This is a genomic window from Novosphingobium sp. BL-S-21 (genome assembly GCF_055521655.1).
This window is the reverse complement of sequence record NZ_CM145495.1, coordinates 1,477,501-1,535,171: the sequence shown is the minus strand read 5'-3', so window position 1 is coordinate 1,535,171 and position 57,671 is coordinate 1,477,501. Positions and strand designations below refer to the sequence as shown.

General features: G+C 67.3%; 35 protein-coding genes and 1 riboswitch (1 of these 36 running past the window's edge). Of the genes, 19 read left to right on the top strand and 16 right to left on the bottom strand.

Annotation, left to right across the window (positions count from 1 at the left end; translation table 11 throughout):
• Positions 1-221 precede the first annotated feature (221 nt).
• The 6 genes from ACZ1J6_RS06050 (at position 222) to ACZ1J6_RS06025 (ending at position 20,832) form a co-directional block, all read left to right on the top strand.
• Entirely contained in the window at positions 222-1,379 is a 1,158-nt protein-coding gene (locus tag ACZ1J6_RS06050; protein WP_465127085.1) for a phosphatase PAP2 family protein, read from the top strand.
• 18 nt (positions 1,380-1,397) lie between these two features.
• Complete coding sequence (locus ACZ1J6_RS06045) at positions 1,398-3,365, top strand: OPT family oligopeptide transporter (protein WP_431567084.1); 1,968 nt, start codon at positions 1,398-1,400, stop codon at positions 3,363-3,365.
• Between the two features lie 737 nt (positions 3,366-4,102).
• Entirely contained in the window at positions 4,103-15,832 is an 11,730-nt protein-coding gene (locus tag ACZ1J6_RS06040) for an Ig-like domain-containing protein (RefSeq protein ID WP_465127084.1), read from the top strand.
• 218 nt (positions 15,833-16,050) lie between these two features.
• Positions 16,051-17,481, top strand: coding sequence for a TolC family protein (locus tag ACZ1J6_RS06035; protein ID WP_465127083.1), 1,431 nt, complete (start codon positions 16,051-16,053; stop codon positions 17,479-17,481).
• Complete coding sequence (locus tag ACZ1J6_RS06030; protein WP_134096135.1) at positions 17,474-19,618, top strand: type I secretion system permease/ATPase; 2,145 nt, start codon at positions 17,474-17,476, stop codon at positions 19,616-19,618. Before ACZ1J6_RS06035 ends, ACZ1J6_RS06030 begins: the two co-directional genes overlap by 8 nt.
• Positions 19,615-20,832 carry an HlyD family type I secretion periplasmic adaptor subunit gene (locus ACZ1J6_RS06025; protein WP_431567852.1) on the top strand — a complete coding sequence of 406 codons (1,218 nt, stop codon included), beginning with the start codon at positions 19,615-19,617 and terminating at the stop codon, positions 20,830-20,832. Before ACZ1J6_RS06030 ends, ACZ1J6_RS06025 begins: the two co-directional genes overlap by 4 nt.
• A 35-nt stretch (positions 20,833-20,867) precedes the next feature.
• On the opposite strand, the gene ACZ1J6_RS06020 is transcribed toward ACZ1J6_RS06025, so the two are convergent.
• The 5 genes from ACZ1J6_RS06020 to ACZ1J6_RS06000 all read right to left on the bottom strand — a co-directional run bounded on the left by ACZ1J6_RS06020 (position 20,868) and on the right by ACZ1J6_RS06000 (position 28,742).
• Positions 20,868-21,380, bottom strand: a complete 513-nt coding sequence (locus tag ACZ1J6_RS06020) for a hypothetical protein (protein ID WP_431567851.1) — start codon at positions 21,378-21,380, stop codon at positions 20,868-20,870.
• A 216-nt stretch (positions 21,381-21,596) separates the two neighbouring features.
• Entirely contained in the window at positions 21,597-23,258 is a 1,662-nt protein-coding gene (locus ACZ1J6_RS06015) for a cation:proton antiporter domain-containing protein (protein WP_465127082.1), read from the bottom strand.
• A 247-nt stretch (positions 23,259-23,505) separates the two neighbouring features.
• Positions 23,506-26,055, bottom strand: a complete 2,550-nt coding sequence (locus ACZ1J6_RS06010; RefSeq protein WP_465127081.1) for a PepSY domain-containing protein — start codon at positions 26,053-26,055, stop codon at positions 23,506-23,508.
• Between the two features lie 170 nt (positions 26,056-26,225).
• On the bottom strand, positions 26,226-27,569 hold the full coding sequence (locus ACZ1J6_RS06005) for an alpha/beta fold hydrolase (RefSeq protein WP_465127080.1): 1,344 nt from the start codon (positions 27,567-27,569) through the stop codon (positions 26,226-26,228).
• 45 nt (positions 27,570-27,614) lie between these two features.
• Positions 27,615-28,742: a threonine aldolase family protein gene (locus ACZ1J6_RS06000; protein WP_431567848.1), complete on the bottom strand. Its 1,128-nt coding sequence runs from the start codon at positions 28,740-28,742 to the stop codon at positions 27,615-27,617.
• A 65-nt stretch (positions 28,743-28,807) separates the two neighbouring features.
• Positions 28,808-28,919: riboswitch (SAM-I-IV-variant riboswitch) on the bottom strand.
• A 178-nt stretch (positions 28,920-29,097) separates the two neighbouring features.
• Here ACZ1J6_RS06000 and ACZ1J6_RS05995 point away from each other — a divergent pair.
• Genes ACZ1J6_RS05995 through ACZ1J6_RS05985 form a run of 3 tightly spaced genes read left to right on the top strand, consistent with a single transcriptional unit; the run spans position 29,098 to position 32,452 of the window.
• The gene (locus ACZ1J6_RS05995) at positions 29,098-30,753 is read left to right on the top strand and encodes a sensor histidine kinase (RefSeq protein WP_132269348.1); all 1,656 of its coding nucleotides are present in this window, start codon (positions 29,098-29,100) and stop codon (positions 30,751-30,753) included.
• Positions 30,750-31,412: a response regulator gene (locus tag ACZ1J6_RS05990; RefSeq protein ID WP_431567847.1), complete on the top strand. Its 663-nt coding sequence runs from the start codon at positions 30,750-30,752 to the stop codon at positions 31,410-31,412. The genes ACZ1J6_RS05995 and ACZ1J6_RS05990 overlap by 4 nt, the downstream gene beginning before the upstream one ends.
• 2 nt (positions 31,413-31,414) lie before the next feature.
• Complete coding sequence (locus tag ACZ1J6_RS05985) at positions 31,415-32,452, top strand: lysylphosphatidylglycerol synthase transmembrane domain-containing protein (protein WP_314468476.1); 1,038 nt, start codon at positions 31,415-31,417, stop codon at positions 32,450-32,452.
• A 165-nt stretch (positions 32,453-32,617) separates the two neighbouring features.
• On the opposite strand, the gene ACZ1J6_RS05980 is transcribed toward ACZ1J6_RS05985, so the two are convergent.
• Genes ACZ1J6_RS05980 through ACZ1J6_RS05955 form a run of 6 tightly spaced genes read right to left on the bottom strand, consistent with a single transcriptional unit; the run spans position 32,618 to position 39,346 of the window.
• The gene (locus ACZ1J6_RS05980; RefSeq protein WP_314468474.1) at positions 32,618-34,084 is read right to left on the bottom strand and encodes a GMC family oxidoreductase; all 1,467 of its coding nucleotides are present in this window, start codon (positions 34,082-34,084) and stop codon (positions 32,618-32,620) included.
• The gene (locus tag ACZ1J6_RS05975) at positions 34,081-34,479 is read right to left on the bottom strand and encodes a gluconate 2-dehydrogenase subunit 3 family protein (RefSeq protein ID WP_132269355.1); all 399 of its coding nucleotides are present in this window, start codon (positions 34,477-34,479) and stop codon (positions 34,081-34,083) included. The genes ACZ1J6_RS05980 and ACZ1J6_RS05975 overlap by 4 nt, the downstream gene beginning before the upstream one ends.
• Positions 34,472-35,167, bottom strand: a complete 696-nt coding sequence (locus ACZ1J6_RS05970; protein WP_165921520.1) for an HAD family hydrolase — start codon at positions 35,165-35,167, stop codon at positions 34,472-34,474. The genes ACZ1J6_RS05975 and ACZ1J6_RS05970 overlap by 8 nt, the downstream gene beginning before the upstream one ends.
• Before the next feature lie 13 nt (positions 35,168-35,180).
• Entirely contained in the window at positions 35,181-36,221 is a 1,041-nt protein-coding gene (locus tag ACZ1J6_RS05965) for a UbiA family prenyltransferase (protein WP_207913092.1), read from the bottom strand.
• A 40-nt stretch (positions 36,222-36,261) separates the two neighbouring features.
• Positions 36,262-37,854, bottom strand: coding sequence for a glycosyltransferase family 39 protein (locus ACZ1J6_RS05960; protein ID WP_431566781.1), 1,593 nt, complete (start codon positions 37,852-37,854; stop codon positions 36,262-36,264).
• Between the two features lie 4 nt (positions 37,855-37,858).
• Positions 37,859-39,346, bottom strand: coding sequence for an aspartate aminotransferase family protein (locus tag ACZ1J6_RS05955; protein WP_431566780.1), 1,488 nt, complete (start codon positions 39,344-39,346; stop codon positions 37,859-37,861).
• Between the two features lie 324 nt (positions 39,347-39,670).
• On the opposite strand from ACZ1J6_RS05955, the gene ACZ1J6_RS05950 reads away from it, so the two are divergent.
• From ACZ1J6_RS05950 to ACZ1J6_RS05930, 5 genes are all read left to right on the top strand, one after another.
• Positions 39,671-41,767 (top strand): transglycosylase domain-containing protein, encoded by a 2,097-nt coding sequence (locus ACZ1J6_RS05950; RefSeq protein WP_431566779.1) that lies wholly within the window; start codon positions 39,671-39,673, stop codon positions 41,765-41,767.
• 122 nt (positions 41,768-41,889) lie between these two features.
• Positions 41,890-42,588, top strand: coding sequence for a glutathione S-transferase (locus tag ACZ1J6_RS05945; protein ID WP_431566778.1), 699 nt, complete (start codon positions 41,890-41,892; stop codon positions 42,586-42,588).
• A gap of 282 nt (positions 42,589-42,870) precedes the next feature.
• Complete coding sequence (locus ACZ1J6_RS05940) at positions 42,871-44,274, top strand: aldehyde dehydrogenase family protein (protein ID WP_465127079.1); 1,404 nt, start codon at positions 42,871-42,873, stop codon at positions 44,272-44,274.
• A gap of 78 nt (positions 44,275-44,352) precedes the next feature.
• Positions 44,353-44,694, top strand: coding sequence for a gamma-glutamylcyclotransferase family protein (locus ACZ1J6_RS05935; RefSeq protein WP_431566776.1), 342 nt, complete (start codon positions 44,353-44,355; stop codon positions 44,692-44,694).
• A 38-nt stretch (positions 44,695-44,732) separates the two neighbouring features.
• Entirely contained in the window at positions 44,733-45,398 is a 666-nt protein-coding gene (locus ACZ1J6_RS05930) for a M24 family metallopeptidase (RefSeq protein WP_431566775.1), read from the top strand.
• A gap of 101 nt (positions 45,399-45,499) precedes the next feature.
• Here the strand turns inward: ACZ1J6_RS05930 and ACZ1J6_RS05925 are convergent, their stop codons facing one another.
• From ACZ1J6_RS05925 to ACZ1J6_RS05910, 4 genes are all read right to left on the bottom strand, one after another.
• Positions 45,500-47,017, bottom strand: coding sequence for an alginate export family protein (locus ACZ1J6_RS05925; RefSeq protein ID WP_431566774.1), 1,518 nt, complete (start codon positions 47,015-47,017; stop codon positions 45,500-45,502).
• A gap of 104 nt (positions 47,018-47,121) precedes the next feature.
• Positions 47,122-48,429: an MFS transporter gene (locus ACZ1J6_RS05920; protein ID WP_431566773.1), complete on the bottom strand. Its 1,308-nt coding sequence runs from the start codon at positions 48,427-48,429 to the stop codon at positions 47,122-47,124.
• A gap of 285 nt (positions 48,430-48,714) precedes the next feature.
• Positions 48,715-49,872 carry an alpha-hydroxy acid oxidase gene (locus tag ACZ1J6_RS05915; RefSeq protein WP_431566772.1) on the bottom strand — a complete coding sequence of 386 codons (1,158 nt, stop codon included), beginning with the start codon at positions 49,870-49,872 and terminating at the stop codon, positions 48,715-48,717.
• A gap of 166 nt (positions 49,873-50,038) precedes the next feature.
• Positions 50,039-50,725 carry a GntR family transcriptional regulator gene (locus ACZ1J6_RS05910; protein WP_132269380.1) on the bottom strand — a complete coding sequence of 229 codons (687 nt, stop codon included), beginning with the start codon at positions 50,723-50,725 and terminating at the stop codon, positions 50,039-50,041.
• Positions 50,726-50,913: 188 nt separating this feature from the next.
• On the opposite strand from ACZ1J6_RS05910, the gene cls reads away from it, so the two are divergent.
• The 4 genes from cls (at position 50,914) to ACZ1J6_RS05890 (ending at position 55,474) form a co-directional block, all read left to right on the top strand.
• On the top strand, positions 50,914-52,323 hold the full coding sequence (cls, locus tag ACZ1J6_RS05905; protein WP_431566771.1) for a cardiolipin synthase: 1,410 nt from the start codon (positions 50,914-50,916) through the stop codon (positions 52,321-52,323).
• 259 nt (positions 52,324-52,582) lie between these two features.
• A complete protein-coding gene (locus ACZ1J6_RS05900; RefSeq protein ID WP_431566770.1) occupies positions 52,583-53,005 on the top strand; it encodes a hypothetical protein in 423 nt (140 codons plus the stop codon).
• A gap of 92 nt (positions 53,006-53,097) precedes the next feature.
• Complete coding sequence (locus tag ACZ1J6_RS05895; RefSeq protein WP_431566769.1) at positions 53,098-54,312, top strand: hypothetical protein; 1,215 nt, start codon at positions 53,098-53,100, stop codon at positions 54,310-54,312.
• A gap of 127 nt (positions 54,313-54,439) precedes the next feature.
• Complete coding sequence (locus tag ACZ1J6_RS05890) at positions 54,440-55,474, top strand: nucleotidyltransferase family protein (protein WP_431566768.1); 1,035 nt, start codon at positions 54,440-54,442, stop codon at positions 55,472-55,474.
• Between the two features lie 16 nt (positions 55,475-55,490).
• Here ACZ1J6_RS05890 and ACZ1J6_RS05885 read toward each other — a convergent pair whose 3' ends face one another.
• Positions 55,491-56,132: a glutamine amidotransferase gene (locus ACZ1J6_RS05885; RefSeq protein WP_243841267.1), complete on the bottom strand. Its 642-nt coding sequence runs from the start codon at positions 56,130-56,132 to the stop codon at positions 55,491-55,493.
• 310 nt (positions 56,133-56,442) lie between these two features.
• Here ACZ1J6_RS05885 and ACZ1J6_RS05880 point away from each other — a divergent pair, with 310 nt between their 5' ends.
• Positions 56,443-57,671 carry the 5' portion of a Na+/H+ antiporter gene (locus ACZ1J6_RS05880; protein ID WP_431566767.1) on the top strand. Its footprint extends 424 nt past the window's final position, so only the first 1,229 of its 1,653 coding nucleotides appear in the window; its start codon is at positions 56,443-56,445; the stop codon falls past the right edge of the window.

The window sequence follows — 57,671 nt, the reverse complement described above, 5'->3', positions numbered from 1 at the left end:
GGCCCGGTCGGGGGTGGGGATTGGGCCCTCGGGATCTCTGCCTCTTTGAGCAGTCCCGATCTCAACACCCCTGTCGCGAAGAGGTTCCGCCCTTTCGCGGAAAACCGAACATGACGAAGAGTTAATCTGCCGCCCGGATAGCAGTTAAGCCCCGCTTAAGGAGAATTCGGGCTGGACGCGATCCTTTCGAAACGTGGGCTTCGCGCCCCTGGATAACCGCAATGACCCTGATGCAGCCGCTTCTGCCCGTGCCGCCCTCCGTACTCGACGGAGCGGAGGCGCGCGCCGTGGAGGCGAGGCTGCCGGAGCGTTCGGCAGTCCTTCCGGCCACGCGCCTGACGGCATCGGGCCAGGGCGATGTGCTTCGCCGCCATCTCATGGTCGGCCTCGCGCTCAGCCTGGTGGCCCTGGGGATGCTGCTGCACCGGGCCGGGCTGCGGATCGACCCCTGGCGCGCGGGTAACCTGCCGTTCTATCTCGCGGGTGCCCTGGCGCTGGCGTGCCGCCATTTCCTTCCCCGGATGCGGTGGCGCCATGCGCCGGCCGGTGCGGCGTTCAGCGAGTATGCGGCGCTGTTCGCCGTGATCTCACTGATGGGGGCGGCCGCCAGCTATCCGGTCGCCGCGCTCACGCATGGTTATGCCGATGACGCCCTGCAGCGGATCGACGAGGCGCTGGGGTTCGACTGGCTCGCGCTCTATCGCCAGGTCGTCGCGCATCCCTGGCTCCAGGTGCTGGGGACGACCGCCTATCGCAGCATCTACATCACGCCTGCACTGCTGCTGTGGTCGGCGGCAAAGTCCGGGCAGCGCGAGGCGGCCTATCGCTTTCTGGCCGGTTTCTGGCTGGCGGCGGTCATCACCCTGGCCGTGTTCAGCCTGATGCCGGCGCTGGGGCCGTTCTCGCATCTGTGGCACCAGCCGATCGTCTACATGCCGGAAAGCGAGCTTTGGCAGCCCGGCCTGATCCCGGCGCTGCGGGCACACGGCGTCCATGTGGTGGACCTGGCCCATCTGCGGGGCATCGTTTCGGCGCCGAGTTTCCACACTGCCGCGGCCGTGCTCTACATCGTCGCGGCCTGGCGGATTCGGGGGCTGCGCTGGCCGGTGATCGCCCTGAATGCGGCGATGCTCCTGTCCACGCCGGTGGAAGGCACGCATTATCTGATCGACATGATCCTGGGCGCGGCGGTGGCGGTAACCGCGCTTTTGCTGCTCGAATGGCATGTGCGACGCCTGAAAGCGGGCGCTTTTCGCGGCTCGCGCTGGACGGCTGCGCGACAATATGGCAGCGAGCGTGCCGCTTCGACTTCCGAAGATCGCAGAGAATTCCATATCGGGCCTCCTTCTCGTCAGGCAGAAGGCGGGTGGGCCCCATGATCGGCTGAACGGGACAACATGGCGAACCAGACTGGCAGCACGCGCGCGGGATCGCCGCTTGAACTGACCCTGCGCGGGGTGCTGCTCGGCGGCGTGATCACGCTGCTCTTCACGGCGGCGAACGTCTATCTGGGCCTCAAGGTTGGCCTGACTTTCGCCACCTCGATCCCGGCAGCCGTGATCTCGATGGCGATCCTGCGCGGGTTCAAGGACTCGACGATCTTCGAAAACAACATCGTCCAGACCGTCGCCAGTGCGGCCGGGACGCTGGCGGCCATCATCTTCGTGTTGCCGGGGCTGGTCATGATCGGCTGGTGGCAGGGCTTCCCTTATTGGACCACGGCCGCGATCACCGGGACGGGCGGCATTCTCGGCGTGTTGTTCTCCGTACCGCTGCGCCGTGCGCTGGTGCTGGATACGCCGCTGCCCTATCCCGAAGGCCACGCCGCCGCCGAAGTGCTGCGCGTCGGCTCCGAATCGCGCGAAGGTGCCGAGGAAAGCGCCAAGGGTCTCTCAGTTCTCCTGTGGAACGCGCTGGCGTCCGCCGGCTTCGCGATCCTCACCCAGACGCGCCTTGCCGTGGCGGAAGCCTCGGTCTGGTTCCGCGCCGGGCCCGGTGCGACCGGCATTTCCGGCGGCCTCTCCTTCGCCCTGATGGGCGTGGGGCACCTCGTGGGTATTTCGGTCGGCATGGCCATGTTCCTCGGCCTCGTGGTGGGCTGGTGGGTGCTCCTGCCGATCCTGACCGCGCAGAACCCGCTGCCGGGCGGGGCGGAAGTCTGGGCTTCCACCGTATTTTCCGAAAACGTCCGCTTCTTTGGCGCCGGCGTGATCGGCGTGGCTGCCGTCTGGACTCTGTTGCGCATCGCCGGACCGGTCATCGGCGGCGTGCGTTCCGCCCTTGCCGCCAGCCGTGCGCGCCAGGCGGGCGAGAAGCTGGCGGTGGAGGAGCAGGACCTGCCGATCTCCATCGTCTTCTTCGGCACGCTCGCCATGCTGGTGCCTATCGCGGTGCTGCTGTGGAGCGTCATCGGCAGCGGACCGCTGGCAGGCTCCGAAATGCTGCTGATTTCCGGCGCGCTGGCGTTCATTCTGGTGATCGGCCTGCTGATCGCGGCGGTCTGCGGTTATATGGCGGGCCTGATCGGTGCGTCCAACTCGCCCGTTTCGGGCATCGGCATCCTCTCGGTGGTGGCGGCCTCGCTCATGCTGGTGGGCCTGTTCGGCCGCGACCAACCGACTGGAACCACCGAGGCGCTGGTGGCCTATGCCCTGATCGTCACCGGCATCGTGTTCGGGGTGGCGACGATCTCGAACGACAACCTCCAGGACCTCAAGACCGGGCAGCTGATCGGCGCGACGCCGTGGAAGCAGCAGGTCGCTCTGGTGATCGGCGTCGTGTTCGGGTCGCTGGTGATCCCGCCGGTGCTGGACCTGCTGAACACCGCCTTCGGCTTTGCGGGCGCGGCCAATGCCGGCCCTAACGCGCTGCCCGCCCCGCAGGCGGCGTTGATCTCGACCCTGGCCAAGGGCGTGCTCGGCGGCAATCTCAACTGGACGATGATCGGTTGGGGCGCTGCTGCCGGCGTGGCCTTCATCGTGATCGACGAAGTGTTGGGCGCCATGGGCCGCCTGCGCCTGCCGCCGCTCGGCGTCGGTATCGGCATCTACCTGCCGATGAGCGTGATCCTGCCGACCGTGATCGGATCGGTGCTGGGCTTCTTCTACGACCGTTGGGCCGGGAAGCAGCGCGATCCCGAATTCGCCGAGCGCATGGGCGTGCTCACGGCGACGGGCCTGATCGTGGGCGAAAGCCTCTGGGGCGTCGGTTTCGCCGGGATCGTTGCGGCTTCGGGCAGCGACGCGCCTTTGGCCCTGGTAGGCGACGGCTTTGCCGGACCGGCGCTCGTCGGCGGCACGCTGCTGTTCTTCGTCCTGGTTCATGCGCTCTATCGCCGGACCCGCAAGCTGGTGACTTCGGACTGAAGGCGCTGCCCGGTGCCGCGATCGGCGGCATCGGGAACCGGCAAATCCACTGTCCGTTAGTCAAAGGCTGTCCTTGTCGAGACAGCGACCGCGCCGGCGCCCTTTATGCGCGCCGCGTGATCTGCGTACTGCGGATCAGCTCTCCACTTCGGTCGCCGAGGCCTTCGCCCGCCCCTCGATCGCTCGTTCGAGGTGTGACCGGAACCCATGCAAGTGACGGAAACAAAAACCATTTCGGCCTGAAAAATAGAGCCGTAATGAATGTAAATGCGTCTCGTTGAGAACTTCGTGCTCTTCTTTGAAGATGCTGTCTAATCATTGAGAAATAGCGGATTCCGTTGTCCCAAGACGAGATCGGCAGACTTCGCGTCGCTGCTCATGCGCGCGTCGATCTGGCCGTGTTTTGCCTTCCCGTGTCCAATCGCGCAGTCTCTGTGACAAATCGCTTACTTCGCTCGGGAAACTTCGGCTGGAAATCGACGTTGCAGGCCGTAACTAGGTGACATCGCCTAAGTTAAAAACCTGATGGGGACTGGGCCGCAGACGTATTGATGAGTTGGAGGGGCGTAAAAATCCTGTTGCCGTGGCGCCCTAGGTCACGGTGAATAAAACAGAGATTGGTTAGTTGATAAAACTAACCAAGGCGATCTCTTCGGTTCGTCCGCAGACGCGGGCCATCTTCGCGCAACGAACGGCTGTATCGCGCTAGGCGATACTTCAATGCTGGGAGGACCGAGATGGACAAGCGGGTCGAGATCGTGAATCGCGCCACCAAGGCAACAACCAATGCCGTCGCCCGAGCCGGCGAAACCCGCATCCCGATCCCCCTCGATTCCAACGTCAAGATCGACGCCCCGCCCAATTCCGTCGCATCCATGGTCCGCGAGGGCGACGACCTCGTCCTGAAGTTCGCGGATGGATCGATCATTCGTCTTGAGGGCTACTTCGGCTGCTCGCCGGAAGACCTCGGGCAATTGACGCTCGACGATCCCTCCAACGGATCGCAATGGCTGGTGAACCTGAGCGAGGTGTCCTGCGTGGCGCCGGGCGATGTTTCCACCGAGGCCGTCAACTACAACCTGACCCCGCTCGACAGTGCCGCCGCCAGCACGGCCGGTGCCGCCGGCGCGGCGGCGAGCGGGGGGATCAGCAACGGCCTCCTGATCGGTCTGGGCGCGCTGGCCGTAGGCGGCGGTGTCGCTGCGGCTGCCGGCGGCGGCGGTGGCGGTGGCGGCGGCGGGAATGTCGGTAACCCGCCCAGCGACACCACGGCGCCTGCGGTGCCGGTCGTTTCCAGCGGTCTCCAGTCGGGCGGTGCCACCAACGATACGACCCCCACCTTCAGCGGCACGGCGGAAGCCGGCTCGACGGTAACCGTCTTCGACAACGGCACCCGCATCGGCACAGCCACCGCCGCAGCCAACGGTACCTGGACTTTCACGCCAGGCACACCGCTTGGCGAAGGCGCCCATAGCCTGACTTTCACGGCTACTGACGCCGCCGGCAACCAGAGCGCCGCCACGCCGGCACGCGGCTTCACCGTGGACACGGCCGCGCCCGCAGCGCCCGCCGTCACCGGCGGTCTCGAACCGGGCGGCGCGACCAACGATACGACGCCGACATTCACCGGCACGGCGGAAGTGGGATCGACCGTAACGGTCTTCGACAATGGCACGTCCATCGGCACGGCGACGGTCGGCCCCGACGGCACCTGGACCTTTACGCCCGCCGCCCCGCTTGGCGAGGGCGCGCATAGCCTGACTTTCACCGCCACCGATCCGGCAGGCAACCCCAGCGCCGCCACGCCGGCGCTCGGCTTCACCGTGGACACGGCTGCACCTGCTGCGCCGGTCCTGAATCCGACCGACGGCACCACGATCTCCGGCACGGCCGAGGCCGGCGCCACGATCGGCCTCGATACGAATGGCGATGGCACGCCCGATGCGACCACCACGGCCGGTGCAGACGGCACCTGGAGCATCACGCTGCCGGCCCCGCTCGGCAACGGCACCGTCGTCAGCGCCACGGCCACCGACCCGGCGGGCAACGCCTCGGGCGCCGCCAGCGCGACGGTGGACAGCGGCCTGGACACCACACCGCCGGCCACGCCGGTCGTCACCAGCGGCCTCGCGCCGGGCGACGCGACCAATGATACGACGCCGACATTCACCGGCACGGCGGAAGTGGGATCGACCGTAACGGTCTTCGACAATGGCACGTCCATCGGCACGGCGACGGTCGGCCCCGACGGCACCTGGACCTTTACGCCCGCCGCCCCGCTTGGCGAGGGCGCGCATAGCCTGACTTTCACCGCCACCGATCCGGCGGGCAACCCGAGCGCCGCCACGCCGGCGCTCGACTTCACCGTGGACACGGCTGCGCCTGCTGCGCCGGTGCTGAATCCGACCGACGGCACCACGATCTCCGGCACGGCCGAGGCCGGCGCCACGATCGGCCTCGATACGAATGGCGATGGCACGCCCGACGCGACCACCACGGCCGGTGCAGACGGCACCTGGAGCATCACGCTGCCGGCCCCGCTCGGCAACGGCACCGTCGTCAGCGCCACGGCCACCGACGCGGCAGGCAATCCCTCCGCTCCGGCGAACGCCACGGTGGTGAACGGGGTGGACAACGTGCCGCCGCCGATCCCGGTCGTTACCGACGGCGTCGCCGCCGGGGGCGCCACCAACGACACCACGCCGACGTTCCAGGGTACCACCGAGCCGGGATCGAGCGTCACCGTTCTCGACAACGGCACGCCGATCGGCGCTGCAACCGTTGCCGCCGATGGCACCTGGAGCTTCACGCCGACTGCGCCGCTGGGCGAGGGGCCGCACAGCCTGACCTTCGTGGCCACCGATGGAGCGGGCAACCAGAGCCCGGCCTCGGCGCCTTCCGCGTTCTCGGTAGACACCATCGTTCCGGCCGCTCCGGCGCTCAATCCCACCGATGGCACCACGATCTCCGGGACGGCGGAAGCGGGCGCGACCATCGGCCTCGACACCAACGGCGACGGTACGCCGGATGCGACCACGACGGCTGCCGGTGACGGCACCTGGAGCATCACCCTGCCGGCCCCGCTGAGCGACGGCACCGTGGTCGGCGCCACGGCCACCGATGCTGCGGGCAATGTCTCGGGCACCGGGAACGCGACGGTCGACGCGGGCATCGATACCACGCCGCCCGCGGCTCCTGTCGTGTCCGGCGGCAGCGACAATACGGCGCCGGTCATTGCGCCGTTACTGCCCGATACCTCCACGAACGATCCCGCGCCCACTTTCGGCGGCACGACCGAGCCCGGCTCGACCGTGGCGGTGTTCGACAATGGCGCGCCGATCGGCAATGCCACTGTCGCCGCCAACGGCAGCTGGACGTTCACGCCGCTGGTCGCGTTGGGCGAGGGGCCGCATAGCCTGACCTTCGTCGCGACGGACGCCCTGGGCAACCAGGGTGCCGCGTCCGCGCCCTTCGCCTTCACTGTCGACACGAACGCTCCCGTAGCGCCCACGGTCAATCCCACCGATGGCACGATGATCTCCGGCACTGCCGAGATCGGCGCGGGCGTGGGTATCGACATGACCGGAGACGGCGTTCCCGATGCCTACGTCCAGGCGGACGGAGCCGGGAACTGGACTTACGTGCCTGGAAGCGCTGTGCCCGATGGCGTGACGATCTCCGTCACGGCTATCGACGCCGCGGGCAATGTCTCGCCGCCGGCCGCCGTGATCGTCGATGCCAGTGTGCCGGTCGCGCCGGGCATCACGGAAGTGGTCGACGATGTGCAAGGCGTCATCGGCGTCGTCCCGCGCGGTTCGGTGAGCAACGATGCCACGCTGACGATCAACGGCACGGCCGAGCCCGATTCCACGGTGCGGATCTACGACGGGGCCACGCTGATCGGCACGCTCATCGCCGACCCATCCGGCAGCTGGACGCTCACCACCGGCGTTCTCGCCGAAGGTCCGCACGAGTTTGCCGTTACCGCCACCGACGCCACTGGCAATGTCAGCGGCCCTTCGGTGACTTACGGCGTCGTGGTCGATCTTTCGCCTCCGGCGTCGCTGGTCGTGAACCCCACGGACGGCCTCACGCTCACGGGTACGACCGAGATCGGCGCGACCGTGCTGGTCGACACCAATGGCGACGGCACGGCCGACCAGACCGTGACCGCGGGGGCAGACGGCAGCTGGAGCGTCACTTTCACCGCGCCTCTGCCCGACGGGACGGTCGTCAGCGTGACGGCGGTGGACGTCGCGGGCAATTCCACTGCGCCTGCCACTGTCACCGTGGATGACAGCATCGATACCACGCCGCCGCCCATTCCCGTCCTGACGCTGGTGACGGATAATGCCGATCCCGTGCAAGGGTCGCTGTCGAACGGCGGCTCCACCAACGACACCCAGCCCACTCTCAACGGTACGGCCGAAGCCAATGTGACCGTGACGATCTACGACAACGGTATCCTGCTGGGCACGACCACGGCGGACGGGCTGGGGGACTGGCAGTTCGAACCGACCGCGCCGCTTGGCGAAGGCGCCCATAGCCTGACGGTGACGACAACCGACACCAATGGCAACGAGAGCCAGCCATCGCCTGCCTTCGCGCTGACGGTCGATACCGCGGCCCCCGCCGCCCCGGTCATCAATCCTTCGGACGGGCAGGCCATCACCGGCACGGCCGAGGCCAACGCCACCATCAATCTGGACCTCAACAACGATGGCACCGCCGACACCTCGGTCCAGGCTGACGGCGCGGGCGTCTGGAGCTATACGCCGCTCGCGCCGCTGATCAGCGGCACGATTTCCGCCACCGCTACGGATGCGGCCGGCAACACTTCCGGCCCGGCGATCGGAACGGTCGACGCCACCGCTCCGCTGGCGCCGACGATCGTCGCGGTGGCCGACGATGTCGGAATCTACACCGATCCGCTTGTGAATGGTGCCTCGACCGACGACGCCCAGCCCACCTTCAGCGGCACGGCCGAGGGCAATGCCATCATCACGCTCTACGAAGGCACGACCGTGATCGGCACGGCGCAGGCCGGTCCTTCCGGTGCCTGGTCGGTGACGCCGCTGGTGCCGCTGGGGCAGGGGAGCCACGCGCTCACCATCACGGCGACGGATGCGGTGGGCAACGAGAGCCTGCCGGCGACTTTCACCGTCGTGGTCGACAACCAGGGCCCGGACGCGCCCGTCATCACATCGGTGGCGGACGGCGTGGGGGCGATCACCGATCCGCTGGTATCGGGCAGCGTCACTGACGATACCCGGCCGGCGTTTACCGGAACGGCGGAGTCCGGCTCCACGGTTTCGATTTTCAGCAACGGGACGCTGCTGGGCACGGCCCAGGCAGACGGCACGACGGGCATCTGGAACTTCATCCCCGGCGCGGCGCTGCCGGAGGGGAGCAACAGCATCGTCGTCATCGCCACGGACCTTGCGGGCAATGCCGGCACGCCCTCGGCGCCCTTCACGCTGACCGTGGACAGTGTGGTTCCCACCACACCCGCGATCACATCCGCCTTCGATAACGTAGGGTCCGTGCAGGGCGCGTTGGCGAGCGGCGCGGCAACCGACGATACCCTGCCGGTCCTGTCCGGAACCGCCGATGCGAATGCCCAGGTCGACATCTTCGAGGGGGGCATTCTCGTCACCACGGTGACGGCCGATGCCTTCGGCGTCTGGAACTTCACGCCTGCCACCCTTGCGCCGGGCACATATATTTATACCGCGAGTGTCACCAATGAGGCCGGCGTGCCCAGCGCCGTCTCTCCGGACTTCGTGCTGACGGTCTCGACTGCGCTTCCCGGCGCACCCTCTATCACATCCGCTGCCGACGATGTCGGACGCTACACGGCCGCGCTGGTGAGCGGCGACGTGACCGACGACGTGTTGCCGGTGCTGAGCGGCACGGCGCCGATCGGCAGCACCGTAACGGTCTACGACAATGGCACGCCCCTGGGTCTGGCGACTCTGGACGGGCTTGGCGGCTGGACTTTCACGCCGACTTCGGCGCTGTCCGAAGGCCCGCATGTCTTCACCGCCACGGCCACCGATGCCGTCGGCAATACCAGCCTGGCGTCCGGCGGCTTCACGCTGGAAGTGGACACCAGCGCGCCGCTCGCCCCCGAAATCGATCCCAGCGCGGGCGCGATCCTGAACGGCACGGCGGAAGCGGACGCCACGATCCTGCTGGACCTCGACGGTGACGGCACGATCGACGCCACCACCTTTGCCGACGGCAGCGGGGTCTGGAGCTATATCCCTGCGACCCGGCTGGACAACGGAACGACGGTGATCGTCACGGCGGTCGACGCGGCGGGCAATGCCTCGGGCACGGACAGCGTGGTGATCGACCGCACGCCGCCGCAGGCACCGAGCATTACCCAGATCCTGGACAACGTCGGCGCGCAGGCCGGCAATGTCGCCAATGGCGGCACCACCGACGACACTTTGCCCGAACTGACGGGCACCGGTGAGCCGGGCTCGACGATCAACCTGTTCGATTTCGGCGCGCCGGTCGGCACTGTCGTGGTCGGCGCCACCGGCACCTGGTCCTTGCAGCTGACGACGCCGCTCAGTTCGGCGCCGCATTCCTTCACGGCCACGGCTACCGATCCGCTGGGCAATGTCGGCCCGGCCTCGGCTGCCTATGCGGTGACCGTGGACGTCAGCCCGGTCGTCCTGCCGGTCATCACTTCGGTGCGGGACGATGTCGGTACGATCGTCGGCACGGTGGCGCCGGGCGCCACGACCGACGATGCGCTGCCGACGATCGTCGGAACCGCGGGCGGCAATGCGACCGTCGCCGTCTATGACAGTGTGGCGGGCCTGTTGGGCACCACCGTGGCGAACGGCAGCGGCGACTGGTCCTTCACCCCCGCTGGAACGCTGGGCGGCGGCCAGCATACCTTCACGGCCATCGCCACCAATGCCGCTGGCAACTCCAGCAGCTTTTCAGCCGGCTATCAGATCAATATCGATACCACCGTTCCAGCGGTGCCGACGATCACCCAGGCCAACGACGATGTGCCGGGCATCACGACGCCGGTGCTGAGCGGCGGCCTTACCAACGATACCGCGCCCACCCTCATCGGCAGGGCGGACGGCAACGCAGTGGTCACGATCTACGCCAATGGCGTTGCGATCGATACCACGACGGCCTCGCCGACTGGCGATTGGCAATACGTGCTCGTGACGGGCGGAGACGGTCCGCAGAGCATCACCGTCAGCGCCGCCAACGCGGCCGGAAGCAGCAGCGTGCAGTCAGCGCCCTTCGTCTTCACCGTGGACGCCACACCCCCTGCGGCACCCCTGGTCAATCCCACGAATGGCACGGGAACGCTCAGCGGCACGGCCGAGCCGAACACGACGGTGAGCATCGTCATCGGCGGCGGGACGGCCGCGACGGCGAATGTCGACGCATCCGGCAACTGGACTTACGCCATTCCCGGCAGCAATGCCGAAAACACGCAGATCGCGGTGACCGCGATCGACGCGGCGGGCAACGGTTCGTCGGCCACGACGGTATTCGTCGACCTGACCGGGCCTGCCGCAACTGTCGCCATCGCTGCGCAGGACGATCAGGGCCTCGTCATGGGCGCGATCGCGCCCAATTCGACGACCGATGATACGCTTCCCCTGTTCTCCGGAACCACCGAAGCCTACGCGACGGTTCAGGTCTTCGACGCCGGACAGCCGATCGGCACCGTCCAAGCCGACATCAACGGCAATTGGAGCCTCACGCCGGGTGTCGCGCTCGGCAACGGCCCTCACAGCATCACGTATATCGCCACCGACCTTGCCGGAAATGCAGGCACGGAAAGTCCGGCCCTGGTCTTCACGGTTCTGACCGGAAACCCGGCTGTACCGACGATCGTCCAGGTTGCCGACGATGGCCCGACACCTGGCGCCATCCTGGGCGGCGGCGCCACCAACGACCCGACGCCCGTCATATCCGGCAAAGCCGATCCGGGCGCCATCGTCACCTTGATCATCGATGGAACCGGCGTCGCCACGATGACCGCAACCGGGACCGGCGACTGGTCGTTCAACGCGCCCAGCCTCGATGACGGGCCGCATACGATCGCCGTCTCGGCCGCCAATGCTGCGGGCAATCAAAGCGGGCCTTCGGGCGACTTCGCGATCGTCGTCGATACTCTTGCGCCCGGTGCGCCTGTCATCACCGGCAGCGACGGCACCACCGTCATGGGCACGAGCGAAATCGGCGCCACGATTACGCTCGCAGTCTCCGGCGGCGGTACTTACGAAACTACAGCCAATAGCGTCGGCCAATGGAGCCTGACCCTGCCGATACAGGCAGCCAACGGAACCACTCTCACCGCCACCGCGAGGGATGCAGCAGGCAACAATTCCGGTCCTGGGACCGGCACGGTCGACCAGGGCGTCGACATGACCCCGCCTGCCACGCCTGTCCTTTCCACTATCAGCGATGATGCGGGCTTCGTCGTGGGGGCCATCACTAACGGCGGCGTCACCGACGATATCTCGCCGCTGATCTCCGGCACCGCCGGTGCCAACGTGCTCATCTCCGTCTACGACGGCACGACCTTACTTGGCACGACCAATAGCGATGGGGACGGCGCATGGAGCTTTTCGCCGACCCCCCCTCTGGGCGCAGGTCCTCACAGCATTTCCGCCACAGCGACCGCCAATGGCGTGGAGAGCATCAGCGGTAACGCCATCGCCTTCACGCTCGACCTCACCCCACCGCCGGCGCCTGTGGTCGATCCGGGCAACGGCACGGTGTTTACCGGCACGACGGAAGCCAACGCCAGCGTTATCATCACCTACCCGGGCGGATCGACCACCGTTCAGGCGGACGCGACGGGACACTGGACCTTCACGCCGGGCACACCCATTCCCGATTCCGCCGCGGTGACCGTGGCTGCGCGGGACGTGGCGGGCAATCTCTCCGGCAGCACCACGGCGTCCATCGATTCGACGCCGCCCACCGTGCCCGCCATCACCGGCGCAGACGATAATGCCGGCGGTGTCCTGGGCCCCGTCGCTACCGGAGGCGGCACGGACGACACCACGCCAACGCTCTCGGGCATCGCAGAAGCGAACGCCATCGTCTCGGTCTACGACGGTGCGACGCTGCTCGGCACCGCGGTAGCGACGGGCGGCGCCTGGACCTTCACTCCCCCGACCGCCCTGGGAGAAGGGCCGCACAGCTTCACCGTCACGGCCGCGGATACGTTCGGCAACGTCAGCGGCGCTTCCGCGCCTTACACGCTGACCATCGTCACCTCCACGCCCGCCGCCCCGGTCATTACCGGCGGCGCCGACAATGTCGGCACCATAGTCGGACCCATCGGCAATGGCGGGGCCACGAATGACAGCCAGCCCACGATCACCGGCAGCGCCGGCGCGAACCTGACGATCACGCTCTACGAAGGCGCAGTGGCCGTAGGCACGACCACCAGCGACATCAACGGGGCCTGGTCGATCGAGACCAGCCTGTTGCAGGACGGCGCGCACGTTCTCACGGCCGTCGCCACCAATGCGGCCGGCACGGCAAGCGCCAACTCCAGCGCCTTCACCGTCAACGTCGATACCGCTGCACCGAACCCGCCCGCAGTCACGTCCGTCACTGACGATGTGGGCACGATCCAGACCGCTCTGGTATCGGGCGCGCAGACCGACGATACCCGACCGACCCTGACCGGCACTGCAGAGGCGAACTCCACCGTCTCGATCCTGGACCGCGGCGTGCTCTTGGGCACTACCACGGCCAATGGGTCCGGCGCATGGACGTTCACGCCCACCACGCCGCTCGATCCCGGCGGTCATATCCTGACGGTGACCGCCACCGATGCCGTCGGCAACCAGAGCGGGCCCACGGCGGCCTTCAACCTGACCGTGGATACCGCCGCCCCGGCGGCCCCCGCCATCACCGGCGCGACGGACGATGTCGGCGTGTCCGGACCGATCGCCAATGGTGGCCTGACCGACGACGCTCTCCCGCAGATCACCGGTACCGCCGAAGGGAACGCGACCGTCTCGATCTTCAACAACGGCGTCCTGCTGGGGACCGTTGTTGCGAACGGATTGGGGGACTGGTCCTTCACACCGCTCTCGCCGCTGTCGGAGGGCCCGCACAGCTTCACGGCCTCCGCGCGCGACGCTGCGGGCAACGTAAGCGGAACGTCCGCGGCTTACGCCTTCACCGTGGACACCACGCCGCCCGTGGCGCCGGTGATCGTCTCGGCAAATGACGACACCGCGCCGCAGCTTGGCATCGTGGCCAGCGGCGGCGCCACGAACGATACGACGCCGACGCTCTCGGGCACGGCCGAGGCCAATACCAGCATCGCGGTGTTCGACAACGGCCTCCAGATCGGCACGACAACCGCAGACACCAACGGGGTCTGGACCTTCGCACCCACCACGACCCTGGGGGACGGAAACCACAGCTTCACGGTCCGCGCCACCGATGCCACCGGCAACCAGGGCGCCGCGTCCGCAGCCTATACCGTAAGGGTGGACACGGCCGGCCCGGCCGCCCCGGTCATCGCCAGCGTCACTGACGACGTGGGCTCGGTGCAGGGCGCCGTCGCCAATGGCGGTGTTACCAATGACACCATCCCGCTCCTGCGCGGCACGGCCGAGGCGGGCTCAGTACTGACGATCCTGGCCAACGGCACCGCGATCGGCACCACCCAAGTCGATGCCACCGGCAATTGGAGCTTCTTGCCCCCGACCGCCCTTGGCGAGGGCAACTATGCCTTCACCGCCTTCGCCACCGATGCCGCCGGCAACCCCGGCACCGCTTCGGCGGCCTTCGGCATCACCGTAGACCTGACCGCGCCGCCCTCGCCGATGATCACCAGCATCGTCGACGATGTCGCTCCGGTCACGGGCACGGTCCCTAGCGGCGGCATCTCCAACGATGCCTCGCCGCAGCTGAACGGCACGGCCGCGATCAATACCGTGGTCCTGGTCTACGACAACAATGTCCTGATCGGCAGCACCACGTCGAACGGTTTGGGAGCCTGGAGCTTCACGCCGACCGGCACGATCGCCAACGGCGCCCACAGCTTCACCGCCGTGGCCGTCGATCCCGCCGGCAATGCCAGCGCGGCGTCCAATACCTATGGCATGACGGTGGACACCGCCGCGCCGGTCCAGACCATCGCGATTACGACGCTGACAACCGACACCGGCACCCAGGGCGACTGGAGCACGCAGGACACAACCCCTACCATCGGCGGCACGCTCAGCGCCGCATTGGGGGCGGGTGAGCAAGTGCAGGTCCAGATCGACGGCGGCACCTGGATCAACGCCAGTTCCTCCGGATCGACCTGGTTCTACGGCGCGGGAACCTTGGCGACCGGATCGCACAGCATCATCGCCCGCGTGGTCGACGCGGCGGGCAATGTCGGCAACAGTGCCTCACAGAACCTCAGCATCGCCGCCATTCCGGCTCAGGCACCGATCGTCCAGGCCACCGGCACATCGCTGCTCGGCCTCGTGGGGGTCGAGGCGCTGAACCTCATCGACCTCAGCACCCAGTCGCTGATGGCGGTCGACCCGAACAACAACCTGAAGAGCGTCCAGGTCCGTTACGCGCCGCTCCTGGCGCTCAGTCTCGGCGCCTACACGCTGACCGGCTCCAGTGCGCTGGCAGCGGAACTGGGCCTGCAGATCGCCGTCACCAATACGGCAGGCCTGCTCGGCATCCTCGCGCCGACCTCCACCCTGACGATCACCTCGCTCAGCGGCGGCGCGATCGACAACCTGGCCGTCAACGAACTGCTCAACACCGTGCACTTCCAACAGAACGTCTCGACCCTGGGCGTGGACCTTCTCAATTCGGTCAGCATTACCGCCACCGACACCACCAACCTTTCGGCCTCTTCGTCCACGGGGACGCTGCTCGATCTCAGTCTGCTGAACGCCAGCGGTTCGCCGAACTTCATCGAGGGCGACGGTGGTAACAACCTCCTGAACGGCACCGCAGGGAACGACCGTCTCTACGGCCACGCCGGCGTCGACGTGCTGAACGGCGGCAACGGCAATGACTTCCTGCGCGGCGGTCCCGGCGCCGATACCCTCAACGGCGGCGCCGGCAACGACACCCTGGTCTACGACTCCGCGGACACATTGATCGACGGTGGAACCGGAACGGATACACTTCTGATCGACAGCGGCACCGGACAAGTGCTGGACTTGGGAACGGCCACCAACATCCGGAATATCGAGGTGATCAATCTCGGGATCGGCGATGCGGGGCGGCGGATAAACCTAACGGAAGCGGGAGTCATTCGTGCCACCGAAAGCAGTCATCAACTCACCATCAACGGCGATGGGAACGACAGCGTGACGATGACCGGCGCGGTGTTCCAGGGACAGACGCTCATCAATGGAGAGGCCTACAACCATTACTCTCTGGGTACGACCGACATCTTCGTCGACCATCCGGTGATGGTCGTCATCTGACAGGAAGCTGGGCCAGCGAACTCAGTTCATGAAAGGGGAGCATGGCGTTTACGGAGTGGAGGGTCGCCGGAACGGTGGGAATCGCCGTCCTGGGGATCGTGGGTAGTCGATGTCACGCACAGGAACAGGATAATACGCATGCCGTAATCGCCTCGGGCGAACTGCCGCCGATCGGTAGGCAGGAAGTTCTCCCGCCGGGCACCGCGACCTCAGGCACCGTGGCGCCGCAATCCGCGGCGCCCGGTGTCGGTGCTGCGCCGAACGCCGTCTCTGCGGCGAGCGGCGCTGCCGTACCGCAAGATGGCCGGGCTGGCTGGGCGCAGGCTGTTCCACCGCCGCCGCAAGGCCTGCCTCCCGGCTCCGGTCAGGCAGCTTCCGGGCAGCCGGGCGAAGAGCAGTCCGATGCTCCGTTAGTGCCGGGCCGGCTCGATCTCTCCGATGCCGTGGTGCTCACCTTGATGCGCCACCCGGAGATTTCGCGCGCCAACGCTGCCCTGGCGCGGGGGCGGGCCGATCTCGGCGCGGCCAAGTCTGCCTGGACGCCACAGGTTTCCTATCAGGCCAATCTCGGACCGAACATGCTTTCCGGCCGCAACACGTCCGGTTTCAACGAAAACATGGCCGGGCCGAGCGTCTATCTGCAGCAGCAGGTCTGGGATTTCGGCCGCTCCAAGGGAGAGATCGGCGCCGCCCGTTCAACCATGCGTCAGCGCCGATATGAATTGGAATCCGTCGCGGACCAACTGGCGGAGCAGGGCGCCATGGCTTTCCTGGAGGTCAAGCGCTTCGAACTGCTTTCGGTAGAGGCCCGCAAGCAAGTGGAAGAGCTGGAACGGCTGCGCCACCTGATCGGCCTGCGGGTCAACGCCGGCGTGTCCGACAAGTCGGACCTCATGCTCGCCGATGTCCGGGTGGAAAGCGCCCGGGGAGAGGCGATCCAGGCGGAAACCTCGCTCGCCGTTGCGCAGTCCGGCCTGCTCAATCTCATCGGCGATCTTCCGCAGAGCTATGAGGACCCGACCGCACAGATATCCCGCTTCGAGACGGGCGACGACGAGCCGGACTATGACAAGCTGCCCGCGGTGGTGGCCACGGAACAGGCAGAACATGCCGCCGCCTCGAAGATCGGCCAGGCCAAGGCCGAACGCTACCCCCGGCTGGGCCTCCAACTCGGCTACACGCGCAACAACTACACCTACAATACGCGCGACAATTCCTTCGCGGGGATGGTGACCGTTACTGGAGACCTCTATCGCCGCAGCAACCACTACCTGATCGAGGCCGCAGAGGAAGATCGGCGCGGGGCCGAGGCGGCGCGTGATTCCGCAGTGCTGGAAGCGCGGGGCAAGGCGCTTTCGGCCCGCCAGCAAATTCGCGCCGGGCAGGCCCGCATCTCGGCATATTCCCGCCAGGAAGAGCAGGCTGTCACCGCCAGCCGCATCTTCTTCGAGGAATACAAGCTGGGCAAGCGCACCCTTACGGAATTGCTGAACACCCAGCTTGAGATCTACCGCGCAGCCAGTTCGCGCATCGCTGCGCAATACGACATCATGGAAGCGCGCGTCCGTTTCGAAAACGTCAGCGGCACCTTGCGGCCTTCGCTCGGCCTGCCTGCCCGCCTGCGTGAGGAGGAAGACTTCGATGGCTGACAGCGCCGATATCGTCCAGCCGCCCTGGACCGCCGCCGTCGCGGCCCTCGGCACTTTGAAAGGCGTGCCGGTGGGCGCGCAGGAACTGGCGAAACGCCTCTACTGGTCCGAAGGCCTGGACGCCGAGAAGACCCTTGTCCACGCCGCGCGCCTCTCGGGGCTGGACTTCCAGATCGTGAACATGCGCGTTGACGACGTGCCGCAATTGCTGCTCCCGGCCATCGTCGAACTCAACGACCAGAGCACGGCGATCCTACACGCCCGGGACGGGCTGGGCGTGCGCGTTTCCATGCCCGGAATGCGGCACGATGCGCCCGTGGAACTGTCGCTCGACACGTTCCGCGGCCGCACCACCGGCCGCGTCGGTTTCGTGGAGCCGCTCTCCACGCGTTCGCGCGACGCCCGGCTGGACGAATTCCTGCGGGCACCTTCGCGGTCCTGGCTGTGGGACATCATCATGGCCGACCGGCGCGGCTATGGCGAAGTGGTGCTCGGCTCGGTCTTCGGCAATCTCCTCACGTTCGCGACCTCGCTCTTCGCCATGCAGGTGTGGGACCGGGTGATCCCGGCCCAGTCCGTCCCCACGCTATGGGTGCTGGCGCTGGGGACCGGGCTGGCGCTGTTCCTGGAACTGTTGCTGCGCACGGCGCGCGTCCAACTGGTGGACCGCATCGGCCGGCGCGCCGACATCGCGATTTCCTCGCGCATTTTCGCCCGCGCGCTGGACATCCGCAACGATGCCCGTCCGCGCTCGACCGGCGCGCTGATCGCCCAGTTGCGCGATGTCGAGCAGATACGCGAAATGCTGACGTCCACCACCGTTTCGGCGATGATCGACCTGCCGTTCATCCTGCTGTTCCTGGTGCTCTTCGCCTTCCTGGCGGGACAATTGACCTTCGTGCTGATCGGCGCGGCTGTCCTGATCCTGCTGCCGGGACTGCTGCTTCAGCGCCCGCTGGCTCGCCTCGCCACCGAAGGCATGCGGGAAGGGGCGCTGCGCAACGCGATCCTGGTCGAATCGATCGAACGGATCGACGAGATCAAGTCGGCACAGGCCGAAGCCCGTTTCCAGTCGCTTTGGGAACGCCTGACCCTTGCCGGTACCCGTGTCGGCGCCGAACAGCGCTTCCTTTCCGCGCTGTTCGTCAACTGGACGCAGACGCTTCAGCAACTCGCCTATACGGCCGTGGTCGTGGCGGGTGCTTTCAAGGTCATGGAAGGCGACATGACGATGGGCGCGCTGATCGCCTGTTCGATCCTCACCAGCCGCGCACTGGTCCTGTTCGTGCCGTTCGGGCAGATATTCACCCGCTGGCAGAATGCCAAAGTGGCGATGACCGGGTTGGAGGATCTGTTCGACAAGCCGGTGGATCACGATCCCGAGCGCGGCCTGCTGCGCCGGGCGACGCTCAACGGCTACTATGAAATCAAGGATTTGACATACGCCTACGATCCCGATGGACCGCTTGCACTGAAAGTGGAGCGTCTGTCGATCCGCGCCGGGGAGCGCGTGGCATTCCTCGGCCGGATCGGCGCGGGCAAGTCCACACTGCTGCGCTTGCTGTCGGGCCTTGCCTGGCCGACCAGCGGCGAAGTGCTCCTGGACGGGACGAACCTGACGCTTATCAACCCCGTCGATGTCCGCCGCGACACGGCCTATCTGGGGCAGGGCGCGCAGCTCTTCCTGGGCACCATCCGCGAAAACCTGCTGATCGGCGCGCCGGGCGTGAACGACGAGCAGATCCTCCACGCTCTGGCCGTAACCGGGGGGCTGCCGCTCGTGCAGAACCAGCCGCAAGGTCTCGACCTGTTGCTACAGGAAGGCGGCGCCGGGCTGTCCGGCGGGCAACGGCAGACGCTGCTCCTGACGCGCGCCCTGCTGCGCAACAGCAACATCCTCCTGCTCGACGAGCCTTCCGCCCCGCTCGACGACATCAGCGAGCGGGCGCTCGTCGCCAACCTTGGGCAATGGCTGCGCGGCCGCACGCTCGTGGTCACAACCAATCGGCCGGGTCTGCTCGAACTGGTGGATCGTATCGTCGTCATAGACTCCGGCCGCATCGCGCTGGATGGGCCGAAGGAGAAAGTGCTCGGCGCCCTGGCCGGACCGGCCGGGATCAGGGAGAAGCAGGTATGACGGCCGGTAACCCCACAAGCGCGATTGCCGGCGGCGGCTTGCTCGAGGGCCTGCGCGGAGAGGAAGACAGCCGCTGGCTGCGAACCGTGGGGCGGCTGCGGATCATCCCGATCCTCTCGGTGGGCATCCTGGCCTTCCTGGTCTGGAGCTATTTCGGTGTGCTGGACGAAGTGACGGTCGGTTCCGGCAAAGTCACGCCGCCGTCGCGCTCGCAGGTGATCCAGAGCCTTGAGGGCGGGATCGTCAACGGCATCTTCGTGCATGAAGGCGATATCGTCCGCCCCCATGAAAAGCTCGCCACGCTCGACCGCGCGCGCTTCAGTTCGATGCTGGGCGAGGCGGAGGCGAAAGCGCGGGCGCTGGAGGCGACCGCCGCGCGGCTGGAGGCTGAAATCAGCGGGGGCAGTCCCAACTTTCCCGCGTCGGTCAAGGATACCCCCGGTCTCATGGCGCGTGAGCTGGAGCTGATGCGATCACGGCGCCAGAACCTTGATGTCGCGACGGCCAGCATGCGGCAGTCTCTGGCCCTGACCCGCCGCCAATTGGCCATGACCGAGCCGCTCGTCGATCTGGGCGCTGCGAACCAGGTGGAGATCATTCAGCTTCGCCGGCAGGAGAACGAGATACAGGCCAAGCTCGATTCAATGCGTAACCAGTACGTCATCGATGCCAGCGCGGACTATGCAAAAGCGCGGGCGGAACTGGACCAGGTCACCCAGGTCATCGGCGGTCGCCGCGACCAGCTGGACCGCACGATCCTCTATTCACCCGTTCGCGGCATCGTGAAGAACCTGGAAGTGACCACCATCGGCGGCGTGATCCAGCCGGGCGGTTCGCTGATGGAAATCGTGCCGCTGGAGGACCAGCTCCTGATCGAATCCCGCGTGCAGCCGCGGGACATCGCCTTCATCCGTCCGGGGCAGCCTGCGACGGTGAAAATCACCGCATACGATCCCTCGATCTACGGCACCCTGGCCGGGACGGTCGATCGCATCTCCCCCGATACGCTTCAAGACGAGGTCCATCGCGATCAGGTCTATTACCGTGTCTATGTGCGGACCCAGCGTTCGACCTTGCGCGCCAAGAACGGCCATGAATATGCGATCATGCCTGGCATGGTGTCGACCGTGGAGATCAGGACCGGGCGGAAGACGATCCTGCAATACCTCATGAAGCCCATCAACAAGGCAGCCGAAGCGATGCGCGAACGCTAGAAAACGCCGGACTTGCTTAGGTAGCAATCATCCTGTCAGACGCGCTGGCAGGACGAATTGGGAACCCGGCCCGGCGTCTTGCCGAACTTGGCTTGCACCCGGGCAAGGAAAGGACGGCTGCGCGCCTTCGGTTCCGGATCGCTGCAGCATGTGGCTTTCCACGTTCGCGCGCGGACCTCCAGATCCTGATTGGCGGCAAGCTGGGTGCGGTCTCCGAGTGTCTCGGTCGAGGATTCGCCTGTGTTGCAGATGTCGTCCACGCGGGCGACGGGGCCGCCCGCGCCGCCGCCTCCACCGGCTCCGCCGCCACCACCTCCGCCACCGCCCCCGGCTCCTCCCCCGCCGCCGCCGCCACCGCCGGCTCCCCCGCCGCCGTTTCCGCCGCCGGCATGTCCGCCGGACTTGGCGATGGCGGGCGAAGTTAGTGTCGTGGAAAGGAGCATGGTCATGGTTGGCGGCACCAGCAGCGAATATTTACCGCAGGCGGTCAGGAACGAGCGGCGATCGCTCTCCCCATCCGGTCCATTGAAGATTTTGGGCTTTTCCATGACTTATCTCCGCATTCCGCCCCAGTCATGAAAGTACAGGAACGTCGCGGGCTGTTAAGCCGCTCTTGAGGATGGCCCGCCCTCACCAGATTTTCGAAGCGCTACGCCGTATGGCGCCGGCAGCTAACACGCTTTTGCAGGGCCGCTTCGGATAGCTTAGGAGAAATTCACCATTCCCGCCCGGCGATCAGCCAAATGGAGGAACCGGGGCCGCATTCAGGTGGGCTCGCCGCTGCCCTGGCGCCGCGACGATTGCAGAAGCTCCAGCAGGCGGCGGGCGATCTCGCGTTCACCCATCACGACATGGTCCGCGCCGATCTTTTCGAGGTGATCGACCTCCTCGTCGGAATGCGCCCGTGCGAGGATCTGGATGTCGGGATTTCGCTGACGGGCATGCTGGGCGATCACGCCGGCTTCGAAACCCTCCGGTATGGCGATCATCAACCGCGTGGCTTCGCCGATGCCCGCTTCTTCGAGAACATCCATGCTGGAGGCATTTCCCTCGACCACTTCATGGCCGATCTCCCGCGCCGAACGGGCCAGGTCGGCGCGTTCTTCCACGATGACCATCTGGCGGGCCTCGCCGGAGATGCCGTCCGCCACCAGCCGTCCGACCCGGCCGTAGCCGACCAGCACCACGCGCTCTCCGGCCGCGGATGGCGCGCGTCTTGCACTCTCCGACGCGGCCACGGACTTGACGATGCTGTGCCGCCCGGCCAGCCAGCGGAAGAGCAGGGGATTGGCGAAGATCGAGAAGATCGCACCGGCCAGGATGAGGTCGCGCCCCTCTTCGGGCAGGACGCCAAGTTTGACGCCGAGCGCGGCCAGCATGAAGGAGAACTCGCCGATCTGGGCGAGACCGGCGGCGACCGTCAGCGCGGTATGCAGCGAGTGGCCGAAGAACCGCACGATGGCGATGGCGGCCAGGGATTTGCCGAGGATGACGATCAGCACCGTGGCCAGAACCGCGCCGCCATGCTCCACCACCACCGCCGGGTCGAACAACATGCCGACCGAGACGAAGAACAGTACGGCGAAAGCATCGCGCAGCGGCAGGGTCTCTTCGGCTGCGCGGCGGCTGAGCTGCTTCTCGCCCATGACCATGCCGGCGAAGAAGGCGCCCAGCGCGAAGGAGACGTCGAAGACATAAGCCGCTCCGAACGCGACGCCCAGTGCGATCGCCAGGACCGCGAGGCGGAACAGCTCGCGCGAGCCGGTATGCGCGGTCCAGTGCAGCGCGGCCGGGATCACCCGCTTGCCGACGATCAGCATGAGCGCGATGAAGCCGCCGACTTTCGCCAGGGTCAGGCAGATCATCCACGCCAGTTCCATGCCCGATTGCGCTCGTCCGTTGGCCAGGCCGGCGAGCGCGGGCAGCAGCACGAGAACCAGCACCATGGCCAGATCCTCGACGATCAGCCAGCCGACCGCGATGCGGCCGCGTTCGGTGTCCATCAGCTTGCCGACCTGCATCGCTCTCAGCAGCACCACGGTGCTGGCCACCGACAGCGCGAGGCCGAACACCAGGCCGCCGGCAAGGTTCCAGCCGAGCCAGGTCGCCAGCCCCGCTCCCAGCGCGGTGGCGAAGGCGATCTGGAGCACGGCACCGGGCACGGCAATCTTGCGGACCGAGAGCAGGTCGCGGACGGAAAAGTGCAGGCCGACGCCGAACATCAGCAGGATCACGCCCAGCTCCGCCAGTTCGTTCGCCAGCGCGCTGTCCGCCACGACGCCCGGCGTGAACGGGCCGACCAGCACTCCGGCGAAGAGATAGCCGGCGACCGGCGATATCCTCAGCCGGTGGGCAAGAGCGCCCATCGCGAAGGCGGCGACCAGACCGGCGACGACCGTTGCGACGAGAGGCGTACTATGGGGCAATCGGGACTCCTGGCGTGTTTCACCACCGGCGAATCCTTCACTCCACGGTCGAGACGAAAGCGACGGCGATTGCGGCCGCGACCATCGATCCGACCAGCAGGAGCGGCAGCAGCCACCCCGGAGCCATGTTACGCCTACGGACCATCGCCGGTTCCTTTCCGCTTGCGTTGACGAACCGCATATTGCTCAGGAACCGGCTTCCTGTTGGTGTCCAGCGCGTTTCGGAATGTTTCTCTGGGCCGGGGCCTCAATAGATGTCGCGGCGGTAGAGCCCGGCTTCGGCCATCCCTTCCAGGCGCTCGTCGCCAAGCGCCGCGCGCAATGCGGCGTCGACGGCGGGGGCCATGCCCTGAAGGCTGCCGCAGACCATGATCGCCGCGCCGTTTTCCACCCAGTCGCGCAAGTCGGCTTCGGCCTCGGCGCAAAGGTGCTGGACGTAGCGCCCGCAATCAGCATCGCGTGACCAGGCGCGGTCGAGCCGGGTGAGGGTGCCGCGTGCCAGCCAGTGCTCGATCTCGTCAGGCAGCAGGGCGTCGTGATCGCGATTGCGCTCACCGAACAGCAGCCAGTGACCGCCGCGCCCAGCCGCTTCGGAAGCGCGCAAATGGCCGCGCAGTCCGGCAAGGCCTGTGCCGTTGCCGATCAGGATCATCCGCCGCGGTCCGGCAGGGCCGGCCACGGGCGCGTGGAAGCCTTCATTGCCGCGCAGCCGCAGGGCGATTTCGCTGCCGAGCGGGGCGAAATGCGTCAGCCAGCCAGAACCCAGCCCCAGGGTGCCGTCGGTTCGTTCGACTTGCCGGATGAGCAGGTCGAGGCGGCCGTCCGCCGGGATCGATGCAATCGAATATTCGCGGTGAGGCAGCGGGCGCAGCGCGGCCAAAAGTTCCTCTGCAGCGGCGACGGGATGGTCGGGAATCAGCGCCAGGGCGAGGTGGTGGGCCAGCGGCTGGCCCCTCGCCATCTCCGACCCGGCCAGGCCGCAGTGGGCCAGATAGGCCGCGACGCGGGCGGGATCGTTGGCGCCGGGCAGCACTTCGGCAATGTCGCCGGCCTGCCAGGCAGCGCTGCCGTCGCAGGGCTCCAGACTGACGAGGAAGGCGGGGCCGCCGGCACTTCCGGCGTTGAGCCGGCGCCGGTAGGCCAGCCGCCAGCGGGAATAGGCGGCAGGTTCCCAGTCCGGCATGTCCGGCTCGGCGCCAAGCGCGGCGAGCTGCTGCTGCCACTGGCGCTGGGCGTCGGTGTCGTCACCGTCGACCTCGATCATGTCGAACAGGCGGCGGGCGCCGCCGGCATGGAGCCAGCGGTCTACCGAATGGCCGAAGGCGCAGAACTCGGGATATTCGCGGTCACCCAGCGCCAGCACGGCATATTCGAGATGATCGGCGCCGGGAGGCGTCGCCATGGTCTGGCGTGCGAAGCGGCGCGCCGGGTCCGGCGGTTCGCCTTCACCATACGTGCTGACCACGAAGAGCGCGCGGTCGACTTCGGAGAGCACGCTTTCGTCCACGGCCGAAAGCGGCAGCACGCGCGCGCCGCCCAGTGCCGAGGCGGTCTGCCGGGCGAGACGCTCGGCGCCGCCGGTCTGGCTGGCGAAGGCGATCAGCATGTCGCCGATCCCGCCTGCGGTGCCGGGGTTGCCTGCGGGCTGGCTCGCCGCGGCTTCGGCCACTTCCGCCAGGGCGCGCTTGCGCTTGCGGCGGGCGAGATAGAGCAGCAGGCCGGTGACCGTGAACAGGGGCATCGTCAGGCTGGTCAGCAGGAGCAGGATGCGTCCGCCGATGCCGAAGAAGGCGCCGCGGTGCAGCTCGTACATGCAGGTGGTGATGACCTTGCCGAGATTGCGGTCGGCATAGCGGTCCGCCTTGACGAGCTTGCCCGTCGCAAGGTCCACCTTGAGATCGTCGGTCATGCGGTCGTGGCGGGCATCGGCCAGCAGGACCCGGAACGTCGCGGGTTCGTGCCCTTCTGGCAGCGTGACGGAAATGGAGCTGTAGCGGCCGTCCATGGCGGTTATCACGGTGGGCCAGGCGCGCAGGAGGCGCGGCGGGGCTGCGGGGTCCTCGGCATGGTCGGGCTTTGCGCCGCCGTGTCCGCCTTCCTCGCGGCTGGTCTTGCCGGTGAGGGTGTAGAGCACGCCCTGGCGGTACCAGTCGTAGGACCACCAGAGGCCGGTCATGGCGCTGAGCAGATAGACCAGGGCCACCCAGCCGCCGATGACGGCATGGAGCGCGCGATAGAGATTGCGGCCGCTCTTCCTGAGATCGAGCACGAGCCAGGCCCGCCAGTCGAACGTGCGACGCGGCCAGCGCAAATAGAGACCGGAAATGGCGAAGAACACCAGCGAGATCGCCGAGAAGGCCGTGATCTGGCGGCCGATGCCATTGGGGCCGCCGGGCAGGGCCAGCCAGCGGTGCAGGTTCTCGATCGTGCGGAAGAAGCCCGCGCCGGTCGCCTGGCCCAGCAGCATGCCGCTATGCGGGTCGACATAGCTGCGCTCGCCGCGCCGCTCACCTTCCCGGGCCGCGAACTGGACGGTCCAGGCCGCGGCGGGATCGCTCTCCACGTTCAAGCGCTCCACGGCCTGGCCGGGCCGCTGGGCGGCGGCGCGGGCGATCACTTCGTCGGGCGAGAGGGCGGGGCCGGTCGCGTGGGAGAGCGTGACGATGCCCGGGCTGAGGGCGCGCATGATCTCGTTCTCGAAACTCAGCGTGGCGCCGGTCAAACCCATGACCGCCAGCACGAAGCCGGCCGTGATTCCGAGGAACCAGTGAATTTGGAACAATACTTGCCGCGTCACCCTGATCGCTTTCCGAAAATCTGGTGGCGCCACTCACCGTTACCCTGGAAAGCAGGTGCCGATAAGCATCCCGAACTTTCGCCAGCTTCCCCTCCATTTGCTCCGCTAATGCGATACAATCGCAATAGCAATGGGGATTTCACACGTTTGCGGGATCGACGGGGCGAGCGCTATTCGTCCAGGTCGCGGAGGTTGAGCGCCTGTCGCAGGGCCTCGACGGCCGGGATGGTCTCTTGCGCGGGCGTTCGCGTCCAGTAGTCCAGGTGCTGGAAGCGCAGGCGCTTGCCCGGTAGCTTCACGTCCTTCACGCCGGCGCCGAAATGGCGCGCCACCGGGCCGGAGATGGGATCTCCCAGAACCAGCAGCGAGGTGGGAAACCAGTGGTTTGTCCAGACGGTCGGCGCGAAAGGCGCCGCGTGATGGGGGATACGCGCGCCTTTGCCTTCGGGATAGGAGAACTGCCGGTTCCGCTCACTCCAATATTCGAAAAGCGGCGGGTCGACGGGAAATTCGCGCCGGTTCTTTCGGCGCTCGAAGGCGGCGGCATCATCGGCCAGCAGCAGGTCCGCCTTGCCCAGCGGCGAGCCGAGCGTCACCAGGTCGCTCACCAGCCAGGGGGCTTCCGGAACACCGGCCAGGGCGCGGCGATAGGCGCGCTGGGCATTGCGCCAGGCGGGCAGGGCGGTTTCCTCCAGGGCAGAACCGCCGCCGCGCCGGGCCGCCTCGAGTACCGCCCCGGCCTTCTCCAGCGCGGTCAGTCGTTCCAACAGGGGCGAGCCGGCGGCATGGAGCGCCTGGAGGCGAAGCGGATCGAGCTGCGCCCAGGCCTGGGTCAGGATGTCATAGGCGATCACGGAGCCGAGGCTGTGGCCGACCAGCACGATCCGGTCGTACTCGCCGCTTTCGGTCAGCTTGCGCAGCAGCTCGACGCCGCCGGCCCGGATCCGCTGACGGGCTTCGACATTGTCCGGCTCCGCGCGCAAGTAGCGTGCCGCGTCGCCGACATAGGGCACCAGCATGCCCACGATCACGCTCGTGAGCGCCGGGCCGATCAGGCCGGGCAGCAGCGTCCACCAGAGGCGGTGATCCGCTTCGTCGCCGGACAGGAGCTGCCAGGCGACGATGGCAATGGTGATCGCAAGACCCACCAGCCAACCCGCGATCCAGTAGGGCAGGTAGGCGCGCGGAATGCTCTGCGGGCTGCGGAAGAACAGGGAGGCGACCCAGCGGCCGATCCCGGCCACCGTGTTGCCGATCATCATGTGCGCCCAGTAATACTCGAAGAAATCGACGCGGCGGGGATCGGGCGGGTCGAAGTAACGTGTCGTCACCCGGCGCAGCTCGAAATTGTCCGAAGTGACGTCGGGCTTGGAGTAGACGGTATTGTCATAGCCCGCGACGAGCGAGCGGTCTTTCGACCATGCCGCGTCGATGAAGCTCCAGAGCGTGTCCATCGGCCGCTGCTCGCCGATGCCGTGGACGAGAATGACTGCCGTTTTGCGCACTTCTGCCAAGGATCGCCCCCCGTCTCGTCACGAAGGGCGATCGTAACATGCAAGTTATGCGGTGTTTACTGCCAATTCCTCAGAGCTTCTCTGAAAATTCGCGGTCCCCGAACCTTGCGGCACGAGGTTATTTTCCCGCGCCAGCGCGATCACATCGGCGGCGAGACGGTCGACTTGGGCGGGGTCGGCATCCCAGGCGAACATGAACCGCGCACCGCCGCCGATGAACGTGTAGAAACGCCATCCCCGGGCGCGCAGCCCGTCCAGCACCGGCTCGGGCGCGGCCAGGAAAACGGCATTGGCCTCCACCGGGAAGATCAGATCCAGTCCTTCGATCCCGGTGACGGCGCCGGCCAGCCGGCGGGCGCAGGCATTGGCGTGGCGGGCATTGCCCAGCCAGGCGCCGGTTTCCAGCACGCCGATCCACGGCGCCGAAAGGTAGCGCATCTTCGAGGCGAGCTGGCCGGCCTGCTTGCAGCGATAGGCGAAGTCCTCGGACAGCGCGTGGTCGAAGAAGATCACCGCTTCGCCCGCCGCCATGCCGTTCTTGGTGCCGCCGAAGCAGAGCACGTCCACGCCGGCCTGCCACGTGATCTGCGCCGGCGCGCAGTCCAGGGCGGCGCAGGCATGGGCGAAACGGGCGCCGTCCATGTGCAGCTTCAGCCCGAGTTCGCGGCAGGTGGCGGAAATCGCCTCGATCTCGGCCACGGTATAGACCTGCCCGGTTTCGGTGGGCTGGGTGATCGTGACGACGCGGGGCTTGGGGAAGTGGATGTCCGAGCGGCCGGTCGCCAGGCCGCGGATGGCGGCGGGGGTCAGCTTGCCGTCGGCGCTTTGGGCGACGAGCAGCTTGGAGCCGTTGGAGAAGAACTCCGGCGCGCCGCACTCGTCCGTCTCGACATGGGCCGAGGACGAGCAGATCACCGAGTGGTAGGACTGGCACAGCGCGGCCAGCGCCAGCGAATTGGCGGCCGTGCCGTTGAAGGCGAAATAGACGTCGCAGTCAGTGGCGAAAAGGTCGCGGAAGGCGTCGGCGGCGCGGCGCGTCCATTCGTCCTCGCCATAAGCGGTCGCAGAGCCGCGGTTGGCCTGCTCCATGGCGTTCCAGGCTTCCGGGCAGATGCCGGCATAGTTGTCGCTGGCGAACTGCTGCGTGGGTCCTGAGGGGAACTGTTCGGACATGCGGTCTTCCTTCTGGCGCGCGATGGACTTCGGGCGAGCCGGGAAGGAACGACGGCGATGCAGCTGGAAAACCCGTTTGTTGCCGGTCCGGCCACATCCCTTCGCATGTCTGCGAAGGTACCACCTTGCTCGGGAGCAGGTTGGTGCCGGGCGCGATCCCGACTCTTGATGCTGGGGCGCTGACTAGGCCCGGCGCCCGAATTCGTCAACCGGTTCTGCGGATTCGACCGCTCACTTATCCCTTTTCGCAGGCCGATCAGCAGTAAGTCTGACTCGACGAAATTGCGGCAGCTTCGTAGCTTTTTCCTACGCTTCCGGCCGTTATGCCGCGCGGGCGCGAGGAACCGAAGAACACATGGGGCGGACTTTCGACGCGACGGCATCCGGCGTCAGCCGGGCACGCAATGCCTTGCTGATCACCGATCCCAATCGGCTGATCAGCTATGGACGGCTGATTACGGCGATCTTCGCCGTCATCGCCATCTATCTCGACCCCACCCAGCCCAGCCGCTACCGCGCGGAAGTGCAGGACGTGCTGGCGATCTACCTCGTCATGGCGATCGTGCTGGTGGCCGTGCCGATCCGGCGGCCGGTCGATAGTCCGGTCCATTTCCTCGTCCATGTGCTGGACACCGCCATTCTCGGCTGGCTGGCGTTCCTGACCAACGAACTGACCAGCCCCTTCTTCTCGTTCCTGCCCTTCACCTTGCTGGCGATGACCGTGCGCTGGGGCTTCATGGGCGCCATGATCGGCGCGGTCATGCTGGAAGTGGTGCTGTTCACGATCGGCATTCCCGACATCCTCGACGGGGAATCGGAACTGAACGTGCTGATCATCCGCACCGTCTACTTCCTGGTCTGCGCGGTGATGCTCGGCTATTTCGGCGCCTACCGCGAGAGCAGCCGCGAACGGCTGGCGCGCCTGGCGGGCTGGCCGATGGATGCGGGCGTCGGCGACCGGCGCGGCTGGCTGGCGGAACTCTGCGGCCATTCCGGCGCGATCACCGGCTGCGAAAGCCTGATCCTCATCTGGCGCGAGCAGGACGAGCCGACCGGGTTCATCGCCCACTGGCGCAAGGAAGGCCTGCGCCTGCTGCCGCTCGACCCGGCGACGTTCCGCAGCGTCTTCGCGGAGGCGCGGCTGGACTTCATGGACCGCACCCGCGCCAGCCTCGTCAGCCCCGCAGAAATGTCCGGATTGACGCTGGCGCTCGATGCGCTGGGATTGCCGCGACCCCTGCCGCACGACTATGCCGTGCGCTCCGGCTTTTCGGGCCTGCGCTTTCGCGGCGCGATGATCGTGGTGGATCCGGACGGCCGCCCCGAAGATGCCCTGGCCCTGACCGAGATCATCGCCGCACGCACCGGTTCCGAGCTGGAGCACGTCGAGCTGGTGGCACGGCGCGCCGACAGTGCCCGTGCCGAGGAACGCAGCCGCTTGGGGCAGGACCTGCACGACAGCGTGCTCCAGGATCTCACGGCGACCAGCCTGAAATTGCGCAGCCTGGCCGCCCGTGAACCCGACGTGGCGCAGGACCTCAAGGCGATCGAGGAACTCGTCACCGAGCAGCAGCGGCGCATTCGCCGCTTCGTGGAGGAACAGCGCGACGTCTATGCGGACCAGCCCACCGACATGGTGGCGGACTTGCGCCGCCAGGCGGACCTGCTGGAGAAGAAATGGGGCGTTACCGTCGCTTTCGACTGGCACGGCCGCTCCACCCACTTGCCGCGCAACCTGGTGGAGGAAGTGATCGCGCTGTTCTCCGAGGCGACGGCCAATGCCGTGCGCCACGGGTCGGCCACTCGCGTCGCACTGGAAGCGCGGCGCGTGGGCAGCGCGCTCGAACTCGGCGTGGTGGACAACGGGCGCGGCCTGGGACCGGCGGCGAACGGGATCGGCCCGGTTTCGCTCCGCAGCCGCGCCATGCAGCTCGGCGGCTCGATCGCGCTCAATGACAGTGCCGACGGGCTGCGCGTCACCATGGTCATCCCGCTGGACGAGGCGGCATGAGCGTCGTGAACCTCAAGACCTGCCGGGTCCTCGTTGCCGACGACCATCCGCTGCTGCTGCGCGGGCTGGCCGACCTGCTCCAGGCGACTCGCGAAGTCGAACTGGTGGAAGCGACGGGCAGCGGTACGCGCGCCTTGGCGGTGATCCGCGACAAGCGGCCCGAAGTCGCCGTGCTCGACGTGTCGATGCCCGATGTCGGCGGACTGGCGATCCTGCGTGCCATTCGCGAGAACGGCTGGCCTGTGCGGGTCATATTCCTCTCGGCCACGATGACCGGAAGGCAGATCGCCGAGGCCATCGGGCTTGGCGTCTGGGGCTTGCTGCTGAAGGACTATGCCTCGGATTCGCTGCTGGATTGCCTGCATGAGGTCATGGCCGGCCACAAGTGGCTGCCCGAAGACCTCGTGGCCAAGGCCAAGCGCGGCGGCGGCGTCGATATCGGCGGCGAGATCGCCAGCCTGACGCCGCGCGAAAAGGAGATCAGCGCCCTGGTCTGCCGGGGCTTCTCGAACAAGGCCATCGCCGGGATGGTGGGATCGACCGAAGGCACGGTGAGCATCCACCTGCACAACATCTACCGCAAGCTCGACATTTCCAGCCGCACCACCCTGGCCACGCTTTTCGTCAAGTATCAGTCCCAGATCAGCGACAACGGCTGACCATGGACCGGGCAGCGGCAGGAGCGGAGGGCGACGCCGGCAGCAAAAAGGGCGGCGGACAACTCCGCTTCTGGCTCGGCGCCCTGGTTGGCGCGGTGTTCCTGGGGCTGCTCTGGACTTCGGTGGACATGGCGGCCGTGGGCGCCTTGCTGGCGCGGGCGAGCTGGCCGCCGCTGGTGCTGGCGCTGCTTGCCTATGGGCTCGATTTCCTGCTCCGCGCCTGGCGGTTTCGCGTCCTGCTCGATCCGGGCGGGCGGCAAGTGCCGTTCGGGCCGAGCGTTGCGCCTTTCGTCGCCAGCTTCGGGATCAGCGACATACTGCCGTTCCGCCTCGGCGACGTGTTCCGCGTTTACTGGTTCCACCGCAGTTTCTCGCTGCCGATGGGCCATGTGCTCGGCGCCATGGTGGTGGAGCGCGTGCTCGATCTCGTCTCGATCCTGATGGTCGCCGGGCTGGCGCTGCTTCTGGTCGACACGGCCTTGCCGGCCGAGATCGTGGCGCAGTTTCGCCTCGTGCTGTTAGTGGCGGTAGGGGCGAGCCTGCTCGTCCTGCTCTCGCCCGGCGCGATCGAGGCGGTGGCCGGATGGGCCGAACGCACGTTTCCCGTGTCTCTGGTGGCCCGCATTGCCCAGACCGCCCGCTCGGTGGCGGGGGCCGTGCGCGGCACCGGCGATCCGCGCCGCATTCTGGGCATGGTCCTGCTGTCCTTTGCGCTCTGGCTGCTGGAAAGCCTCGTCATGCTCGGTGCTTGGGTGAGCCTGGGCGGAGAGGTGGGCGGTGCATTGAAACCGCTGGTGGCCTTTGCATTCTCGACCTTGGGCACGCTGGTTCCCGCGCTGCCGGGCCATTTCGGGTCGTACGAATTCTTCGGCATGCTCTCCTACCGCGCCGTCGGCGTCGATGCCGAGCAGGCGACGGCGACGATCCTGCTGGCCCATCTGCTGCTCTGGCTGCCGACCGCGCTGTTCGCGCTGGGTTGGCTGGTATCGATGCGGCGTGAGTCTCCGCTGCTGGTCATGAAGGCGGGCCAGGCCGGCTAGGCTTGCGCCGCAGCGTGAGGCATGCGCCGGGACACCGGAAGGCCCGCCGGCAGGACGCAGCTCCTTGTTGGGATTCCCGATCATCGAGGGATAGAGCGCGGCTGGCCTTTGGCGCCGCGGCAAAAGGCGTGCGGTGCGGGCCGGACCGGCCCGCACCGCACGCGATCAGTGGAACCGGCGGGTCAGGGCTTCGGTGGCATTGCGATGGGCGACGGCCATGACCGTGCCTTGCGGGTTGACCGAAGTGGGCCCGCAGAGCAGCGAGGCGTCGTTGATGTAGAGGCCGTCGGTGCCGTGAACCTTGCCGAAGGAATTGGCCGCGGTGCGCCGGTCGTCCTCGCCCATCGGGCAGGACGAGAAGACGTGGACCGACGTGACGTTGCCGTCGCTGGCCTGAAGCAGTTCGGGCAGGCCGGCAAGGTCCGCGGGGGAATGCAGGTCCGGATAGCCTGCGAGACAGGGATAGATCCGCTGCGCACCCGCCGCGAACAGCGCCTCGCAGAGCCGGCGCAGGCCTTCGCCCAGCACCGAGAGATCGCCTTGCGAGAAGCGCACCCGCACGATGGGATCCTCGAAGCCGGGCAGGTTGCGAACGCTCGCCTCGCCGCCGCCGGACTGGACGTAGTAAATGCCCATGCGCCGCCAGCGCTCCGCCACCAGGTCCCAGTGACCGGGCCGGCCCGACAGCGCGACGCCCAGCATGGCCGGCGTGCTGATGGAGCAGCCCATGCCGAAGCGCGGCTCGAATTCCTTGACCTGGTGGACCGGGTCGAAGTCTCCGGGATGGTTCACGTCGCGGTCGAATTCGGCGACGACTTTGACCATGGGGTGAAAGCGCAGGCTGTCGCCGACGTTTTTCGTGATCCCCGAGCGGCGCAGCAGGGCAGGCGTCTGGACCGCGCCGCAGGCAACCACCACCGTCTTCGCGCGGAAAGTGACCGCGCGCCGACTGCCATCCTCGCCGCGGCGCGTGCCCTCGGCGATCCAGTGGCCGTTCATGCGGCGGAGCCGGGCGATGCGGGTTGCCGGAAGCAGCGCGCCGCCGGCCTCCAGGAAGCGGCGCACGAATGTGGCCGACATCGATTGCTTCACGCCGCGCCCATGGTCATGGTCGTAGCGGTAGAGGCGCGGCGCCTCGATCGCCAGCCAGCCTTGCGCCTGGGCGCCCTGCTGGAGGCGGCGCGACATGTCGGAGGCGGCACTGCCGGCGTATTCCACCCGGGCGACGGCCTCGCAGGCCGCGAAATGCGGCGTCATTTCCGCCAGATCCAGACTGTGCACCGCGAAGCGCCGCCGCCAGTCGTCGAAGACATAGCCGGGGGTGCGGTGATAGAGGCCGCGATTGACCTCGCTCCCGCCGCCCACGCAGCGGCCCTCCACCCAGGCCAGCTTGTGCCGCCCCAGCGCCACGCCGACACCGGCATTGCGGTACTTGAGGAGCATTTCCTCGCGCGAGAAGTGGGGCGCGGCTTCGAGGGCGAGATGATCGCCTTCCTCCACCATGGTCACGTCGCGTCCGGCTTCGGCGAAGAGCGTTCCGCTCACCGCGCCGCCGGGGCCGGATCCGATGACGAGGATCTCGGTCTCGATCTCGCCCGAGCCGTGTCTGGCGCCGTTGACAGCCCCCTTCATGCCGCGATCCTCGCCGCCTGCGCACTGTTCGCGGTAGCGGGCAGCGAATAGAGGCCGTAGCAGGCGAAAGTCGTGTAGAAAGCGATCATCGAGCGGCGAAAGCCGATGCGGGACCGGCGCCAGGCGGCGAGATGGGCCTGTCGCTCGGCTGCGCCGAGGCGCGAGAAGCGCTGCCCGTGGGCCGGCAGCGCCGCCACGTCGAAAGCCAGGGCCAGCGCGCGGAAGCCGATGCGGAAGTAGTCCGGCATGCTGGCCAGGGTTGCGCGCACATAGTCCGCCACCAGGCCGCGCTCCGGCGCGGGCAGGTCCGGGCGGGATTCGTCGATCAGCACATCGACGATGGCCGTCACGCAGCGCGCGACCGCGTCGGTATGGCGCCGGGTTCGGTCAGACATGGCGGGCCTCCGCAAGGATGGGTGCGAACGGGGGATCGTCGAAACGACGGAACAGGGCATCGCCGCTGGAACGGGCGCTGCGGATCAGCGAGGGCACGCCGATCGCGGCGGCACCGGCGGCGTCGCGGTCCTGCCGGTCGCCGATGACCAGCGTTTCCTCTGCCGTGACTTCGGCCTCTTCCAGCAGGGCCAGCAGGCCGGTGGGATCGGGCTTGAGCCGGCCGATACCGCGGTCTCCGGACCAGATGACATGGTCCGCCTTGAGGCCGAGCGCGGCGAGCTTGTCGTTCACGGGATAGTCCGACCAGACCGCGATCCGCCGCCCGGTCGCCCTCAGGGCCGAGAACAGGCCGTCGATCCCGCGCGCCTTGTAGCGCGGCAGCAAGGCCAGCGGGCGGCGCTCGATCCACTCCTCGACAAGCGCGCGGACTTCGCCTTCCGAGCAGCCGCAACGCCGCGCGGTGAGGCGGAACTGCTCGTTGTTGAAGTCGTCCCCCTGCACCTCGCCCAGCAGCTCGCGGATCTGGCGGAAGGCCCGCAGCGTCTCCACCGTGCGCAGGCTGCGGCGGCGAAGGCTGTGCTTGACCAGTTCCAGCGCCATCGCGCGGCGGAGCGGCGGTTGGTCGTAGAGCGTGCCGTCGAGGTCGAACACCACGAGCCGCACCTTGCTCCAGGCCACGTCGGTCACGGTTTCCACTCCCTTACTTGCCGTGGCCGGGCAGCATGTCCACCGGCGTGAAGCTGCGGTTGGAAAGCGCGGTGAGGCTGGGCAGGTCGACGAAGGAGAGCAGCAGCAGCACACCCACGGTGATGCCCAGCGTGGTCATCAGGCGGCGCGAGCGGAACATGCGCTCAGGCCGCTGGGCGATGGAGTCGCGCAGCATCGAAAGCCAGAGGTAGCAGCCGAACAGCCCGGCGATGAACGGGAAGGCCAGGATGTATTCCACGCGGTACTTGATAAGGAACACGCCCAGGAAGAACGAGGAGAGCATGGCATAGACCAGGCAGCTCACCACCAGGCTTTCCGCCGTGTAGCCGGCGAAGGACTTGCGGTAGCGGGTCAGCGTCTCGATCCCCACCATGGCGGTGATGTCGCGATATTCGGAAAGGCGCTTGGAGCCCATCAGGAACGCGCCGCCGGCCCAGTAGGCCAGCAGGAGGCTGGCGGGCGGCATGCTGGAGGGGTCCATCATCAGCCAGCCCAGGGTCAGGCGGATGGGGTTGTTCACCGATTCCGAGACCACGTCCAGGAACGGCCGGTCCTTGGAGCGCAGCGGGCGCACGTTGTAGACGATGCCGGAGACCAGGAACACGACCGCCACGGTAAAGAAGGCGCTGCCCAGCGAGGTCGCCAGGGCCAGGCCGAAGGCCGCGAAGACCGTGTATTGCAGGTAGACCAGCGCCGGGGAGAGCTGCAGCGACACCGCGGTGCGGTGGTGCTTGCTGGGATGGTGGGCATCGGATTCGCGGTCCAGCCACTCGTTGATGATATAGTTGGCCGAGGCGATGGCGATCGCCACCACGAAGCCGATCACGATCCGCGCCGGGGCGTCCAGCAGCGAAGGTTCGCGCAGCGCATAGGCCAGGATCAGGCCCGGGATCACGAAGACGTGCTTGGTGGCGTGATCGAAGCGGGCAAGGCTCAGGTAGTCGCGCAGGCGCGCGGTCTTCCGGTTGCGCGATGCGGCGCCCTTCGTGGTGGGTCCCGCAATTTCAGGCCCCCTCATTTCAGATGTGTTCATTTCCGGATTCTCCTGGAACGGAGGGGTGAACTTGGGGCATTCACGGATGCAGGGTGGCTTTGACGCGGTAGATGCGGCCGTCGGCGAAGGCGCCGGCAGGTTCGAGCGAGAGATCGCGCTTCAGGCGCTGTTCGCTGGCGAGGTAGAAGCGCCAGTCGATCCGGTCGAAGCAGACCACGTAAACCGGCAGGCCCGCGTTCGCCTGGGCCCGGATGCGGGCAAGCTGGGCTTCGGGCGGGTTGGCCGGATCGGGCCTGTTGGTGCGCAGCAGGCGCTCCTGCGGCACGATCTGGGCGCTGCGCTGGGTGAGCAGGGCGACCACTTCGGGGCCGTTGGAAAAGAGCGAGGCATTGCCCGGGAGCGCTTCGACGGCGGCAATGGTCGGCGAGGCGCGCCATTCGAGGCTGAGGAAGCCGATGCCCTCGCGGAACACCTGATACGTGCGGGCCGAAGTGCGGACCGTGTGGCCGACGAGGACCAGCGCGGCGAGGGCGGCAAGGGTCAGCCAGATCGTCCGCAGGCCGCCGAGGCGCTGGTCGAGGCCGCTGGCCTGCGCGGTGACCATCATGACCAGCATGACATAGGCCGGAAAACCGTAGCGGCCGACGAACTGCAGGTTCGCTTCCAGCGCCGTGGAGAGCCAGACGAAAGCCAAGTAGCCGACGAAGGACAGGCCGAGCATCAGCGAGAACGCCAGGCGCGGGTCGCAGCCCCCATCGCGCGGGGTCGCATCGGGGCGAACGCGGCGCCAGGCGGCGAGTTGGCGGGCGAACTGCCAGCCGGCGAAGCCGAGCACGGCGACGAGCAGCAGCACGCGAAGGGCCAGCGGCACGGCGTCGGGCAGGAGCCAGGCGGCGGTCGTCTCCAGGTTCGCCCACCACTGTGCCGGACCCATGTTGCCGTAGAAGCGCAGTTCGCGCCCGATCGAATGGCCGACCGTCAGCGTGCTGGCGACGACCCAGACGAAGAACAGCGCGGCGCCGGGAATGGCGAACAGGGCACTGTCGGCGATCCGGCGTCCGAAGGGCAGTCGCGGGTTCGCCAGGATCACCAGGACCACGGCGGCGCCGATCGGGGGGGCGGTGAAGCGGGTAAGCGTGGCCATGCCCAGCATCAGCGAGGCGATCAGGAGATCGCGCCGGGCGCCGCGTTCGAAATAGTCAAGCGTGAACCATAGGGTCAGCAGGACGAACGTGATGAACGGGGGCTCGGAGATCACCGCAGCGTGAAGCGAAACGAACTGCGGCGCCAATGCGATGAGCGCGGTGCCGATGGCGGCATAGCGCCAGTCTGCGGCCGTGCGCCGGATCAGCGCGAAGATCAGGATCACGTTAGCCACCAGGGTGACCAGCGCCCAGGCGCTGGCTGCCGTCAGCAGCGGCATGCCCAGGGCATGGGGCAGCACCAGCATCCAGTGATAGACCGGCGCGTCGTAGGGGATCGGGCTGATCCCCATGTAGCGGGTGCTGTCCGGCGTGACGACCATGCCGTGATGGACGTTGAGCTGGAACAGCACCAGCGAGAGGACCAGGATCGCGGCGCAGGCGATCCATCCACCCGGAGCGGCGGCGGAGACGTGCGGAGCCGTGAAGCTGCGCGGGGCGGGGGTGAGCCTGTCGGCGGGAGTGGCCATGGCGTCAGCCCAGCACGCGCTTGATGTTCTTGACCACGAAGCGCACCGTGGCATCGGCCACGCCGCGGCCCAGCACATCGTCGAGGGCGTCGACCAGGGCATCGATCTGCGCTTCGGAAACGATGTAGGGCGGCATGAAATGCAGCAGGTCGCGGGCGCCGGGCTGGAAGTGCACCAGGATGCCGTGGCGCTCGTAAAGTTCGCGGGCCATCGCCCCGATCAGGACCGTCTCGTAGGTGACGAAAAGCGGGTTCTTGCGGATATCAATCGCCTTTTCAGCCAGTTGCTGGCCGAAGTTCAGCTCGATGGCCTGGAAGCAGCCCTTGCCGCGCAGCGACACGATCTTGCGCGGGTACTTTTCGCGCAGGCGCTCCAGTCCGGCGCGCAGATATTCACCCATGCGGGCGGCGCGCTCGATCAGGCGTTCGTCCTCCAGCACGTTGAGCGTCTCGATGCCGACGGCGCAGGTCTCGCCCATGCCGCTGAAGCTGGAGCTGTGCAGGTTGCAGTCGTTCTTGTTGCCATAGGCCTTGTCGAACAGCGCCTGCGAAGTGACCATGGCGCCCAGCTCGCGCTTGCCGCCGCCCAGCGTCTTGGCGAGCGTGACGACGTCGGGCACCACGTCCTCGTGCTGGAAGGCGCAGAACTTGCCGGTGCGTCCCATGCCGACCTTCACTTCGTCGAAGATCGTCAGGATGTCGTTCTCGCGGCAGACTTGCGCGAATTCGGTGAGGAAGCCGGGATCGGGAACGTGGCAGGACGTGCCGCGGATCGTCTCGATGATGCCGGCGATGATGCGGTTGCCGCTGCCGGATTTACCGATATCGGCCTTCTCGCGGGCGATCGCCTCGCGCACCGAGGCGATGTCGCCATAGGTCGCGAAGACCACGTTCTCCTTCGGCACGCCCATGATGAAGCCGCTCTGCACGTCGGTAGCCGTGGTGAGCGAAAGCGGGCCGTGAGTCTTGCCGTGGAAGGCACCCTTGAAGCAGAGGAACTTGGTCTTGCCCTTGGGCGTTTGCACGCGCTCGCAGATCTTCATCGCCGCTTCGTTGGCCTCGGTGCCGGAGACGGCGAGGAACGAGACGTCGAGCGGTTTCGGCAGGAAGCGGGAGATGTTGTAGGCCAGCGCGCCCTGCAGCTTGTGCGGGGCGATCTTGATGCAGTCCAGCACCTTGAGATCGTGGCAGCGGCGCTCTGCGGCGATGATGCGGGGGTGGTTGTGGCCCAGCCCCAGCACGCCGAAACCGCCCGAGTAATCGAGGATCCTGCGCCCGTCGCGCAAGGTGATCTCGGCGCCCTGTGCGCTTTCGATATCCATCTGCGCCAGGCCCAGGATGTCGAAGACCTGGAGCATGTATTTGTTGAGGTGGGCGGCGTAGAGGCCCATCGCGGACTCGCTGTCGAGCGCAAGGCTCTGGTCCAGGGTCAGCAGGCCGCGGTTCTGCCGGTCTTCGCGGCTCGGGGCTTCTATCTTTGCAAGTGCCGTCACGCTCGTTCCCTCCTTCAAGCGAATGGGAAGACGCTACCGGAGGGTGAGGGCGGAATGTATCTACAGGACCATATACTACCGAATGCCCGGCCGGGCCGCGCGCTCTAACCCGGCAGAGCGAAGGCCTATCCCTGCTGGGTAGGACCGATGACCCGGGGACTGCGTAAACGAGAGCATGGCCGGCGCGATGGTCATCGGGCCGGGTCTGCGGTTTGTCGATTTTGCGACAACAATTGCCTCGCAACGCGGCACGGAACCCCGTATTGGCGGAATCCGGCCCGGGGTGGGCCCGATACACGGGAAATGCAGGCGAAGCCGAAAACCATGGCCTTGACGTTGGATAACCTGGACAGTCTGCCGGAAGGCGGACCCGCTCAGGGCGACCTTTCCCCTCATTCCCCGAACCCGCCTCCGCCGCCCGAAGGCAAGCCGCGAAGGCGTCGCTCTCGCTGGTGGTGGTTCTCGCGCGGGGTGGCGGCGCTGCTCATGCTCTTCATCGTGACGATCGGCTGGCTGGCCGTGACCGCGCCCATGTCGAAATCGTTGCAGCCGATCTCGCCGCCGCAGATCACCCTGCTGGCCGCGGACGGCACGCCGATCGCCCGCAACGGCGCCATCGTCGACGCGCCGGTCGAAGTGAAGAAGCTGCCGATCCACGTCACCCAGGCCTTCATCGCCATCGAGGACCGCCGCTTCTACAGCCATTGGGGGATCGACCCGCGCGGGATCGCCCGCGCCTTGTGGAGCAACGTCAGCGGCGGCAGCACCCAGGGCGGCAGCACGATCACTCAGCAGCTGGCCAAGTTCACGTTCCTCACCTCCGAACGCAGCCTCACCCGCAAGGCGAGGGAAGTGCTGATCGCGTTCTGGCTGGAAGCCTGGCTCACCAAGGACGAGATCCTCGAACGCTACCTTTCGAACGCCTACTTCGGTGACAATACTTATGGGCTTCGCGCCGCCTCGCTCCACTATTTCCACCGCAAGCCGGAAAGCCTGACGCCGGCGCAGTCGGCCATGCTGGCCGGCCTGATGAAGGCGCCCTCGCGCCTGGCGCCCACCAACAATTACGACCTGGCCGAAAAGCGCATGAAAGTGGTGCTTCTGGCCATGGTCGATGCCGGCTACATGACGCCCGCGCAAGCCCGCGCCACGCGTCCGCCGCGGCTCGACGTGCGCTCGCGCAACGACCTGCCGACCGGCACGTACTTCGCCGACTGGGCGCTGCCGCAGGCGCGCGGGATCGACGAGGCGAGCTATGCCGCGCAGACTTACAAGACCACGCTCGATTCGCGTCTTCAGGCCGCGGCGCGCCGCGCCATCGAAGGCGCGCCGCTCGGCAAGGCGCAAGTCGCGCTCGTGGCGATGCGTCCGAACGGTGAAGTGGTGGCGATGGTCGGCGGCAGGGACTACGCCAAGTCGCCGTTCAACCGCGTGACCCAGGCGCAGAGGCAGCCGGGCTCCACCTTCAAGCTCTTCGTCTACCTGGCGGCGCTGAACGATGGGTGGAAGCCCGAGGATACCATCGAGAACACCCCGTTCGAGATCGGCTACTACCGCCCCCAGAACGCGGGCGGGGCCTATTCGAAGACGATCACGCTGGCCGATGCCTTCGCCCATTCCAGCAATGTCGCCGCCGTGCGCCTGTTCCAGAAAGTGGGCGACAAGGCGGTGATCGACATGGCCCGCAAGCTGGGCGTCACTGCGCCGCTGCCCCATGGCGATCCCAGCCTGGCGCTGGGGACCTCCAGCATGAACCTCATGGAACTGACCGCCGCTTACGCGGGTGTCGCGGGCAACCGTTTCCCGGTCGTGCCCACGGCGTTCAAGTCCAAGGAGGAAGGCTGGTTCGACGGGCTGATCAGCGGCCGCCGCAGCTTGTCCAGCGATGTCCACGAGAACATGGAGACCCTGCTGCGCGGCGCCGTCAATCGCGGTACCGGGCGCGGGGCGCGGCTCCAGGCGGCGAACTACGGCAAGACCGGGACCAGCCAGGAAAACCGCGATGCGCTGTTCGTTGGCTATGCCAAGGACCTCGTGGTCGGCGTCTGGGTGGGGAATGACGACAATACGCCGCTCAAGGGGGTTTCCGGCGGTACCATCCCCGCGCGCATCTGGCGCGACTTCATGCAGCAGGCCCTGGGCGAGCGCGCCGCGCCGCGCCCGCGCGCGACCGAGAGCCCCGATCCGGAAGGCCCGGTCCAGCCGCTCGACGTGCCCGATCTCGGCGATATTCCGCTGGGCGATGCCAATCTGCGCGTCGAACAGGGCAAGGCGGTGCTTTCGACCCAGATCAACGGCGCGCCGGTCGATGTGAAGCTGGACCAGAACGGGCTGCAGATCGACGGGCGCAAGGTGATCGAGCAGATCGTGTCGCCGCCGCCTCCTCCGCCGCCGCAAGCCAGACCTTCGCCGCAGCCCTGAGGCATTCGGTCCCCGCACCGTGCGGTGGGGCAGGCCGGGTGGAGCTGCGGGGAATTGGTCCGGGAACGTCCCGCGGCGCGAGGCTTTCCCCTCAGGACCCTGTCCCGAGGAGCCTGCGCGCGATGTCCGATTTCGATCTTTACTATTGGCCCGTCCCGTTTCGTGGCCAGTTCCTTCGCGGGATCCTGGCTTTCGCCGGCAAGACCTGGGACGAGCACGACAGCGATGAGATCGCCGATCTCATGGGCAAGTCTCCCGGCGATCAGCCGGTGCCTTTCATGGGGCCGCCGGTCCTGATCGACCGGGCGAACGACTTCGCCATCGCCCAGATGCCCGCCATCGCGCTCTATCTGGGCGAGAAGCTGGATCTCCTGCCCGCGACGCCCGAAGGCCGGGCCGCATCGATCAAGGTGGTGAACGACGCCAATGACGTGATCGACGAACTCACGATGGATGGTGGACGGGAGATGTGGGACAAGGAGGAATGGCAGGAGTTCCTGCCGCGCCTGGAACGCTGGATGGCCATCTGGGAAGCGACCGGCCGCGCGCACGGCCTGGGCGACGGCGAGGGTTATCTCCTTGGCGGCGACGCGGCGGGCCTGGCCGATGTGGTCACGGCCGTGCTCTGGTCGACGATGACCGAACGTTTCGGCCAGATCGCATCGCGGCTGGAGCGCGCGGCACCCCGGGTTTCCGCACTTGTTGGCCGGATGGGGCAAAGGCCGGCGCTGGCGCGTCTGGCGAGCGACGCGAAGGAACGATATGGCGACGCCTATTGCGGCGGCGAGATCGAGAAATCCTTGCGCAAGGTGGCCTGCTGAGGTGCCGGGTCGAAAGTCACAGCACGACCATGGCCATGCCGATGATCGCGATCCAGAGCACCACCGTGATGCCGGCGATGGTCAGGAGGTCTAGCCTCCGTTCTTCTCCCATACAGGGCGCTATTCTTGTCATGGCTGGCTGCTCCTTTCGTTGCTGCCGGGCACAACCCCGCATCTAATCAACTGCAAAGGTTCGAGATTGTTCCCTCGCCCGCGCCGGCAGGGCGGGACGCGGGTGCGCGCAGGGTGTACGGCGCGGCGTCCGGCGCCTAAGGGACGGGCATGCAGCCAGCCATGCTTATCGACGGGCGTCTTCACGAAGGCGCCTTCACTTTCGACGTTTTCGACCCCGCCACCGGCACGGTGCTCACGCCTAGCTGGTGCGCCGATCGCGCCATGGCGCAACGCGCGATTGCCGCCGCCAATCGGGCCTTTCCGGCTTGGCGCGACAGCCCGGCGAAGGACCGTGCCCGCGCTCTGGAAGCGCTGGCTTCGGCCCTGGCGGAGCGCGCGGAGGCTTTCGCCCGCCTGCTGACTCAGGAACAGGGCAAGCCGCTGGGCGAAGCACGCGGCGAAGTCGGCGCTTCCATCGAAGCGCTGCGCTATCATGCGGGCCTGAGGCTGGAGGAGCGCGTCCTGGTGGATGCACCGGGAGAGCGGATCGTCGAACAGCGCTATCCGCTGGGCGTGGTCGCGGCGATCGTACCGTGGAATTTCCCGCTGCTGGTGCTGGTGCTCAAGCTGGCGCCGGCACTGGTCGCGGGAAACTGCGTCATCGCCAAGCCCGCGCCGACCACGCCGCTGACCGCGCTTCTGCTGGGCGAACTGGCGGCCGACCTGCTGCCGCCCGGCGTGTTCCAGACTTTGGGCGACGACGGAACGCTGGGTCCGCTGCTGGCCCCGGATCCCGGCATCGCTCATGTCAGTTTCACCGGATCGACGGCAACGGGGCGCAAGGTCATGGCCTCGGCGGCGGACAGCCTGAAGCGTTTCACGCTGGAACTGGGCGGCAACGATGCCGCGCTCGTGCTCGACGATGCGGACATTTCCGCCATCGCGCCCCGGCTGTTCGAAGGCGCCATGGCCAATGCCGGGCAAGTCTGCATCGGCATCAAGCGCATCTATGCGCCGCGCGGAAAGATTGACGCGCTCTGCGACGCTCTGGCAGACCTCGCGCGGCAGGCCGTGACCGGCAGCGGCCTCGACCCCGCGACCACGCTAGGCCCGGTCCAGAACGCCGCACAGCACGCGCGGCTGGCGGAACTTCTGGCAGAGAGCCGCGCGCTTGGGCGCGTGGTCGTCGGCGGCGCGCCGCTGGAGAAAGAGGGCTGGTTCGTCCCGCCCACCGTGATCCGCGACTTGCCCGAACATGCCCGCCTCGTGCGCGAGGAGCAGTTCGGTCCGGTCATTCCGCTGTTGGCCTATGACAGCGTGGACGAGGCGGTGAGCCGCGTGAACGAGAGCGAATACGGCCTTGGCGCCTCGGTCTGGAGCGGCGACACGGAGCGCGCCCTGAAGCTGGCGGGACGTATCGAGAGCGGGCTGGTCTGGGTCAACCGCGTGTTCAGCCTGCCTTTCGAAGTGCCGATCGGCGGTGCGAAGCAGTCGGGCATCGGGCGCCATCAGGGACAGGCCGGGCTGGAGGAATTCACCCAGGCCCGCATCGTCAACGCCGTGCTCGCGTGACAGCGCCCGGGCTTGCATAAGACCGGCAGCGCTGTATCCGGCGGGATACGGCCGTTCGGGCCGGCGATCGGAGTGACCATGCAGGACGTTCACCTCTTCTCCTACGGCACCTTGCGACAGGAAGCGGTTCAACTGGCGCTGTTCGGACGGCGGATCGAGGGCGAGCCGGACGCCATGCCCGGCTGGCGGCAGCGCATGATCGAGATCACCGACGCCGATGTCATCTCCAAGAGCGGGACGCGCTGGCACCCGATGGTGGAGCCGAGCGACCGCGAGGACGAAGCGGTGGAGGGCACGCTGTTCCGGATCTCCGCCGAGGACCTGGCCCATGCCGATGCCTATGAGATAGACTACGTGCGCCGCGAAGTGCGCCTGCGCTCGGGCACGATGGCCTGGGTCTATGGCGATCCGGAGGCGTGAGCGTGCAGAAGGATTCCCACAGCCATGACGGAGCCGAGATGACGACCCTTTCTTCCCCGCGCGAAGCCGTGGGACCGGGCTATTCGCCTGAAGCTCTGCGCGAGGCCCAGGCCCTGTCCTGGCGCGCGCTGGAACGGATCGTCGCCCAGGTCCGCCCGGGCATGCGGGAGCGCGAGGCCGTGGCCATCGGCGAGGCGGCGCTGGCGGAACTGGGTCTGGAGAAGTCCTGGCACCCCGTGCTCGTACGCTTTGGCGAGAACACGCTGAAGATCTTCAGCGATCGATCCGAGGGCGACGCCGTCCTGGGCGCGGACGACATCTATTTCATCGACATGGGCCCGGTGTTCTTCGGGCACGAGGGCGACGTGGGCGCCACGTTCACCGTTGGCGAGGATGCCGGGATGCAGGCCTGCGCGCGCGACGTGAAGATGCTGTTCGACCGGGTGCAGGCGATCTGGGGGCAGGGCGAGGTGACCGGCCGCGCGCTTTATGCCCGTGCCGAGGAAGAAGCGCGGGCGATGGGCTGGGTCCTCAACCTCGACATCCGCGGACACCGGGTCGGCGACTATCCGCACTCCGTGCACAAGGGCGGGAATCTGGGCGATCTCGATGTCTTGCCCGGCAAGGGGCTATGGATCCTGGAAATGCAGATCCGCCATCCCACTCGGCCGTTCGGTGCCTTTTACGAGGACCTGCTGGCCTGACGCTTCGCTGTCCTCGCGGCATGTCGAGGCAGTGGATCTTTTGAGCTGGGTACACGGCAGGCGATCCGGCGGTACCGGATCGCCTGCCGTTCCAGATCGCCTCAGAAGCGATAGTTGGCCATGAGCCCGAAGTAGTTGCCGTTCTTGCCGCCATTCGCCTGGAACGAATCGCTGGCGGCGAAGTAGGTTTCCCAGAGACGGAACGCCAGGCGATCAGTGGCCTGCCACGAAGCCTCCAGGTTGAGGTCCGTACCGATCGAGCGGCTGGAATCGTAAGGCGTGAAGCTCGATCCCGAGGGGCCGATATAGACGCCGTCGCCCTTGCGCGCGCGCCAGAGGAAGTCCGGTCCGGCCATGACGGTGATCGCGGGAAGCGGCTTCACCGTCACCGAGGGATAGATGTCCATCAGGTTGGAGAAGCTGAAGAAGGCGCCCTCGGTGATGAGCGGCAGACGCGCGGCGGCGGGAACGAAGGTGCCGACCTTGCCGTCGGTCAGGTCCTTGTCGCCGCTGAAGTAGTTGGCGCGCAGGCCGAGCCGCGGCTTCATCGGTGCGCCGCCCAGGGTATAGCCGCCTTCGAACATGGCGCCGTAGGCTTCGATGTCCTTGCCGATGAAAGAGCCGCTCTGATAGGTGGCTTCGAGGTCGAGGTCCCAGCGGGCCCCGCGCTTCCAGAGGCGGCCGCCCCAGTTGTTGCGGTCGTCCTTGCCGACACCGGCGGCCAGGGTCGCGCGGTCGCGCTCCATCTCGTACCAGTAGAGGTCGGTGCCGAAGCCGGCGATGCGGTTGGGCGCGCTGATGTAGACGCCGTGGAAGTCCTGCGCGTGGTTCGGGCCGTCGTCGAACGTGCCCGGATCGATCAGGATCGGCTTCACCGCGAAGACGTCTACCGAGACTTTGCCCGGCAGGATGTAGGTGGCGCGCACGCCCTGGTAGGTGAAGCGCATGTTCAGGCCTTCGCGCACGCCCACCAGCTTGCCGTTGCCCAGCGGCATTTCGAAGCGGCCGGGGCGGAAGGTCACTTTGCCGGCCTTGCCCAGCGGCACCGTCACGTCGACGAAGGCCTGGTAGACGTCCACTTTGTCGCGGTTGGGCGCGGTGGCGAACTGTTCGCCATATTCGCGGTTGTCGCCCAATTCGACGTAGGCGCGAAGGTTCTGGCCGACATGCAGGTCTGCCAGCAGGCGCAGGCGCGACTGGACCGGGTCGTTGTTGTCGTTCGGCTTCAGGCCCAGCGAGGAGTGGTGCCAGTCGGTGTAGTAGACGCGCGCCTCGCCGCCGAGCGTCAGGTAGACGTCGTCATTGGCGATGGGGATGTGCTTGATCTTCACCAGCAGGGGATCGTCCGCGGCGGCGGGCCTAGACCAGTCTTCCGTCCAGCGGATGTTCTGGGGCAGGCCCTCGGGGCCGGGACGGCCGCCGGGGAGCGCCTCGGCCGGACGGGCCTGCGACTTGGCCGGGCGAATGCCGGGAGGGGCCTGGGTGGAAAGCGTGCCTTCGCCCACGTCCTTCGATTCCGGGGGAACCGACTGGGCGAATAAGGGCTGATAGGGGAAAGCGGCGGTCAGGACGGCAAGGGAGCCGCAGGCAAGCAGATGCAGGGCGCGGGGGGAGCGCATCGGGAAGTCCTCTCTGGAAGGTCTTGCTATTTTAGCGGGACGGCCGCTGCGAACTGGCCGTCCCGTCACTTTTATCCGCCGATCAGGCGATTCTTATCGGCCTATCAGGCGATGGCGCTCTCGCGGTAACGCGTCAGCGAGAGCAGCACGCCGCCCACCAGGGTGCCGCAGCCCAGCGCGATGGCGACCGGGGCGAGGCTCCATCCGGCGGTGAACAGCACGCCCGCCAGGATCGGGCCCAGCGCCGCACCGGCGCGGCCGATGCCGATGACCAGACCGGTCCCGCCGGCCCGCAGGGCAGCGGGATAGCTTTGCGCGATCACGGCATAGAGGCCGGCCGTGGCTCCGTTGGCGAAGAAGCACGCGATCGCGGCGATCACGGAGAGGCTGCCGAGCGTGACGGCGCCCTGGCCGAAGACGACGACTGCCATGGCCCCCAGGAACATCGTGGCGACCACCACCGGGCGGATCCCGACTTTCTGGCTGAGCAGGCTGACCGCGATCGAGCCGATTGCGCCGCCCACGTTACCCCAGACCAGCACGCCCCCGGCCAGCGCGGGCGGGAAGCCCAGGTCGACGACGATCTTGGGAATCCACTTCACCAGGAAATAGAAGGTCATCATATGGAAGAAATAAGTGGCGGTGAGCATGATCGTGACATGCGCCATGCCGGGGGCGAAGAGCGCGCTGACGCCGGCCTTCTGCGGTACCGGATCGGAGGGCGGCATGGCGGCGATGGGCGCGCGGCCCTGCCGCTCGAGCGTGCGGTTGATCTTGTCCAGCGCTCCTGCAGGCCGCTTCAGCAGCAGGAAGGCCATGGTTTCCGGCACCAGCCAGAGCACCAGCGGGATGAAGCAGACCGTCACCACGGCGCCGAACTGGAAGACCGATTCCCACCGGCCCGTCGCGGCGAGCAGCCAGGATGCGGCCGAACCGCCGACGATGGCACCCATCGGATAGCCCCCCGCCATGATGGCGACCGTGAGGTTGCGACGGCGCGCGTTCGAGCATTCCGCGACGACGGCATTGGTCGCGGCCAGCATGCCGCCGATGCCCAGGCCGGTGAACAGGCGGTAGGCGGACAGGATCGGCACGGTGGCGGCGGTCGAGGCGAGCGCCATGCCGATGCTCATGATCACCAGGCAGGCGAGCAGCATCGGGCGGCGACCCACCTTGTCGGCCAGGTTGCCCAGCACGAAGGCGCCGATACCCATGCCGAACAGTTCCATCGACAGAACCAGGCCCAGGGCGGCGCGGTCGATGCCCCAGTCCCTGGCGATGCCGGGCGCGGCGAAGCTGATCGAGAGCACGTCGAAACCGTCGAGTGCGTTGAGCGCGGTGGCGATACCGACGGCGATGACCTGCCGGTAATGCATCGGTTCGCGCGCAATAAGGGCGCGGGGGTCTTCCATGCACTTCTCCTCTGGCCCGCCCCTTGCTCTTGGTTTCGGGAGGCGGACATTATTGGCGACACGCGCGGCAGCGGCCCGGCTCCAGCGACGGTCGGCAATCTTGCGACTCGGCCATCACATCGAGCACGGCCGCCACCGCAATTGTGTAGGGCTGATTGCTGAGCTTTGCTGGCGGCCTCAAGCCGGGCGCCGGTCAATCGAGGCAGAAATAGCCAAATGCGATAGCCCGCAGGCCGGGCGCGCGGATGGCCAGATCGCGCCTTCGAAAGGTCGCGAGGCTGCGCGCTAGACGGCGGGGACCACGAAGTCCCGGTTCAGCTCGTCCAGCGCGGCAATCCCCAGCATGGCCATGGCCACGTCGATCTCGTTGGCGAGCAGGGACAGTGCATGGGCGGCGCCCCGCTCGCCTGCCGCGGCGCAGCCATAGAGCGTCGCACGGCCGACCATCACGGCATCGGCGCCCAGGGCCAAAGCCTTGATGACGTCTGCGCCCCGCCGCACGCCGCTGTCGAACAGGACCGTCGCCCGGCCGGCAACGGCATCGACCACCGCGGGAAGGGCGGCGATCGCGGGCGGCGAGGAATCGAAATTGCGCCCGCCGTGGTTGGAGACCGCGATGCCGTCCACCCCGTGCTCCACCGCAAGCCGGGCATCCTCGGGATGGAGCAGGCCCTTCACCACCAGCTTGCCGGGCCAGCGCCGCCGCAGCGCCTCCACGTCCTTCCAGTCCACCGAGGCCGAATTGGTCACCCTGGCGACTTTGCCCGTGACCCGGCCGCCCACTTCCGCTGGGTAGTTCGCGAACTGGGGCAGGCCGCCTTCGAGCATGTAGCGGCCGATCACCGAGGCCAGCCAGCCGGGGCGGCGCAGGAAGTCTCCGACCAGCCGGGCATTGGGACGCACCGGGTTGGACATGCCGGCGCGGCGGTTGAATTCGCGCAGCGGCCAGAGCGGGGTGTCGACCGTGAGCACCAGGACGTCCGCCCCATGATCGCGCGCGGCGTCGACGACCTGCCAGGAGAGGTCTCGCCGTTCCCAGAGATACATCTGCATCCAATGGCCGGCCGAGGCGACTTTTGCGATCTCGGCAAAGGCGGTGGTGGAGCTGGTCGTCTGGGTGAAGGGGATGCCTGCCGCCGCCGCCGCGCCCGCGATCGCGCGCTCTCCGCGGTGCCACATGAGATCGGCCACGCCGGTGGGGGCAATGACGAGCGGCAGCGGCTGGCTGCGTCCGAACAGCGTCGTGCGGGCCGAGCGGCTGGACACGTCCCGCAAGGTCCGCGGCAGAAGGTTCAGGGCCTGCAGCGCCGAAACGTTGCGGCCGATCAGCAGGTCGTCTTCCGTGCCGCGTTCCACGAATTCCCAGATGGCACGGGGCAGCCGGCGCCGGGCTAGGGCGCGCAACTGGGCTATGTTATGCGCGCGTTCGGCAATATCCGGCATCCGGCGCAAGCTCCCTCCTGGCTGTCGATTTCCCGGCTCCAAGCTTTCAATGTGTCGCATTTTCCGAGCCATCAGGTGTTTCCACCTGACGGGACAATGCTCTAGCCGTCTCCGGAGCGGGCAGGCAACGCGGCGGCGAAGAGATCGGGTCGGCGTTATGCCGGGGTCATTCGGGCGGCACAGCGCGCGCCTCGGGTGCCGCGCTCAGGAGGTGGGCATAGCGCTGCAGGCCCAGCGAAGTGCGCCGGATATGCATTGACAGCACCGATTGCGCCGTCTCGATCTCGCCGCGGCAGATCGCATCGTAGAGCAGCCGGTGCTCCACGTCGTGGGTGCGGTTTCCCTGGCCGAGCGAGAGCTTCATATAGGCGCGGCGGTAGCTTTGCGTCGTATCCCACACGCGCTCGACGATCTGCGCCAGCAAGGGCGTGTCGTGGCGGCGATAGGTGATCCAGTGGAATTCCCGGCCCAGCGCGATCGTCTCGTCGAGATCGGTCGCCCGTTCGATCCGGGCCATCGTCGCGGAAAGGTCGGCAATGTCGCCCTCGGTCAGGCCGGGCACGCTTTCGGCCAGCAGCAGAGGTTCCACGCGCGCGCGGATCTCGAAGGAGACTTCCAGGTCGCGCGTGGTCAGGGCGGTGACTCGCGCCCCGGCATTGGGCCGCATGACCACGAGCCCGCGCGCTTCGAGCATCCGCAGTGCATCGCGCACGGGGATGCGGCTGATGTCGAGTTCCTCCGCCAGTTCGTCCTGCTTGATCCGGGCACCGGGGGCGAGGTCGCCCGCAAGAATGCGCTCGGCCAGGATATCGGCGATGCGCTGGCTGGCCACGGAAGACGGATTGGCGGTCATGCAGGTGCCCTGTTGCTGTAGCTGCGTCGATGAAGCTGCATCCCCTCTACGACCGAACGCGCGGATTATCGACAGGCGCGGCGATCTGATTGCCCGGGCGAATTCGGCTGTTCGCCATCCCGTGCAGCGGCACGCAGGGCGGGGAACGCCCTTGCGCATCATGCGGAGATTGCCCAAGACTTCCGCGCATGATCACGCTGCCCACTCTCGGCGAGGCCTACTACATCGTCGAGTGGGGCATTCGGCTGACGATGCTGGCAGTCGTGCCGCTGCGGCGCTCGCCTGCGGCGGCGGCGAGCTGGCTGCTGCTGATCTTCTTCCTGCCGGTGCCCGGACTGCTGCTTTTCACCGCGATCGGCAGTCCGCGTTTCCCCGCCTGGCGGGTCGAGCGCTTCGAGAGCCTGCGCGGCTTCTTCCGCGATGCCGCCGGGCGCATGGCGCGCGATGCGCCGGGTGCCGCGCTTGTCCCGGCCGAAGTGGTCGAACTGGCGGGCCGGCTGGGCCACTTGCCCGCCGTGGGCGGCAATGCGGTGCAACTTCTGGACGACTATGACGCGGTGATCGCGCGGCTGGTTGCCGATATCGACGCGGCGCACGAGCATGTGCGGCTGCTTTCCTACATCTTTGCCGATGACGCCACGGCCGGCCGGGTGATCGCTGCACTGGGCCGGGCGGTCGATCGCGGCGTGCCCTGCCATGTCCTGGTCGATCCGGTCGGCTCCTATCGCTGGCTCAAGGGCACTTTGCTGGCGCTGCGCGGACAGGGCGTCCGCGTGCGCCGGATGCTGCCGTTCCGCCTGATCCGGGGGCGCACCCGGCGCGACATGCGCAACCACCGCAAGCTGTTCCTGATCGACGGAAAGATCGGCTACGCCGGTTCGCTCAACATCGTCGCCAAGGATTTCCGCCCGGGCGTGACCAACCGCGAACTCGTGGCGCGCGTCACCGGTCCGGCCGTCGCGGCGATGTCGGCGATCTTCGTGTCGGACTGGTTTATGGAGACTGAGGAAATGCTGGAACCGGCACTCGCCTTGCCGGCTCCCGCGGGCGATTCCATCCTTCAGGTCCTGCCGAGCGGCGCGAACTATCCGCTGGAAGGGTTCCTGACCCTGCTGACCTGGCAGGTGGCCCGGGCAGAGCGCGAGATCGTGCTGGTCACGCCTTACTTCATCCCGGACGAGGGGCTGCTGGGCGCGCTGATCACGGCCGTCCTGCGCGGGGTGGAAGTGCATATCGTCGTGTCCGAGGTGGTGGACCAGCTGCTGGTGAACCTTGCCCAGTCGTCCTACTACGACGAACTGCTGTCGCACGGAGTGCGCATCCACCGCTATCGCGGCTTCCTGCTGCACGCCAAGGCGGTGCGGATAGACGAGAGCCTGGGCATCGTCGGCTCCAGCAATGTCGATGTGCGCTCTTTCCAGCTCAACGAGGAAGTCAGCCTGCTCCTTCTCGACCGGCCGGGGATCGAGGATCTCGCGCGGATCCAGAAGAACTACATCGCCGGCAGTGACGAACTGACCCTGGCGGAATGGCGCGCGCGGTCGCGGATGCGGCGTTTCGTGGAAAACGGCGCGCGTCTGGTCAGCCCGCTGCTCTAGGTCACGGCCTGATTCACGCCGTGATTTCACACCATGATTCTGGGCCGGAAACAGGGGCGTTACAGGCATGCCGGCAGGCCTTGTCCAAAAAGCCCTAAGTCCTTGGTAGCCTGTAAGCGGCGCGTTGGAGGTAGTGGCCTGCCCCATTTGGATTCGACGGCCGTGGCATCGGGATAGGTGTCACCATCAGGTCCAGATTGCCGCTTTCTGGCCCCTGCGACTCATGTAACTTCGGAAGACTTGGCGAGGAGTCGAATACATGAAGCTTGCGGAGGAAAAACTGGCTGAACTCGGCCAAAACGACCGGCGGTCCTTTCTTGCCGCCTGTGGGAAGTATTCGCTTCTCGTACCCCCGGCGATGACGATGCTCCTGTCGACGTCCCTGACCTCGACGGCGATTGCGAAGTCGGGCGGTGGCGGCGGCGGCGGTGGCAGCGGCGGGTCTTCGAGCGGCGGCGGTTCCGGCAGCACGCCGGGCGGCGGCTCGGGTAGCGGCGGTTCCACCGGAGATGGCGGCAGCGTCAAGGACGGCGGCGGTTCGGGCTCGGGTCCGAAGGACACCGGCGTTCCCGGCACGGGGGATACCCATGCCGGATCGGTGAGTGCCGAAGCCAGCCTGCCCAAGTCCGAGGGCGTTACCCCCAAGGGCAAGGACGGTGCCGGCAAGGGTACGGGCCACTGATCGTCTTCGGCCTCGAAAACCTGCGCGCCTGACGGGTTCGCGGGGATCGAGGCCGAAACCAACCGGGGGAGGGCGCCGCGATGCACGGGGGCATGGCGTCTGGAACGCAGACGGCCGGGGATGTCGTGCCGGATGAGGTCGTGCCAGATGGGAAGGAGCAGGCCGGGGGTCCGCTCCTGCGCCTGGCGGACGGGGTGGTTCCGCTTGTCATCGCCGATCGCCCGGTCCTTTTCATAGAAGCGACCCAGCGCCTGAACGCGCTCAACGGTTCGGCCGGAATGCTTGTGGCGCTCCTGGCGGACGGTATCGGCCTTGCCGATCTGCGCCATGAACTGCACGAGACCATGGGCATGTCCGCTGGCGAGGTCGACGCCCTCGTGGTTGCCTGGAGCGCCCAGCGGGTCATGGCCGCCGACTTCGGACCGTCCGACGCGCAGGGCCATCTGGTCCGGCTGCGCGCCGGCGGACGGGACATCTTGGTACACTTTCCCGAGGGGGCATGGGGCCGCGAACTCGCCGTCGCCTATGCGCATTTACCGGCTCTGGATGCAGCGGGGGCCGGTGCCGCGGAGATCGATTCCGCCGCCCGCGTCACCGTGGAAGCCATGGGCCACGGCCCGGACGAACTTGCCGGCATCTTCGACGAACAGGCCGGAACGCTTGCTGCCCGCGATGCCGCGGCGCCGGTGCTGCGCGGCGTCATCGTCGATCTCGTGCTGGAGCAGCCGGGATATGTGGCCCTTCATGCCGCCTGCCTCGTTTCGCCGCAGGGCCCCGACAGCGGCGCTGTGCTGCTGATCGGCGCGCCGGGCGCTGGAAAGTCGACTTTGGCGACCATGGCCGCCGTCTCGGCCGGTCCGCTCGGGCTGGCGGGAGACGATATCGTCCTGTTCGATCCGCGCAGCGGGCTGGTGATGGGCGTGCCTCTGCCGCTGACGGTCAAGAGCGGTAGCTGGGATCGCCTCGCCGCCGTTCTGCCCGGCCTTGCCGCATTGCCGCCTGTGCTTCGTGCCGACGGGCAATGGCTGCGTTATGCGCCGCTGCCGTCGCCTGTCGCTCCGGCATGGCAGCGCGTTGCCGCCATCGTCGATCTGCGCCGGGAGGACGGCCGTGCCGCCGGGCTCATTCCCCAATCCCCGATCGACTGCCTTGGCCGGCTGCTGGAGGAAGGCTTCGTGCGCGAGGGGCGCTGCACGGCCGCGCAGATGCGCGGTCTTGCCCGGATGGTGGACAATGCCGATACCTGCACGCTCCATTATGCCGAGGCCGAAGCGGCACTACCCATGATCGAGGCGCTGCTTGCCTAGGCGGTACCATCGTTCCGCCCAGAGGAGGCTGCGAAGCGCGCCATTCCGCGCCGCGACGTTCGCGAACGATCCCGTTCGCGGCGCGCCGATGCCGGGACGTCGCGCTTTCCGGCCCTGCCGGAACTGAATGGCGAACCGCTCCCGCGACCATGCGGCCTTCCTGGATCTGTGCGCATGCCTGAAGGGCCGCATCCCGCCTTTGACCGATTGGGAAGGGGTGCTGGGCCTTGCCAATCGTACGCTCGTCACGCCGGCCCTGGCCGGGGCGCTGCGGGGGCAGGACGCCCGCGTTCCGCCTGAGGCCGCTAGGATGCTCCACGTCATTGCCGAGCGAACCGCGGCGCGCAACCGCATGATGCATGGGCAACTGACCGAGGCGGTGGCGGCGCTGGCCGCAGAGGGCATCGTCCCGGTACTGCTCAAGGGCGCCGCCTTGCTCGCGCACCGGGGACCGGAATGTGACGACCGCCTGCTGACCGACCTGGACCTCATGGTTCGCGAAGACGAGGGCGCGCGCGCCTTCGCCGCACTGGAAGCCATCGGCTACCGCCGGCTCGACGGTCCCACGGAAACGAGCCCGGGCCAGGGCGCCAACCTGGGCCGAGAGCGTGACGTCGGCGGGCTGGACTTGCACTACCGCCTCAAGCGCATCGGCAGGGGACGGAATTGGCAGTGGCTTGTCGATGCCTGCAGCCCCTTTGCCATCGGCACGGGTACCGCCGCAATGCCGTCCCCCGCGGCGCTCACGGCGCTTTTCGTCCTCCACGACCAATTGCAGGAAGCCGACTATTGGCGCGGCCGGATCGACTTGCGCCATCTTGTGGACATGGCCCGGCTTGCGGAGGAAGAGGGCGGGCTGGACGGCGGCGAACTTGCCGCCCTGTTCCCGACCGGACGCGCCCGGCGTGCTCTAGCGGTGCAGCTGGACACCCTGGCGGCGTGGCTGGGCGTGCGCGTGACCATCGGCGAACGCGGCTGGCGCGTGGCGTTCCAGCGCTGGCGGCGGGATCTGCAATTGCGCCGGCCGGGCTTGGAGACCGCGCTGACCCTGGCTTCGTGCCTGGCCGATCCCCCGCTGGGACTCTTCGAGCACCGCGGATTTTCCGCCCGCAGCCGCGAGATTCGCCGTATTCTGCTGGAGCAGAAAGCCACGAAAGTCTGACCGGCGTTCCTCGGCTTCAACGCAGCCCTTCGAGCCACTCCGCGATCATCGCCTGTCCGGCCGCAACCGCGGCAGGGCCAAGGCTGTCATGCGCGGCGCGCAGCGAGGCTTCGTCTCCGCCGGCCTCGATCACAGATTCCGGCCACTGTTCGATCCAGGCATCGAAGCGCGGGTCCAGCCCCATCTCGGCATGGAACTGGAGCGCCAGGATATTGCTGCCGCGCCGGAACGCCTGGTGGGCATAGAGATGGCTGGATGCGAGCAGCTCGACATCGGCGGGCAGGGTGAACGTGTCGCCGTGCCAATGGAGCACCGGCACACCGGCAATATGCCGCAAGGGGCCGTCGATGGCGTTGTCATGCACCGAGATGCTGTGAAAGCCCACTTCCTTGTGCGGCCCGGCAAAGACCTCTGCCCCCATCGCCGCGGCTATCATCTGGGCGCCGAAGCAGACGCCCAGCGTCGGCCGCGCGGCATCGAGCCTGAGTGCAAGGCGGCGCATCTGGCAGGCAATCCAGGGGTGCCGGTCTTGCTCGTAGATGCCCATGGGGCCGCCCATCATGATGAGCAGGTCCGGTTCGCGCAGATCCAGCGCGGCAAATGCCGGGTCGGTCACGTCGATGCGGTCGACGTCATATCCGGCCGCCTCGATGGGCATGCGATAGCCCGCGACGCCTTCGTAAGGGACGTGTCGGATGATCAGGGCGGTCTTCGTCACTGCTCGCTTTCGTTTCGAGGGGCCGCGGCCGAACGGCCGGCGGGGACACCGAAATGTCATCTTTCCAGCCTCAAGGTGCGTGCGCAAGACCCGTCGAGACCGCGCCGACGCATCCGATTCTGTTTCAAACGGTTTCCCTGGGCGAATTCACGGCAAAAATGACGGATGCAGGATTTGCAATCCTTTGCCCGGACCCCCATGGTCCCCTGCGAGAAAACATGGCGTGTGAAGACATGGAAGGAGCCAAGGTTTGGAATCAGTTTCGGTCGTACTTTTCCTTTTGCTAGCGGTAGTGGTGAGCGGCGCGATATCGCGCATGCTCCCCTGGTCGGTCCCTACGCCTCTCGTGCAGATCCTGCTCGGCTGCGTGATCGGTCTCTCGACCTCTTATAGCGTGTCCCTCGATCCCGAACTGTTCCTGCTGCTGTTCCTGCCGCCCCTGCTGTTCCTGGACGGCTGGCGCATCCCCAAGGACGAATTGTTCAAGGACGTTTCCACCGTGGTGGAACTGGCGCTGGGCCTCGTCCTGACGACAGTCGTCGGCATGGGTCTCTTCATCAACTGGATGATCCCGGCCATGCCGCTGGCCGTGGCTTTCGCGCTTGCCGCCGTCGTCTCGCCCACCGACCCGATCGCCGTCTCGGCCATTGCCGCGCGCGTGCCGATCCCCAAGCGCATGATGCACATTCTCGAAGGGGAATCGCTGCTCAACGACGCCTCCGGCCTCGTCTGCCTGCGTTTCGCCGTAGCAGCCGCGCTGACGGGCACGTTCTCCGCCGGCGGCGCCGCGCTCAACTTCCTCTGGGTTGCCGGTGCAGGCCTGGTGATCGGCGTCGCCGTCACTCTGGTCGTTTCGCGCGCCAAGGCGTGGGTCACGCGCCGCTGGGGAGAGGATACCGGCTCGCAGATCCTCGTCAGCCTGCTGATACCTTTCGGTTCCTATATGCTGGCCGAGCATTTCCACGCCTCGGGCATCCTTGCCGCCGTCAGTGCCGGCGTGACCATGACCTTTGCCGAGATTTCGCGCGAAGCCATGGCCGTCACGCGCATGCGCCGAAATTCGGTATGGGACACCATCCAGTTCACGCTGAACGGTATCATCTTCGTGCTGCTGGGGGAGCAGCTTCCCGGCATTCTCGCCGAAGCCAAGCTGACCGTGGCGGTCACCGGCCATACGGAGCCGGGCTGGCTCGCGCTCTATGTCGTCGCGATCGTGCTGGGCCTTGCCGCGCTGCGTTTCGCCTGGGTGTGGCTCTCGTTCAAGTTCACGATCCTGCGCAAGCGTCATGCCGAAGGGAATGGCGGAAACGTGGCAGCGACCGTGCGCAGCCCCAACTGGCGGCTGGTCGCGGCCATGTCCTTCGCCGGTGTACGCGGCGCGATCACGCTGGCAGGCGTACTCACGCTGCCGCTGGCCTTGAACGACGGAACGCCGTTCCCGGCGCGTGATCTGGCGATTTTCCTGGCGGCCGGCGTGAT

Coding starts and splice junctions, on each gene's coding strand:
- ACZ1J6_RS06050 (WP_465127085.1), top strand. CDS start 222: ATGACCCTGATGCAGCCGCTTCTGCCCGTGCCGCCCTCCGTACTCGAC.
- ACZ1J6_RS06045 (WP_431567084.1), top strand. CDS start 1,398: ATGGCGAACCAGACTGGCAGCACGCGCGCGGGATCGCCGCTTGAACTG.
- ACZ1J6_RS06040 (WP_465127084.1), top strand. CDS start 4,103: ATGGACAAGCGGGTCGAGATCGTGAATCGCGCCACCAAGGCAACAACC.
- ACZ1J6_RS06030 (WP_134096135.1), top strand. CDS start 17,474: ATGGCTGACAGCGCCGATATCGTCCAGCCGCCCTGGACCGCCGCCGTC.
- ACZ1J6_RS06025 (WP_431567852.1), top strand. CDS start 19,615: ATGACGGCCGGTAACCCCACAAGCGCGATTGCCGGCGGCGGCTTGCTC.
- ACZ1J6_RS06020 (WP_431567851.1), bottom strand. CDS start 21,380: ATGGAAAAGCCCAAAATCTTCAATGGACCGGATGGGGAGAGCGATCGC.
- ACZ1J6_RS06000 (WP_431567848.1), bottom strand. CDS start 28,742: ATGTCCGAACAGTTCCCCTCAGGACCCACGCAGCAGTTCGCCAGCGAC.
- ACZ1J6_RS05995 (WP_132269348.1), top strand. CDS start 29,098: ATGGGGCGGACTTTCGACGCGACGGCATCCGGCGTCAGCCGGGCACGC.
- ACZ1J6_RS05990 (WP_431567847.1), top strand. CDS start 30,750: ATGAGCGTCGTGAACCTCAAGACCTGCCGGGTCCTCGTTGCCGACGAC.
- ACZ1J6_RS05985 (WP_314468476.1), top strand. CDS start 31,415: ATGGACCGGGCAGCGGCAGGAGCGGAGGGCGACGCCGGCAGCAAAAAG.
- ACZ1J6_RS05980 (WP_314468474.1), bottom strand. CDS start 34,084: ATGAAGGGGGCTGTCAACGGCGCCAGACACGGCTCGGGCGAGATCGAG.
- ACZ1J6_RS05975 (WP_132269355.1), bottom strand. CDS start 34,479: ATGTCTGACCGAACCCGGCGCCATACCGACGCGGTCGCGCGCTGCGTG.
- ACZ1J6_RS05965 (WP_207913092.1), bottom strand. CDS start 36,221: ATGAACACATCTGAAATGAGGGGGCCTGAAATTGCGGGACCCACCACG.
- ACZ1J6_RS05960 (WP_431566781.1), bottom strand. CDS start 37,854: ATGGCCACTCCCGCCGACAGGCTCACCCCCGCCCCGCGCAGCTTCACG.
- ACZ1J6_RS05950 (WP_431566779.1), top strand. CDS start 39,671: ATGGCCTTGACGTTGGATAACCTGGACAGTCTGCCGGAAGGCGGACCC.
- ACZ1J6_RS05945 (WP_431566778.1), top strand. CDS start 41,890: ATGTCCGATTTCGATCTTTACTATTGGCCCGTCCCGTTTCGTGGCCAG.
- ACZ1J6_RS05940 (WP_465127079.1), top strand. CDS start 42,871: ATGCAGCCAGCCATGCTTATCGACGGGCGTCTTCACGAAGGCGCCTTC.
- ACZ1J6_RS05935 (WP_431566776.1), top strand. CDS start 44,353: ATGCAGGACGTTCACCTCTTCTCCTACGGCACCTTGCGACAGGAAGCG.
- ACZ1J6_RS05930 (WP_431566775.1), top strand. CDS start 44,733: ATGACGACCCTTTCTTCCCCGCGCGAAGCCGTGGGACCGGGCTATTCG.
- ACZ1J6_RS05925 (WP_431566774.1), bottom strand. CDS start 47,017: ATGCGCTCCCCCCGCGCCCTGCATCTGCTTGCCTGCGGCTCCCTTGCC.
- ACZ1J6_RS05920 (WP_431566773.1), bottom strand. CDS start 48,429: ATGGAAGACCCCCGCGCCCTTATTGCGCGCGAACCGATGCATTACCGG.
- ACZ1J6_RS05915 (WP_431566772.1), bottom strand. CDS start 49,872: ATGCCGGATATTGCCGAACGCGCGCATAACATAGCCCAGTTGCGCGCC.
- ACZ1J6_RS05910 (WP_132269380.1), bottom strand. CDS start 50,725: ATGACCGCCAATCCGTCTTCCGTGGCCAGCCAGCGCATCGCCGATATC.
- cls (WP_431566771.1), top strand. CDS start 50,914: ATGATCACGCTGCCCACTCTCGGCGAGGCCTACTACATCGTCGAGTGG.
- ACZ1J6_RS05900 (WP_431566770.1), top strand. CDS start 52,583: ATGAAGCTTGCGGAGGAAAAACTGGCTGAACTCGGCCAAAACGACCGG.
- ACZ1J6_RS05895 (WP_431566769.1), top strand. CDS start 53,098: ATGGCGTCTGGAACGCAGACGGCCGGGGATGTCGTGCCGGATGAGGTC.
- ACZ1J6_RS05890 (WP_431566768.1), top strand. CDS start 54,440: ATGGCGAACCGCTCCCGCGACCATGCGGCCTTCCTGGATCTGTGCGCA.
- ACZ1J6_RS05885 (WP_243841267.1), bottom strand. CDS start 56,132: ATGCCCATCGAGGCGGCCGGATATGACGTCGACCGCATCGACGTGACC.